This window comes from Enterobacter cloacae complex sp. 302F9 (assembly GCF_050030335.1).
Classification (GTDB): Bacteria; Pseudomonadota; Gammaproteobacteria; order Enterobacterales; family Enterobacteriaceae; genus Enterobacter; species Enterobacter hormaechei_C.
The window spans coordinates 3429778-3486751 of the sequence record NZ_JBLGUC010000001.1; the positions used below are offsets into that span (position 1 = coordinate 3429778).

The 56974-nt window shown below is 56.7% G+C and carries 54 protein-coding genes (1 of these 54 cut by a window edge); 19 read left to right on the forward strand and 35 right to left on the reverse strand.

The features are described 5' to 3' along the window. Window positions 1-50: the 5' end (the start) of a hypothetical protein gene (locus ACQG0T_RS16560; RefSeq protein WP_032634928.1), read on the reverse strand. 181 nt of this gene lie to the left of the window's left edge; only the first 50 of its 231 coding nucleotides appear in the window; its start codon is at window positions 48-50; its stop codon lies off the left edge, out of view. Between the two features lie 154 nt (window positions 51-204). On the opposite strand from ACQG0T_RS16560, the gene ACQG0T_RS16565 reads away from it, so the two are divergent. The 10 genes from ACQG0T_RS16565 (at window position 205) to ACQG0T_RS16610 (ending at window position 6166) form a co-directional block, all read left to right on the forward strand. After that, entirely contained in the window at window positions 205-795 is a 591-nt protein-coding gene (locus ACQG0T_RS16565; RefSeq protein ID WP_426723848.1) for a helix-turn-helix domain-containing protein, read from the forward strand. Window positions 796-946: 151 nt separating this feature from the next. Then, window positions 947-1096: a hypothetical protein gene (locus ACQG0T_RS16570; protein WP_162843058.1), complete on the forward strand. Its 150-nt coding sequence runs from the start codon at window positions 947-949 to the stop codon at window positions 1094-1096. Continuing rightward, window positions 1093-2160, forward strand: coding sequence for a hypothetical protein (locus tag ACQG0T_RS16575; RefSeq protein WP_180244363.1), 1068 nt, complete (start codon window positions 1093-1095; stop codon window positions 2158-2160). Before ACQG0T_RS16570 ends, ACQG0T_RS16575 begins: the two co-directional genes overlap by 4 nt. 7 nt (window positions 2161-2167) lie before the next feature. After that, entirely contained in the window at window positions 2168-2467 is a 300-nt protein-coding gene (locus tag ACQG0T_RS16580; protein ID WP_232933405.1) for a hypothetical protein, read from the forward strand. After that, entirely contained in the window at window positions 2464-3285 is an 822-nt protein-coding gene (locus tag ACQG0T_RS16585; RefSeq protein ID WP_426723849.1) for a PD-(D/E)XK nuclease-like domain-containing protein, read from the forward strand. Before ACQG0T_RS16580 ends, ACQG0T_RS16585 begins: the two co-directional genes overlap by 4 nt. Next, entirely contained in the window at window positions 3282-4169 is an 888-nt protein-coding gene (locus ACQG0T_RS16590; protein ID WP_426723850.1) for a RecT family recombinase, read from the forward strand. The genes ACQG0T_RS16585 and ACQG0T_RS16590 overlap by 4 nt, the downstream gene beginning before the upstream one ends. A 49-nt stretch (window positions 4170-4218) precedes the next feature. Further along, the gene (locus tag ACQG0T_RS16595) at window positions 4219-4482 is read left to right on the forward strand and encodes a helix-turn-helix transcriptional regulator (protein ID WP_128297611.1); all 264 of its coding nucleotides are present in this window, start codon (window positions 4219-4221) and stop codon (window positions 4480-4482) included. A 109-nt stretch (window positions 4483-4591) separates the two neighbouring features. Then, on the forward strand, window positions 4592-4888 hold the full coding sequence (locus tag ACQG0T_RS16600) for a PerC family transcriptional regulator (protein WP_032634921.1): 297 nt from the start codon (window positions 4592-4594) through the stop codon (window positions 4886-4888). Beyond that, on the forward strand, window positions 4881-5039 hold the full coding sequence (locus ACQG0T_RS16605) for a DUF1317 family protein (protein WP_426723851.1): 159 nt from the start codon (window positions 4881-4883) through the stop codon (window positions 5037-5039). The genes ACQG0T_RS16600 and ACQG0T_RS16605 overlap by 8 nt, the downstream gene beginning before the upstream one ends. After that, a complete protein-coding gene (locus ACQG0T_RS16610; RefSeq protein WP_426723852.1) occupies window positions 5036-6166 on the forward strand; it encodes a DNA-methyltransferase in 1131 nt (376 codons plus the stop codon). Before ACQG0T_RS16605 ends, ACQG0T_RS16610 begins: the two co-directional genes overlap by 4 nt. On the opposite strand, the gene ACQG0T_RS16615 is transcribed toward ACQG0T_RS16610, so the two are convergent. The 3 genes from ACQG0T_RS16615 to guaB all read right to left on the reverse strand — a co-directional run bounded on the left by ACQG0T_RS16615 (window position 6163) and on the right by guaB (window position 10720). Further along, window positions 6163-7416: a tyrosine-type recombinase/integrase gene (locus ACQG0T_RS16615; RefSeq protein ID WP_426723853.1), complete on the reverse strand. Its 1254-nt coding sequence runs from the start codon at window positions 7414-7416 to the stop codon at window positions 6163-6165. The two genes, ACQG0T_RS16610 and ACQG0T_RS16615, sit on opposite strands and share 4 nt — an antisense overlap. A gap of 192 nt (window positions 7417-7608) precedes the next feature. Next, window positions 7609-9186: a glutamine-hydrolyzing GMP synthase gene (guaA, locus tag ACQG0T_RS16620; RefSeq protein WP_150318858.1), complete on the reverse strand. Its 1578-nt coding sequence runs from the start codon at window positions 9184-9186 to the stop codon at window positions 7609-7611. Between the two features lie 67 nt (window positions 9187-9253). Continuing rightward, window positions 9254-10720 (reverse strand): IMP dehydrogenase, encoded by a 1467-nt coding sequence (guaB, locus tag ACQG0T_RS16625; protein ID WP_003860601.1) that lies wholly within the window; start codon window positions 10718-10720, stop codon window positions 9254-9256. A 159-nt stretch (window positions 10721-10879) separates the two neighbouring features. On the opposite strand from guaB, the gene xseA reads away from it, so the two are divergent. The 3 genes from xseA to ACQG0T_RS16640 are packed head-to-tail and all read left to right on the forward strand — an operon-like array spanning window position 10880 to window position 13682. Then, window positions 10880-12253 (forward strand): exodeoxyribonuclease VII large subunit, encoded by a 1374-nt coding sequence (gene xseA, locus ACQG0T_RS16630; protein ID WP_032102796.1) that lies wholly within the window; start codon window positions 10880-10882, stop codon window positions 12251-12253. Window positions 12254-12311: 58 nt separating this feature from the next. After that, window positions 12312-13331, forward strand: coding sequence for a M4 family metallopeptidase (locus ACQG0T_RS16635; protein WP_017383522.1), 1020 nt, complete (start codon window positions 12312-12314; stop codon window positions 13329-13331). Continuing rightward, a complete protein-coding gene (locus ACQG0T_RS16640) occupies window positions 13332-13682 on the forward strand; it encodes a protealysin inhibitor emfourin (protein WP_006811517.1) in 351 nt (116 codons plus the stop codon). It begins immediately after the preceding gene. Here ACQG0T_RS16640 and ACQG0T_RS16645 read toward each other — a convergent pair. From ACQG0T_RS16645 to ACQG0T_RS16725, 17 genes are all read right to left on the reverse strand, one after another. Continuing rightward, window positions 13679-13900 (reverse strand): zinc ribbon domain-containing protein, encoded by a 222-nt coding sequence (locus ACQG0T_RS16645; protein WP_015572176.1) that lies wholly within the window; start codon window positions 13898-13900, stop codon window positions 13679-13681. The two genes, ACQG0T_RS16640 and ACQG0T_RS16645, sit on opposite strands and share 4 nt — an antisense overlap. 50 nt (window positions 13901-13950) lie before the next feature. Further along, window positions 13951-14985 (reverse strand): Gfo/Idh/MocA family oxidoreductase, encoded by a 1035-nt coding sequence (locus ACQG0T_RS16650; protein WP_032102799.1) that lies wholly within the window; start codon window positions 14983-14985, stop codon window positions 13951-13953. A gap of 61 nt (window positions 14986-15046) precedes the next feature. After that, a complete protein-coding gene (locus tag ACQG0T_RS16655; RefSeq protein WP_015572174.1) occupies window positions 15047-16588 on the reverse strand; it encodes a peptide MFS transporter in 1542 nt (513 codons plus the stop codon). 299 nt (window positions 16589-16887) lie between these two features. Next, window positions 16888-18360 (reverse strand): ribosome biogenesis GTPase Der, encoded by a 1473-nt coding sequence (der, locus tag ACQG0T_RS16660; RefSeq protein WP_252051244.1) that lies wholly within the window; start codon window positions 18358-18360, stop codon window positions 16888-16890. Window positions 18361-18472: 112 nt separating this feature from the next. Then, window positions 18473-19651: an outer membrane protein assembly factor BamB gene (bamB, locus tag ACQG0T_RS16665; RefSeq protein ID WP_017383525.1), complete on the reverse strand. Its 1179-nt coding sequence runs from the start codon at window positions 19649-19651 to the stop codon at window positions 18473-18475. 10 nt (window positions 19652-19661) lie between these two features. Then, on the reverse strand, window positions 19662-20282 hold the full coding sequence (locus ACQG0T_RS16670; RefSeq protein ID WP_017383526.1) for a YfgM family protein: 621 nt from the start codon (window positions 20280-20282) through the stop codon (window positions 19662-19664). 13 nt (window positions 20283-20295) lie between these two features. Continuing rightward, window positions 20296-21570, reverse strand: coding sequence for a histidine--tRNA ligase (hisS, locus tag ACQG0T_RS16675; RefSeq protein WP_022649001.1), 1275 nt, complete (start codon window positions 21568-21570; stop codon window positions 20296-20298). 81 nt (window positions 21571-21651) lie between these two features. After that, window positions 21652-22770: a flavodoxin-dependent (E)-4-hydroxy-3-methylbut-2-enyl-diphosphate synthase gene (ispG, locus tag ACQG0T_RS16680; RefSeq protein WP_426723854.1), complete on the reverse strand. Its 1119-nt coding sequence runs from the start codon at window positions 22768-22770 to the stop codon at window positions 21652-21654. Window positions 22771-22796: 26 nt separating this feature from the next. Then, complete coding sequence (gene rodZ, locus ACQG0T_RS16685; protein ID WP_032649072.1) at window positions 22797-23807, reverse strand: cytoskeleton protein RodZ; 1011 nt, start codon at window positions 23805-23807, stop codon at window positions 22797-22799. A 291-nt stretch (window positions 23808-24098) separates the two neighbouring features. Beyond that, window positions 24099-25265, reverse strand: a complete 1167-nt coding sequence (locus ACQG0T_RS16690) for a bifunctional tRNA (adenosine(37)-C2)-methyltransferase TrmG/ribosomal RNA large subunit methyltransferase RlmN (protein WP_003860623.1) — start codon at window positions 25263-25265, stop codon at window positions 24099-24101. A 147-nt stretch (window positions 25266-25412) separates the two neighbouring features. Beyond that, entirely contained in the window at window positions 25413-25844 is a 432-nt protein-coding gene (ndk, locus tag ACQG0T_RS16695; protein ID WP_003860625.1) for a nucleoside-diphosphate kinase, read from the reverse strand. Between the two features lie 124 nt (window positions 25845-25968). Next, on the reverse strand, window positions 25969-26844 hold the full coding sequence (locus tag ACQG0T_RS16700) for a 4Fe-4S binding protein (protein WP_252051246.1): 876 nt from the start codon (window positions 26842-26844) through the stop codon (window positions 25969-25971). Then, the gene (locus ACQG0T_RS16705; protein ID WP_017383530.1) at window positions 26844-27623 is read right to left on the reverse strand and encodes a dimethyl sulfoxide reductase anchor subunit family protein; all 780 of its coding nucleotides are present in this window, start codon (window positions 27621-27623) and stop codon (window positions 26844-26846) included. The genes ACQG0T_RS16700 and ACQG0T_RS16705 overlap by 1 nt, the downstream gene beginning before the upstream one ends. Beyond that, the gene (locus ACQG0T_RS16710) at window positions 27616-28245 is read right to left on the reverse strand and encodes a DMSO/selenate family reductase complex B subunit (RefSeq protein WP_015572168.1); all 630 of its coding nucleotides are present in this window, start codon (window positions 28243-28245) and stop codon (window positions 27616-27618) included. The genes ACQG0T_RS16705 and ACQG0T_RS16710 overlap by 8 nt, the downstream gene beginning before the upstream one ends. Next, the gene (locus ACQG0T_RS16715) at window positions 28242-30620 is read right to left on the reverse strand and encodes a DMSO/selenate family reductase complex A subunit (RefSeq protein WP_333780081.1); all 2379 of its coding nucleotides are present in this window, start codon (window positions 30618-30620) and stop codon (window positions 28242-28244) included. The genes ACQG0T_RS16710 and ACQG0T_RS16715 overlap by 4 nt, the downstream gene beginning before the upstream one ends. 88 nt (window positions 30621-30708) lie before the next feature. Then, the gene (gene pbpC / locus ACQG0T_RS16720; protein WP_023295146.1) at window positions 30709-33036 is read right to left on the reverse strand and encodes a peptidoglycan glycosyltransferase PbpC; all 2328 of its coding nucleotides are present in this window, start codon (window positions 33034-33036) and stop codon (window positions 30709-30711) included. A gap of 1 nt (window position 33037) precedes the next feature. Next, window positions 33038-37990 carry an alpha-2-macroglobulin family protein gene (locus ACQG0T_RS16725; RefSeq protein ID WP_271040387.1) on the reverse strand — a complete coding sequence of 1651 codons (4953 nt, stop codon included), beginning with the start codon at window positions 37988-37990 and terminating at the stop codon, window positions 33038-33040. Window positions 37991-38276: 286 nt separating this feature from the next. On the opposite strand from ACQG0T_RS16725, the gene ACQG0T_RS16730 reads away from it, so the two are divergent. The 4 genes from ACQG0T_RS16730 (at window position 38277) to ACQG0T_RS16745 (ending at window position 42906) form a co-directional block, all read left to right on the forward strand. After that, entirely contained in the window at window positions 38277-39821 is a 1545-nt protein-coding gene (locus ACQG0T_RS16730; protein WP_047365245.1) for a PTS transporter subunit EIIC, read from the forward strand. 12 nt (window positions 39822-39833) lie between these two features. Next, the gene (locus ACQG0T_RS16735; RefSeq protein WP_271040388.1) at window positions 39834-41201 is read left to right on the forward strand and encodes a 6-phospho-alpha-glucosidase; all 1368 of its coding nucleotides are present in this window, start codon (window positions 39834-39836) and stop codon (window positions 41199-41201) included. Window positions 41202-41290: 89 nt separating this feature from the next. Continuing rightward, window positions 41291-42136 carry a 3-mercaptopyruvate sulfurtransferase gene (gene sseA, locus ACQG0T_RS16740; protein WP_017383536.1) on the forward strand — a complete coding sequence of 282 codons (846 nt, stop codon included), beginning with the start codon at window positions 41291-41293 and terminating at the stop codon, window positions 42134-42136. Next, window positions 42136-42906 (forward strand): MurR/RpiR family transcriptional regulator, encoded by a 771-nt coding sequence (locus ACQG0T_RS16745; RefSeq protein WP_271040389.1) that lies wholly within the window; start codon window positions 42136-42138, stop codon window positions 42904-42906. Before sseA ends, ACQG0T_RS16745 begins: the two co-directional genes overlap by 1 nt. A 17-nt stretch (window positions 42907-42923) precedes the next feature. On the opposite strand, the gene sseB is transcribed toward ACQG0T_RS16745, so the two are convergent. The 11 genes from sseB to trmJ form a co-directional block, all read right to left on the reverse strand. Next, window positions 42924-43700 carry an enhanced serine sensitivity protein SseB gene (gene sseB / locus ACQG0T_RS16750; RefSeq protein ID WP_023325069.1) on the reverse strand — a complete coding sequence of 259 codons (777 nt, stop codon included), beginning with the start codon at window positions 43698-43700 and terminating at the stop codon, window positions 42924-42926. Window positions 43701-43841: 141 nt separating this feature from the next. Next, window positions 43842-45128, reverse strand: a complete 1287-nt coding sequence (pepB, locus tag ACQG0T_RS16755; RefSeq protein WP_039270192.1) for an aminopeptidase PepB — start codon at window positions 45126-45128, stop codon at window positions 43842-43844. Between the two features lie 61 nt (window positions 45129-45189). Next, a complete protein-coding gene (gene iscX, locus ACQG0T_RS16760; RefSeq protein WP_003860650.1) occupies window positions 45190-45390 on the reverse strand; it encodes a Fe-S cluster assembly protein IscX in 201 nt (66 codons plus the stop codon). A gap of 1 nt (window position 45391) precedes the next feature. Continuing rightward, window positions 45392-45727 (reverse strand): ISC system 2Fe-2S type ferredoxin, encoded by a 336-nt coding sequence (gene fdx / locus ACQG0T_RS16765; protein WP_003860652.1) that lies wholly within the window; start codon window positions 45725-45727, stop codon window positions 45392-45394. Window position 45728: 1 nt separating this feature from the next. Beyond that, window positions 45729-47579 (reverse strand): Fe-S protein assembly chaperone HscA, encoded by a 1851-nt coding sequence (gene hscA / locus ACQG0T_RS16770; protein WP_064489617.1) that lies wholly within the window; start codon window positions 47577-47579, stop codon window positions 45729-45731. Between the two features lie 14 nt (window positions 47580-47593). Then, complete coding sequence (gene hscB, locus ACQG0T_RS16775) at window positions 47594-48109, reverse strand: co-chaperone HscB (RefSeq protein ID WP_003860657.1); 516 nt, start codon at window positions 48107-48109, stop codon at window positions 47594-47596. Window positions 48110-48185: 76 nt separating this feature from the next. Further along, window positions 48186-48509: an iron-sulfur cluster assembly protein IscA gene (gene iscA, locus ACQG0T_RS16780; RefSeq protein ID WP_003860659.1), complete on the reverse strand. Its 324-nt coding sequence runs from the start codon at window positions 48507-48509 to the stop codon at window positions 48186-48188. 13 nt (window positions 48510-48522) lie between these two features. Continuing rightward, on the reverse strand, window positions 48523-48909 hold the full coding sequence (iscU, locus tag ACQG0T_RS16785) for a Fe-S cluster assembly scaffold IscU (RefSeq protein WP_003860661.1): 387 nt from the start codon (window positions 48907-48909) through the stop codon (window positions 48523-48525). Between the two features lie 24 nt (window positions 48910-48933). After that, window positions 48934-50148: a cysteine desulfurase gene (gene iscS / locus ACQG0T_RS16790; protein WP_003860663.1), complete on the reverse strand. Its 1215-nt coding sequence runs from the start codon at window positions 50146-50148 to the stop codon at window positions 48934-48936. Window positions 50149-50267: 119 nt separating this feature from the next. Continuing rightward, window positions 50268-50759 carry a Fe-S cluster assembly transcriptional regulator IscR gene (iscR, locus tag ACQG0T_RS16795; RefSeq protein ID WP_015572158.1) on the reverse strand — a complete coding sequence of 164 codons (492 nt, stop codon included), beginning with the start codon at window positions 50757-50759 and terminating at the stop codon, window positions 50268-50270. A 234-nt stretch (window positions 50760-50993) separates the two neighbouring features. Beyond that, a complete protein-coding gene (gene trmJ / locus ACQG0T_RS16800; RefSeq protein ID WP_015572157.1) occupies window positions 50994-51719 on the reverse strand; it encodes a tRNA (cytosine(32)/uridine(32)-2'-O)-methyltransferase TrmJ in 726 nt (241 codons plus the stop codon). A 132-nt stretch (window positions 51720-51851) separates the two neighbouring features. Here trmJ and suhB point away from each other — a divergent pair, with 132 nt between their 5' ends. Beyond that, window positions 51852-52655: an inositol-1-monophosphatase gene (gene suhB, locus ACQG0T_RS16805; RefSeq protein ID WP_003860668.1), complete on the forward strand. Its 804-nt coding sequence runs from the start codon at window positions 51852-51854 to the stop codon at window positions 52653-52655. Window positions 52656-52716: 61 nt separating this feature from the next. Here suhB and ACQG0T_RS16810 read toward each other — a convergent pair whose 3' ends face one another. Both ACQG0T_RS16810 and ACQG0T_RS16815 read right to left on the reverse strand, forming a co-directional pair. Next, window positions 52717-53697, reverse strand: a complete 981-nt coding sequence (locus ACQG0T_RS16810) for a nickel/cobalt transporter (RefSeq protein WP_252051250.1) — start codon at window positions 53695-53697, stop codon at window positions 52717-52719. After that, entirely contained in the window at window positions 53688-54326 is a 639-nt protein-coding gene (locus tag ACQG0T_RS16815; RefSeq protein ID WP_047732561.1) for a DUF1007 family protein, read from the reverse strand. The genes ACQG0T_RS16810 and ACQG0T_RS16815 overlap by 10 nt, the downstream gene beginning before the upstream one ends. A 125-nt stretch (window positions 54327-54451) precedes the next feature. On the opposite strand from ACQG0T_RS16815, the gene csiE reads away from it, so the two are divergent. Further along, the gene (gene csiE, locus ACQG0T_RS16820) at window positions 54452-55729 is read left to right on the forward strand and encodes a stationary phase inducible protein CsiE (RefSeq protein ID WP_062933308.1); all 1278 of its coding nucleotides are present in this window, start codon (window positions 54452-54454) and stop codon (window positions 55727-55729) included. Here csiE and ACQG0T_RS16825 read toward each other — a convergent pair whose 3' ends face one another. Then, entirely contained in the window at window positions 55730-56869 is a 1140-nt protein-coding gene (locus tag ACQG0T_RS16825; protein WP_017692912.1) for a 3-phenylpropionate MFS transporter, read from the reverse strand. Between the last annotated feature and the right edge of the window lie 105 nt (window positions 56870-56974).

Here is a 56974-nt window from a genome sequence, read left to right on the forward strand (position 1 = left end):
GTGAGTTGCAACCAGTGTTTTTTGAAGTCGAATTTTTCGTTCTCGCTCATAGCTATTGCCTGATATTAATTTCAGATAACAAATATTCACCCAGAAGGTAATAAAAATCAAGGTTTGTTACCTGTGGGGTGCATTTACCTGTGAGGTAAATTCGCTTTTAATTGGCTCACTAACTAATTCATATATGAGGCGATTCACCAGAGCATGAAAAGTATTCAGGATATCCGCAGGCAGAATATTAACGATATCATCGACCGTGACTTCAACGGGGTGCAGACTCGTCTGGCGGAAAAACTGGGAACTCAGGCAAACCTGGTGAACCGCTGGGCCCGCGGGCAGAAGGTTGTCGGCGACACGGTGGCGCGCAAGATTGAGAAGGCAGCAAACAAGCCGTCGAACTGGCTGGACGTCGATCACTCATTATCTGCTGTTGCCATCCCCCAGGAGGAGATCACCCCCTCCGACATCGGCCAGCTGGCGGCGCATAACCTCGAAGTGTGGATGCAGAACAACCGCGACCTGTCATCCCAGGGTAAGTTGTCGAAAGCGTCCGGCGTTGCCCAGGCGACAATCAACCGCATGCTGAACAATGAGGTTAGCGTTTCTATCTCTACCCTGGAGGCGATCGCCAGCGCGTTCGGCCGACGCGGCTATGAGCTGCTCATCCATCCTCGCGACCCGGCGACCATCCATTACGACCGGGCCCGCTACGCATTGTTACCTGAGAGCGAAAAAAGCAAGATTGAGAGCTACGTCGATTTCGTGATTGTTCAGAACGGTAAAACGCAAGAGTAAAGTCATACATTTCAAATACTAAGCCGCCATAGCGCGGCTTTTTTATTGCCCACTCAATTACCCATAAGGTAATTTTTTATAATCATATCTATTGACATCAAACCATATAAGGATAATTATTACCTCAACGGTAACACTGAGGTAACGAATTATGCAGTGGAAAATCATCAACGGTTGGTACTGCGTTACGGCGTGCGGGCTGATGAGCACCAAGTGCCGCACTCTGCATGAGGCCATCAACTGGGCATTTGTCACCAAGATGGCAGTAAAAACTGAAATGGATATGGGGGTGAGCAAGTGAGTGAATTAGCAATCATCGAAATCGCGCCGGACCTGGCGCCAAGCATTTACGTCGAAAACGGTCTGGAAAAGTTTCTCGAGCAGATTCGTGATGGCGTTAAAGAGGTTCCTGACCTGAGCACCGCCAAAGGCCGCGCCCGTATCGCATCACTGGCCGCCCAGGTATCACGCAGCAAAACTGCCGTTGAAAAGCCGGGCCGTGATTACCTGAAACGTCTGAAGGAGCAACCGAAAGTGGTTGAGGCCGAGTTGCGCCGCTTCGTGACTGAATGCGATCAGCTTCGCGATGAAGTACGCCGCCCGCTTACCGAGTGGGAAGACGCGGAAAAGGCACGCACCGAAGCTCTGCAGCAGCGCCTTGTTGAATTGCGCGCATTGGCTGAAGTGATCGACGCCGCCGGTAACTACATGCCATCCGCTGATATTCAGGCCCGCATTCTGGAAGCTAAATCCGTGGTGCTGGATGACAGCTGGCAGGAGCGTGCAGCAGAGGCTGGAGTTGCTAAAGACTCAACCATTCAGCAGCTGGAAGCATCGCTGGCAGTGGCACAAAAGCGCGAGCATGAAGCAGCTGAGCTTGAACGTCTGCGCAAAGAGGCTGAAGAAAAAGCACGCCTCGAACGAGAAGAGGCTATTCGCCGGGAAGCTGCAGAGCAGGCCAAGCGTGATGCAGAAGCAAAAGCACAGGCCGAGATTGATGCTGCTGCACGCCGTGAAGCTGAAGCCCGAGCTGCAACTGAACGAGCAGAGCGCGAAAAAATTGAAGCCCAGCAGAAAGCAGAGCGTGAAGCAAAAGCTGCTGCGGAAAAAGCGGAGCAGGAAAAGAACGACGCTATCGCAGCTGAGCGCCGCCGTCAGGAAGAGGCTGAAACCGCGCGACTGGCAGAACAGAAACGCATCGCCGACGAAGAAGCTCGCCGCGCAGCTGACAAAGAGCACCGCCGCATCATCAACCGTCAGGCTATTGCAGACCTGATCGAAAGCGGTCTTTCGCAGGAAATGGCAGAGAAAGCGCTGATCGCCATAGCCAGCGGGAAGGTATCTGCAGTCTCTATCAAGTACTGAGGTGGGTATGAACATCCAGCAGATTAATAACCTGAAAAAAATTATGACCAGAATCGACAGCGACTACCAGCTGAGCCAGTTGCACTACGAGCGCCAGGTAGAGCTGATCGACGCTATCAAGTACCACCAGCTGCAGAAACCTTTCTACGAGCTGGAGCGCAAAGGCGTGCGTACGGAAATTCTGGAAGAGCTGATGATGAGCCCTGAATTTGAAGAAGCTCTCGCAGCGTACCAGGCCGCGCTGACCAGCATCATCGCGAAGTGGGATCTGGCTGACCAGCTGGACACTGCGAGGAACGCCGCATGAAACCTGGCATCTATTTCGACATCAGCAACGAGGACTACCACGCCGGAGACGGCGTGAGTAAGTCGCAACTGGATATGGTGGCGTTGAGCCCGGCCCTGCTTCAGTGGCAGAAATCAGCACCGGTCGACACCGAAAAGCTTAAAGCGCTGGATATGGGCACCGCACTGCACTGCCTCCTGCTGGAGCCGGAAGAGTTCGATAAACGCTTCATCGTGGCGCCGCAGTTCAACCGCCGCACCACCGCCGGCAAAGAGGATGAAGCAGCGTTCCTGAATGATGTTACGGGAATGGGTATGACGGTTATGGATGCCGAGCAAGGCCGGAAGCTGAAACTGATGCGCGACAGCGCGATGGCTCACCCGGCTGCGCGCTGGCTGCTTGAAGCGGAAGGATTCTGTGAAGCATCGCATTACTGGACGGATCCTGAAACTGGCGAACTGTGCCGCATTCGCCCGGATAAGCGCCTGAAGTATCACCCTGTGTTGCTGGATGTGAAGAAGGTTGCGGACATGGAGCGGTTCGCCCGCCACGTCGAGGAATTTCGGTACCACGTTCAGGACGCCATGTACCGCGAAGGTGCGCAGCAGACCACCGGAGAGCCACACGGTTTCTTCTTCCTGGCAGTAAGCGAAACCATCGACTGCGGGCGCTACCCGGTTCGTGTGTTTGAACTGGATGCGCCGGACGTAGACGCTGGGCATGCACTCTTCCGCAGGGATCTGAATACCTACCACCAGTGCCGCGAAACAGGCGACTGGGGTGGATTTGAAATTATTAAACGCCCTGAATGGGCACGCAAACAGGATATGTACGTATGAGCAACGACATCGCAATCACATCGCAGCCTGGCGCTACCGTCGGTACCGCCGCGGCAATCTTCAGCCCGGAAGGCATGAATCAACTGGTGCGCTTCGCAGAGCTGATGTCACAGAGTAAAGCTACGGTTCCTCAGCACCTGGCAGGAAAGCCTGCTGATTGCCTGGCAGTCACAATGCAGGCGGCGCAGTGGGGGATGAACCCGTTCGCCGTGGCACAGAAAACACATGTAGTTAACGGCACCCTGGGCTACGAAGCGCAACTGGTTAACGCGGTTGTATCTTCCTCCAATCTGCTGGCTACCCGCCTGAATTATCGCTGGGATGGTGACTGGTCGAAAGTTAACGGGAAAACCGACAAATCGCCGAGCCTGACCGTAACCGTGTGGGCGACTCTGAAAGGGGAATCAGCACCGCGCGAACTGACGATTAGCATGGCACAGGCCGGTGTACGTAACTCCCCTCTGTGGGAGCAGGATCCTCGTCAGCAGCTCGCATACCTTTGCGTTAAGCGCTGGGCGCGTCTGCATTCCCCTGACGTCCTGCTTGGCGTGTATACCCCTGACGAATTGCAGGAAACGGCTCCACGCGTTGAACGCGATATCACGCCGACACCTGCCACAGCATCAGGCATGAACAAGCTGATCAATTCAAAGCCTGAGCAAAAGCAGGAAGAGCATGATGCTGGCCGTAAAAAAGACGACCGCAGCCCTGAAAAATTGCTCTCTGATTTTTCTGCTTATGCAGGCGGTGCAGTCACCGTTGAAGAATTGGATTCAGCTTATACAGCCGTAGCAAAGCGTTTATCAGCAAATCAGGATCTGCTGGATAAGGCTACCGATGTATACAGCATCCGCCGCGATGAGCTGAACGAAGTCCCTATGTAATCACCACCGTGGCGCCGTGGCGCCACACCTGCAACCAGGAGAGATAGTTATGAAAGGTGCATTGAGTAAGAAAAAACTCCTTGAGGTGGTGCCACTGTCATGGAGCACGATTGACCGACTGGAGCGTGATGGTGAATTCCCGAAACGCTGGTACATCACCGATGGGAAAGTGGCATGGACCCAGGAAGAAGTGGAGAAGTGGCTTGACGATCGCAGGAAGAACAGCCCGGACGAATTCCAGGGAAAAAAGCCACCGGTTGAGCTGCGGAAGTATCGTCCTGTGAAGGGTTCATCCGTGAGTGCAGCAGCATGACGGCGCTGAAGAAGCATGTCAGCAGATGGTCAGACGTTTACCTGTGTCTGGCCGTGGTCGCCTACCTGATGTGGCTGGCTGCGGTAATCAGTTGAGAGGTCTGGATCAAATGAAAAAGACGAAGCTTGAGCGCTATCACGAAGACTACGTCTCGCAGCGCCGTGTTGAAAGAGTGGTGGCAGTAACGCCGGAAGCAATGGAGATCGAAAGCCGGGCCATCGAGCGAGAGCGCCGCGGTCATTACCGAATTGCGGCCCGCCTTTGGCTTCAGTGTCTGGATGCTGCGGTAGGTGAAGTTGAGCGCGCCCGCATCGCTGTACGCCGCCAGCAATGCATCACCAAAGGTAACCGCACCCCGCACCTGGATTACAGCGGGATCGGATGTCGCGGGGTGGTGTATGACTAACCCGCACGACGGGATCACCGTGGGCAGTGTCACACTGCCCTATTCCATCATCCGCCGTGGATGGGTAGCACCAAGCGGCGACGTTATCAGAAACCCATTGAAGGCTCAGCGCGTGGCTGAGCTGATGAACAGCAAGAAGGTGGCGGTATGACCTATCAACTCCACGTCGGGCGTTGCGAGGATGTCCTGAAAACACTGCCGGATAACTCTGTTGACGCAATCGTTACGGATCCACCGTACGGGCTGAGCTTCATGAACCACAAATGGGATTATGATGTCCCCACCGTAGAGCAGTGGCAGGAATGCCTGCGCGTTCTCAAGCCTGGCGGACACATTCTGGCGTTCGGCGGATCGCGAACCTATCACCGACTTGTGGTTAACGTTGAGGATGCCGGTTTCGAAATCAGGGACCAAATCCTCTGGATTTACGGCAGCGGCTTCCCCAAGTCGCATAACCTTGATGGTGATTTTGATGGCTGGGGAACTGCTCTAAAGCCTGCTCACGAACCTATCGTCATGGCTCGCAAGCCATTCAAAAAAACGGTGTCAGCGAACATGGCCGAGCATGGTACCGGTGCAATCAATATCGATTCCTGTCGCATCCATACTGACGAAGCACTAAATGGAGGTGCTGGCGGTCTTCTTTCGCATCAGCGCGACGGCACAGAACCTGTTGCTGATTACGAGCAGGCACCAGAGGGGCGCTGGCCGGCAAACATCATTCACGACGGAAGTGATGTTGTCGTGTCAGCGTTCCCGGATGCGAAAGGCCAGCAAGGAGCGCTTAACGGCAATGAGCCAAGCTCTAAAATGGGTGCGGCGAATTGCTACGGGCAAATGGACCGGCGGCACGAATCAACTCCACGTATCGATAGCAGCAAGAGCGCCGCCAGGTTCTTCTACTGCGCCAAGGTCAAACCGAAAGAGCGCGATGAAGGCCTCGAGAGGTTCATTGCTACTTCAGCCAGCGACATGACCGGCGGACGTAAAGAAGGAAGCGTCGGCATTAACGATCCGCGCGCCGGTGCCGGGCGTACCAATGGAGCGAAGAACAACCACCCTACCGTTAAGCCAATCGCCCTGATGAGCTATCTCTGCAGGCTGATTACTCCGCCTGGCGGTACCGTGCTTGATCCGTGGATGGGAAGCGGGAGCACAGGCCGGGCAGCTATAGAGGAAGGGTTTAACTTCATCGGCATCGACCTGAACCCGGATTACGTAACCATCGCTTCTGCGCGAATTGCTCACTCATTCAAAAAGACGACGGAGGCTGCTTAATCCTTTCCTTCCATCCACTTCTCAAACTTCGACGGGGAGAACGGCACCAGATCGGTGTGCTCCCCGTTAATCCAGGCATCAACCATATCCGCCCACTGCTGCAACATATAGGCGCGCTGCCGGGCATATTCCGCCTTGTTGTACACCGCGCGTACGCCCTTCTGCTCATGCGCCTGCGCCTTCTCTATCCAGTCTGAAGGATAATCCGCTTCGTGCAGCAGCGTGCTGGCCGTCCGGCGCAGGTCATGCACCGTGAAATCCTGTATCTTCTCGCCGTCTTTGTTTATGGTCGCCACGGTCCGGTCTATCAGCGAGTTCAGCGCGGCATTCGATAATGGCTTGCGGAAGTTGTAGCGCCCGGGCACCAGGTATTCACTGCCACCAGCGCACATTTGCAGGCCGACCAGCAGATCCTGCGCCTGCTTCGGCAGGTAAATCACATGCGCGCGCCTTGCCTTCATTCGGTCGGCGGGGATCGTCCATGTCCAGTTCCTGAAATCGATCTCTGCCCACGTCGCGTATGTAAATTCGCTTTTGCGAACCAGCGTCAGCAGTACCAGCTTCAGCGCCATCTTCATGGTTCCCATCGCACCGACGTCATCCAGCGCACGGAAGAATATGCCAATTTCCTCAGGCGACAGTGTGCGCTCGCGGGGCTTAAACATGGCGATCGATGATGGCTTAATGTCGGCAGCAGGATTGAACAGACCATGCCCGCGGTCGTTGGCGTACCGGTAGACGCTGCTGATTATCTCCCTGACCTGAATCGCCGTTGCCCGGCCGCCACGCTCGACGATACGGTCGCAAAGGTCGCGCACCATCCTGGTGGTTATCTCAGTCATCATTTTGTTGCCGAGGGCGGGAAGAATATCCCTGTCGATCACTGCCTGCTTCATGGCGCGGGTGCTGTCTGCCAGGGTGACGTGTTTCATGTAGGTGTCGGTATATACCGAGAATGTTTCGGCCCCGGCGATTTGCCTGATACCGTCACGTTTCGCCGCAGCAGGCGACTGGCCTGACTTCAGCAGCTTTTTGGCGTCAATGAGTTCCTCGCGCGCTTCCGCCAGGCTGATACCGTCACGACCGTACTGGCCTATCACCAGCGTTTCCCGGCGGCCATTAATGCGGTAGTCGTAGCGGAACGAGACAGAGCCTGACGTGAGCACGGCGACATACAGCCCGTCACGGTCGGAAACCTTATACAGTTTCTCCTGCGGCTTGAGGTTTTTCAGTTTGGTATCGGTAAGCACGATTCACCCGTAATGCATCCATGTTTTTATCGGTATGAGAGTATACCTTTCGGGTAATACCGTCACCTGTACCGTCGAAAAATGTGGTGTAGAGTGAATAGATATGAGTAGTTATAAACAAAAACCCTCTTCGATTACAGAGGGTTAGAGATGAAACTGAATAGATATGATGTGCTATGAACTAGCTATACATCATTCCCACTCGATCGTCGCCGGTGGCTTGCCGCTGATGTCATACACCACGCGGGAAATGCCGTTCACTTCGTTGATGATGCGGTTAGACACGCGGCCTAAGAAGTCATACGGCAGGTGCGCCCAGTGCGCGGTCATGAAGTCGATGGTTTCCACCGCACGCAGGGAAACAACCCAGTCGTACTTACGGCCATCGCCCATCACGCCGACAGAGCGAACCGGCAGGAACACGGTGAACGCCTGGCTCACTTTGTTGTACAGGTCAGCTTTGTGCAGCTCTTCGATGAAGATCGCGTCCGCGCGACGCAGCAGGTCGCAGAACTCTTTCTTCACTTCGCCCAGCACGCGTACGCCGAGACCCGGGCCCGGGAACGGGTGACGGTAGAGCATGTCGTACGGCAGACCCAGTTCCAGGCCAATCTTACGCACTTCGTCTTTGAACAGCTCACGCAGCGGTTCAACCAGGCCCATCTTCATCTCTTTCGGCAGGCCGCCCACGTTGTGGTGAGATTTGATGACGTGCGCTTTACCGGTGGCGGAGGCCGCAGACTCGATCACGTCAGGGTAGATGGTGCCCTGCGCCAGCCATTTCACATCTTCCAGCTTCAGCGCTTCTTCGTCGAACACTTCCACGAACACGCGACCGATGATTTTACGTTTCGCTTCCGGATCGTTCTCGCCTTTCAGCGCGTCCAGGAAGCGCTGCTCGCCTTCCACGTGAACGATGTTCAGACCGAAGTGGTCGCCAAACATGTCCATAACCTGCTGGGCTTCGTTCAGACGCAGCAGACCGTTGTCCACGAAGACGCAGGTCAGGTTTTTACCGATGGCGCGGTGCAGCAGCATCGCGGTTACGGAGGAGTCCACGCCGCCGGAGAGGCCGAGGATCACTTTGTCATCACCAACCTGCTGGCGGATACGCTCCACGGCATCGTCGATGATTTTTGCCGGGGTCCACAGGGCTTCACACTGGCAGATGTCACGCACGAAGCGCTCCAGCATGCGCATACCCTGACGGGTGTGGGTCACTTCCGGGTGGAACTGCACGCCGTAGAAGCGTTTTTCTTCGTTCGCCATGATGGCGAACGGGCAGCTTTCAGTGCTGGCAACGGTCACGAAGTCGGACGGGATAGCGGTGACTTTGTCGCCGTGGCTCATCCACACGTCCAGCAGCGGTTTGCCGTCTGCGGTCAGGGAGTCTTCGATACCGCGCACCAGCGCGCTGTCGGTGACGACTTCAACCTGTGCGTAGCCGAACTCACGCTCGTTAGAGCCTTCTACGTGGCCGCCCAGCTGCATCGCCATGGTCTGCATGCCGTAGCAAACGCCGAACACCGGTACGCCCGCTTCGAACACGTACTGCGGCGCACGCGGGCTGTTCTCTTCGGTAGTGCTTTCCGGGCCGCCGGACAGGATGATGCCGCTTGGATTGAACTCGCGAATCTGTGCTTCCGTGACATCCCACGCCCACAGCTCACAGTAAACGCCCAGTTCACGCACGCGGCGCGCCACCAGCTGAGTGTACTGAGAACCAAAGTCCAGGATGAGAATGCGATGTTTATGAATGTTTTCCGTCATTGACGCTAATTCCGAGGCAAGTGAAACAAAACAAAGCGCCCGGCATTGAGCCGGGCGCGGAAATTTATCAGGAGCCCAGACGGTAGTTCGGGGACTCTTTGGTGATCGTCACGTCGTGAACGTGGCTCTCCTGGATACCCGCACCGCTGATGCGTACGAATTCCGCTTTGGTACGCAGCAGGTCAATGGTACCACAGCCGGTCAGCCCCATACAGGAGCGCAGGCCGCCCATCTGCTGGTGAATGATCTCTTTCAGGCGGCCTTTATACGCCACGCGGCCTTCAATACCTTCCGGCACCAGTTTGTCAGCAGCGTTATCGGTCTGGAAGTAACGGTCAGAGGAACCTTTAGACATCGCGCCCAGGGAGCCCATACCGCGGTAGGATTTATAAGAACGCCCCTGGTAGAGTTCGATTTCACCCGGGGATTCTTCGGTACCGGCCAGCATGGAGCCCACCATCACGGCTGCGGCACCTGCGGCGATCGCTTTGGCGATGTCGCCAGAGAAACGGATACCGCCGTCCGCGATTACCGGAATACCGGTACCTTCCAGCGCTTCAACCGCGTCAGAAACCGCGGTGATCTGCGGCACGCCTACGCCGGTGACGATACGGGTGGTACAGATAGAGCCAGGACCGATACCCACTTTCACCGCGCTGCAACCCGCTTCCGCCAGCGCGCGAGCGCCTGCGCCGGTTGCTACGTTACCGCCGATGATCTGGAGATCCGGGTATTTAGCACGGGTTTCACGAATACGTTGCAGAACGCCTTCGGAGTGGCCGTGGGAGGAGTCAATCAGCAGCACGTCAACGCCCGCAGCAACCAGCGCGTCAACGCGCTCTTCGTTACCCGCACCTGCGCCAACCGCAGCGCCGACGCGCAGACGGCCATGCTCGTCTTTACAGGCGTTCGGTTTACGTTCTGCTTTCTGGAAATCTTTAACGGTGATCATGCCGCGCAGGTGGAAGTTCGCGTCCACAACCAGCGCTTTCTCAACGCGTTTTTCGTGCATTTTCGCCAGCACCACGTCGCGGGTTTCGCCTTCACGCACGGTCACCAGACGCTCTTTTGGCGTCATGTAGACGCTGACAGGCTGGTTCAGGTCAGTCACGAAACGCACGTCACGACCGGTAATGATACCCACCAGTTCGTTGTCTTCAGTGACTACCGGATAGCCTGCAAAGCCGTTACGCTCGGTCAGGGCTTTCACTTCGTGCAGCGTGGTGGTTGGCAGAACGGTCTGAGGATCGGACACGATACCGGATTCATGCTTCTTCACGCGGCGAACTTCTTCCGCCTGACGCTCGATAGACATGTTTTTGTGGATAAAGCCAATGCCGCCTTCCTGTGCCAGGGCGATAGCCAGACGCGCTTCAGTCACGGTGTCCATTGCTGCGGAGAGCATAGGAATGTTCAGACGAATGGTTTTCGTCAACTGCGTGCTGAGGTCGGCAGTATTCGGCAGAACGGTGGAGTGAGCGGGAACGAGGAGGACGTCGTCAAACGTCAGTGCTTCTTTAGCGATACGTAGCATGGGCAATATCTCTGACCTGGGTGGTTAAATATTGCCGTGGCATTATACAGAGCGTAACCGATTGCATCCACACTTTTTTGAAAAAAATGCTTGCGCTCACCTCTCAGCAGGTTACTATCGACTGAATAACTTGCTGATTTAGAATTTGATCCCGCTCACATGTTATCCTCTCAATCCCCCTCAATTTATACTGTCAGCCGCCTTAATCAGACGGTGCGTTTGCTGCTTGAGCAGGAAATGGGACAGGTCTGGATCAGCGGTGAAATCTCTAACTTCACGCAGCCTGCTTCCGGTCACTGGTACTTTACGCTGAAAGACGACACCGCTCAGGTGCGCTGCGCGATGTTCCGCAACAGCAACCGTCGCGTGACGTTCCGTCCTCAGCATGGCCAGCAGGTTCTGGTTCGCGCCAATATTACCCTGTATGAGCCGCGCGGCGATTATCAGATTATCGTCGAGAGCATGCAGCCCGCCGGTGAAGGCTTATTGCAGCAGAAGTACGAGCAGCTAAAAGCCATGCTTTCGGCTGAGGGATTGTTCGACCAGCAGTTTAAAAAGCCCCTGCCCTCACCTGCCCACTGCGTTGGGGTTATCACCTCGAAAACCGGTGCGGCCCTGCACGATATTTTGCACGTCCTGAAGCGCCGTGACCCTTCCCTGCCCGTCATTATTTACCCAACTGCCGTTCAGGGTGACGATGCGCCGGGGCAGATCGTGCGCGCGATTGAACTGGCAAATGCCCGTCAGGAGTGTGATGTATTAATCGTTGGGCGCGGCGGCGGCTCGCTGGAAGACCTTTGGAGCTTTAACGACGAGCGCGTGGCGCGGGCAATCTTTGCCAGCCTTATCCCGGTGGTAAGTGCCGTCGGTCACGAAACGGATGTGACGATTGCCGATTTTGTCGCGGATTTACGCGCGCCCACGCCGTCCGCGGCGGCAGAGGTGGTCAGCCGTAACCAGCTGGAGCTGCTGCGTCAGATCCAGAACGGGCAGCAGCGCCTGGAGATGGCGATGGACTACTTCCTCGCCAACCGTACCCGCCGCTTTACCCAGCTTCACCATCGTCTGCAACAGCAGCATCCGCAATTGCGTCTGGCGCGTCAGCAAACCGTGCTGGAACGTCTGCGTCAGCGGATGAACTTCGCGCTGGATAACCAGCTTAAGCGGGCGGTATCGCGCCAGCAGCGCACGACGCAGCGTCTGAACCAGCAGAATCCGCAGCCGAAGATTTATCGCGCGCAAACGCGGATCCAGCAGCTTGAGTTCCGCCTCGCGGAAAATATCCGCTCACGCCTGAGCGCCACCCGCGAGCGTTTTGGCAATGCGGTCACCCATCTGGAAGCCGTCAGCCCGCTCTCCACGCTGGCTCGCGGCTATAGTGTGACCACCGCGACGGACGGCAAAGTGCTGAAACAAACGAAACAGGTTAAAGCCGGGGATGTGCTCACCACCCGGCTTTCTGACGGCTGGGTCGAGAGTGAGGTGAAAGAGATCAAACCGGTGAAAAAAACGCGCCAGCGTAAAAGCGGATAAATCTTCGCCGGTTACAAACTATACTGCTGCTATTGCCTTTTTTAATAAGGAGAGCAGCATGCCCCATCTTCATAGCGTCATCCCTCCGTATATTCTTCGTCGAATTATCGAAAGCGGTTCTGAGCCGCAGCAGCGCTGCGCCCGTCAGACCTTAACCCACGTCCAGACGCTGATGGCCCATATGCCGGGCAAACCCGCCGCGCCGCATGTGAATAAAGCCGGTCAGCTTGAGCGTGACATCTACGATGCGAAACAGACCCAGGAGCTGCCGGGTAGCCAGGTGCGCTATGAAGGCCAGCCCTCCAACGGCGATGTGGCGGTGGATGAAGCGTACGATTATCTGGGTATCACCCATGATTTCTTCTGGAAAGAATATCAGCGCGATTCGCTCGATAACAAAGGGCTGATCCTCACCGGCACCGTGCACTATGGCCGGGAATATCAGAACGCCTTCTGGAACGGCCAGCAGATGGTCTTTGGCGACGGTGACGGAGAAATCTTCAACCGCTTCACCATTGCCATCGACGTGGTGGCGCATGAGCTGAGCCACGGCGTGACCGAGACCGAAGCCGGACTGATCTATTTTGAGCAGTCGGGCGCGCTGAACGAGTCCTTATCAGACGTGTTCGGCTCGCTGGTGAAGCAATACCATCTTAAGCAAACCGCCGATAAAGCAGACTGGCTCATTGGTGAAGGGCTGCTGGCAGCGGGGATTAACGGCAAAGGGCTACGTTCCATGTCTGAACCCGGTACCGCCTACGACGATCCGCTGCTCGGCAAAGACCCGCAGCCCGCGCACATGAAAGACTTCATCAAGACGCGCGAGGATAACGGTGGCGTGCATCTTAACTCCGGCATCCCCAACCGCGCGTTTTACCTGGCCGCAACGGCGATCGGTGGCTACGCCTGGGAAAAAGCGGGTTATGCCTGGTACGACACGGTTTGCGATCGCAACCTGGCGCAGGATGCGGATTTTGACGCTTTCGCAAAACTGACGATCGCGCACGGCGAGAAACGCTCCGGTAGCGACGTTGGGGCGGCTATAAAACAAGCCTGGGAACAGGTAGGAGTGCTGTAAATGCAGGTTCCGGAACTGACGGATGACGCCGTGGTTGAGCTGGCCCGGGAAGGCGGCGTCGCCTTTATCCCTAAACTGAGCGGCCAGCGCACCATTGCGCTCTCCTCGCTTAATGAGGCCCAGCGCCAGCGCCTGGTGAGCATTCTTGAGCAGGCTTTCCCGCGCGGCCAGCCGCCCGGGCAAGCCTCTTCCCCCGGCAGCGGTGACCAGCGCTATTTCCGCATCCAGATTATCTGGACCGGCCAAAATCAGGCGCACTACGCCGATATCATCGTGCTGGTACCCGAGCAGGAAGCACCCGAGTCGCTGGTGGAACTGTGGCAGAAAGGTGAAGGCTGCGTGTGCGATTAACCTTCGGCCCGAACAAACTCCACGCGTTTTTTAGAGATAAGACCGTGGCCGTTCTGGCAAAAATAGTCCACCGCACCGCAGGCTTTTAGTACCTGGAGTGGCTGATGACACTCCGGGCAGCGGGCTTCGAGCGCGATATCTTTATTACAACTTTCGCAGTGCGCTACCCCGTTCAGGGGCTCCAGCGGTGTCTGGCAATCCGGGCAGGTAATCGTCATGGTGACTCCTTCAAAGCGTTCAGGTCTGCGATAATTTTACCACGTCGCGTTCAGTGCGGGCCACGCAACTGTTGCTGTAAGGTCAGCAGCAGCGTCACCTCCTCGACCCTGCGGCGCGTCGTGCGGCTCACCTGGTGCGGATCCCGTTCAAAGAGACTTTTTGCCCCCAGAATATGCTCCGCAAGGCAATGCTCGTAGATCGTACCGGGAATATGCCAGCGCTGAATTTCTTTACCCTTAATCAGCTCCAGCACATCTTCTGCGCCGCGTCGGTCGTGGCTGACGATACGCCCGTCGCGCAAATGGAAGCGTAATCCCTTTTGCCCGCCCGCAGGTCCCGCGTATTTGTTAAGCCAGATGTCCACCGGCACGCCGCTGATGCTTCCCTGCAAATGCGCCTCGCCTTCCGCCGTGGTCAGATCGCCCGTTGCGATTTCGCGGCCCAGGCGGTCTTTTGCTGTCACCACCTGCAACGTCATATCGTCACTGCCGCCCAGGTAAAGCACCGTTTCACGCAGCATCGCCAGCACGTGCGTACCGATATCCAGAATCACACCATCTGGATGGCGAAGCGTTCGCGCGTCTGGCTCGCCGGTGGCGAAGTTGAGCGCAATGGGCTCTCCTTCGGCGTTATACCCGCTTGGCTCCTGCAAAAAACCTTCGATTTTGACGATGTCAGAAACATGAGCGACCAGTGATTGCTTTACGCTATCGAGACGCGCCATCCAGTGATCGAGCGCCAGCACGCGGTCGGCGGCTCCCGGTTGAGCCAGCAGCGCTTTCAGTTTTTCAATTTGGGGCAGCGTGGCGACAATCGGTTTTTCTACCACAATACGCGACGCGGGTGAGGCCAGCGCCTGCTCAAGTACCTCGAGATGGTACAGGGAGGAAGTGGTGATAAACAGGGTATCCAGCGGGTGGGAAAGAAGTTCACCGAGCGACGCGCAACGTGTGACCCCTTCAGGCTGCTTCTCGGGATGAATATCAAAACCTAAACAGCGCGGAGTATCAGGAAAAAGATTTCGTATTGCCGGTAAGTAAGCCGTTTCAACCACAGCACCAAGCCCAACAAACCCTAACAGCATGTTCTTACCTCGTTAAGTCAATTGCCGGGGCATAACGCCACCCCGGCAAGGTCGAGGTTTATCAGGCGTTAGCGGCCGGTTTAGTCTGCGCATTTTCCAGCATGCGGCGCACCGGAACAATGAGGACGATCAGCACCGCAGCACAAATCAGCAGCGCAATGGAGCAACGGGCAAAGAGGTCTGGCAGCATATCCAGCTGGTCGGCCTTCACGTGACCACCAATCAGCCCCGCAGCCAGGTTACCCAGCGCACTGGCGCAGAACCACAGGCCCATCATCTGGCCGCGCATTCTCTCCGGCGCCAGCAGGGTCATGGTCGCAAGACCAATCGGACTCAGGCACAGTTCCCCGAGCGTCAGCATCAGGATACTGCCCACCAGCCAGAACGGAGAAACCCCTGCCCCACCGTTGCTCAGCACGTTCTGCGCCGCCAGCATCATCAGGCCAAAGCCCGCCGCCGCGCACAGAATGCCGATCACGAACTTGGTGATGCTGCTCGGACGAATGTTTTTGCTCGCCAGCTTCGGCCATGCCCAGCTAAATACCGGGGCCAGCAGAATGATGAACAGGGCATTGATCGACTGGAACCACACCGCCGGGATCTCAAAATCACCGATCATGCGGTTAGTGTAGTCGTTGGCGAACAGGTTGAAGGAGGTTGGCTTCTGCTCGAACGCGGACCAGAAGAACGCGGCGGAGACCAGCAGAATAAAGCACACCAGCAGCCTTGCGCGCTCTTTGCGATTCAGCCCGGCGAAGATGAACAGATAGATGAAGTAGAGCGCGACGGAGGCGGCAATCACATACACCAGCACGCTGGCGACCGCGACCGGATTAATCACAATCACGCCCTGGGCAATCAACGTTACGATGATTGCAACACCCACAGCCAGCGCCAGCAGCCAGGCACCCACGCCGTTACGTTTCACTACCGGACTGTTCCAGGTGGAGTCCAGACCGACTTCACTGTCGTAGCGCTTCATGGCCGGAACGGCAAACACGCGGAAGATAATCAGGGCGACCAGCATCCCGATACCACCGATACCAAAGCCCCAGTGCCAGCCGTGGGTTTTAATCAGCCAGCCGGAAATCAGAGGGGCAATGAACGAGCCCATGTTGATGCCCATATAGAACAGCGAGAAACCGCCGTCACGACGCGCATCGCCTTTTTTATACAGGGTGCCGACCATGACCGAGATACAGGTCTTGAACAGGCCGGAGCCGAGCACGATAAACATCAGGCCGATGAAGAACAGGTTGTCGCCCATGATGGCCGACAGGGCGATCGACAGGTGCCCGAGCGCAATCAAAATCGAACCGTACCAGACGGCCCGCTGCTGGCCGAGCCAGTTATCCGCCAGCCAGCCGCCCGGCAGCGCAGCGAGGTACATGGTGCCGGCAAAGATGCCGACAATCGCCGAGGCGTTTTCACGCGCCAGGCCCATTCCGCCGTCATACACGGTGGCGGCCATAAACAGAATCAGTAGCGGGCGAATACCGTAAAACGAAAAACGCTCCCACATCTCGGTGAAGAACAGCGAACCGAGCGGATAAGGATGGCCGAAGAAGGTTCGGCTCTCTTTTTGATTAACAGAGGATTGCATAATTCTCCCGAAAAGGTATGTGTCGTGCTTGTAAACACCAGCATGTACGCCGAACGGTTACGTATCCGATCGATTTTTTACATGCGGCGAAATGTTGGTTAACCATTTGATAACCAGGCGCTAGTTTTGTCTAGTCCCGAACCCTGGACTTTAAGACGAAAATTCGATGATTGTCTACTTTCTTAGATATAAACATGGTTAAAAGCGAATAGTGATTGACATCACACAGGGAAGGCAGGCCTTTTGAATGGGCGAAAAAAACCCGCGACAGGCGCGGGTTTTAGTGAGTTCGGTAAGAATTATTTGCTTTTCTTAATGTGCTTAATCAAACGCTTACGCTTACGCATCTGGTTCGGCGTCAGGGTGTTGCGTTTATTCGCAAACGGGTTCTCCCCTTCCTTGAACTGAATACGGATAGGCGTACCCATCACGTCCAGCGACTTGCGGAAGTAGTTCATCAGGTAGCGTTTGTAGGAGTCCGGCAGATCCTTCACCTGGTTACCGTGGATCACCACGATAGGCGGGTTATACCCCCCGGCGTGAGCATATTTCAGCTTCACGCGACGACCGCGCACCAGCGGCGGCTGGTGGTCTTCAGCAGCCATGTTCATGATACGGGTCAGCATCGCCGTGCTCTGACGGCGGGTAGAGCTCTCATAGGCTTCACGAACGGATTCGAACAGGTTGCCAACACCACTCCCGTGCAGGGCAGAGATGAAGTGAACGCGGGCAAAGTCGATAAAGCCCAGACGGAAGTCCAGCGTCTCTTTCACCTGCTCGCGCACTTCATTGCTCAAACCGTCCCACTTGTTGACGACGATAACCAGCGAGCGCCCACTATTGAGGATAAAGCCGAGCAGAGAGAGATCCTGATCGGAGATACCTTCACGTGCGTCGATGACCAGCAGCACCACGTTGGCGTCTTCAATCGCCTGAAGGGTTTTGATCACCGAGAATTTTTCCACCACATCGGTGATTTTCCCGCGCTTACGCACCCCTGCGGTGTCGATAAGTACGTACTCACGTTCATCGCGCTGCATTGGAATGTAAATGCTGTCACGCGTTGTGCCTGGCATGTCGTAAACCACCACGCGCTCTTCACCGAGAATACGGTTAGTAAGCGTAGACTTACCTACGTTTGGGCGACCCACGATAGCCAGCTTGATAGGCAGATCCTGCGGGTTGAAGTCGTCTTCCGGCTCTTCCTCGCCTTCCTCTCCGGCTTCAAACTGCGCCCAGTATTCAGCGTCCTCGTCCACCTCTTCCGGCGGGTTCACTTCATCTACCCACGGCAGCAGAACGGTTTCCAGCAGGCTGGTAACGCCACGACCATGCGAGGCCGCGATAGGATAAATATCGCCCAGGCCTAAAGACCAGAAATCCGCAACAGCCTGATCGGCATCGATGCCGTCAGTTTTGTTCGCCACCAGGAAGGTTGGCTTTTCGCGTGAACGCAGATGTTTAGCGATAGCAGAATCCGCGGGCATCAGGCCAGCGCGAGCATCCACCATAAACAGAACCACATCCGCTTCTTCGATAGCCAGCAGAGATTGCTCTGCCATGCGGGTTTCTACGCCGTCTTCCGTACCGTCAATACCCCCGGTATCGATACAGATGAACTCGCGTCCTTCCACCTCTGCACGACCGTACTTACGGTCACGCGTCAGCCCCGGGAAATCCGCAACCAGCGCATCACGGGTGCGTGTTAAACGGTTAAAAAGAGTGGATTTTCCAACGTTAGGGCGCCCGACAAGCGCGACCACAGGTACCATGTTTGAAGCCTCATAAAATTCAAAATAACGTCGCTTTCGCAGCGTTTTTAAAAATGTCAAAACGGCTCCTGAGTGAACAGGAGCCGTTTAGTATACTACAACCGCCGTGTAATTAACGCGTGATCGCGTACAGCGTGCCGTCTTTTGCCTGAATCAGCAGTTTGCCGTCAGCCACAACGGGCTCCGTCAGGAAGCCTGAGCTATCCACTTTCTGCTGTGCCACGAAGCGACCATTCTCTGGATCGATCCAGTGCATATAGCCTTCGCTGTCGCCCACCACCAGGCTGCCGTTATACAGTGCCGGTGCGGTCAGCAGACGGTGCAGCAGATCGCTCTGCGTCCACAGCGTCACGCCACCTTCGGTGCTCAGCGCCAGCAGACGGTCGTTCTGATCCACCATATAAATACGGTTGCCGTCGACGATGAAATCGTTCACGGAACCCAGCTCACGTTTCCACATGATCTGGCCGCTACGCAGGTCCAGCGCCGTCAGGTTGCCGTTGTACGCCAGCGCGTAAACCACACCGTCGACGATAACTGGCGTGGTGTCCACGTCACTCAGACGGTCAATTTCAGTTGAACCGGTCGCCTGGGAAATACGCTGCTGCCAGATCATCTGGCCCTGCTGCATCAGTACCGCGCTGACACGGCCGTTGTCACCGCCCACAATGGCGGCGCCAAAGGCGGTCGCCGGAGCAGATTCGCCACGCAGAGACAGCGCTGGCATATCCAGGTTAACCGTCCATTTTACCAGACCATCGGCTTCGTTCAGCGCCTGCAACTGGCCGTTGCTGGTATGGATCAGCACCAGGCCGTCGCTGACAACCGGACGCGACAAGGATTCACCGGCAACGGTGGTCTGCCATGCAACCGAACCGTCGCTGGCATTCAGCGCGTAAACCTGCGCTTTTTCGCTGCCCACATACACGTGACCGCCAGCAACGGTCAGGCCGCCAGAAAGCAGTGCAGGTTTACGGGAGAACCAGCCGTCTTTTTCCGCCAGGTTAATGGACCACACTTCTTTTCCGTCATCAGCGTTCAGCGCTTTAACGGTGCCTTTGCGATCGGCCGCATAGACAACGCCGTCAGCAAATGCCGGGTGCAGGTTGGAATAAAAATCGCCAATACCATCACCCACGGAGGTGTCCCAGGCGGTGGATGGGGTGAACTGGTTTTCAACCGTCGGCAGCGGGGACATTTTAACAACGTCTTCTTCGCCACTGAACAGTGAACAACCACTCAATAACGTAACAGAAAGCAGTCCTGGCAGAAGTAATTTACGCAATTGCATTGGGTCCCTCTCAGACGGACAAATTATTTATTTTCATCTGCATCATTTCGCTCAGCGCAGGTGAAGCTTTACTATCCACACCAGCTTGCCACGCTTTACGCGCGCCCGCTTTATCACCTTTACTCAGCAGTGCTTCACCGCGAAGATCAGCAACAATAGCGGCAAAGCCTTCGCCTTTGATGGTATCAAGCGTTTTCAGCGCGTCGTCGGCTTTTTTCTGCTGAACCTGGATACGCGCCAGACGCAGATTGATCACCGCTTTCAGATTTTCGTCACTGGCAGCAGCAAGCCCCTGAGACAGTTGCGCAGCGGCTTTGTCCAGTTCGTTTTTATCAACATACTGCTGAGCCACTTCCAGCGCAGCCAGCGCGCCGTAGGTGTTTTTGTTGTCAGCGGCAAATTTCTCCGCAGCCGTCAGCGTTTGCGGCTGATCGGCACGGATTGCGCTAACGGTATTTTCGTAGTTCAGGGACGAACCGCGAGCAGAGTCAGCCTGATGATTGTTCCAGTAACGCCAGCCTACCAGCGCACCAACACCTAAAATAACCCCTACAACCAGTGCCTTGCCGTTTTCAGCAAAGAAGCGCTTAACCGCATCAACCTGGTCGTGTTCGTTCTCGTAAATTTCCACGCAGTCCTTCTCCTTAGCCCAATAGAGTGCGCAAGTGCGCCGCAACGCCATCCTGCGTTACCGTAGTTTGCTCACCAGAGCGCAGGTCTTTGACTACCACTTCGCCGTTGGCCACTTCGGACTCACCCAGCACCAGTGCGATACTTGCGCCCCACTTATCGGCACGAGCAAACTGTTTTTTAAAGTTGCCGCCGCCGTGGTTGGTCATCAGCTTAACGTCCGGCAGCGCATCGCGCACGCGTTCGGCAAGCTGCATCGCCGCAGACTGCGTATCCGCACCTGAGGCCACCAGGTATATATCGACAACAGGATCGGCTTTAAATTCCGGATTAACTGCCTGAACCAGCAAAACAAGTCGCTCAAGGCCCATCGCGAAGCCTACAGCCGGTGCTGCGCGACCACCCAGTTGTTCGACCAGACCGTCATAACGACCGCCGGCACAGACGGTGCCCTGCGAACCGAGGCTGGTGGTGACCCACTCAAATACGGTGCGGTTGTAGTAGTCCAGACCGCGCACCAGACGCTGGTTAACGGTATAAGCAATGCCCGCCGCTTCAAGCAGCTTGCACAGGCCGGCAAAGTGTTCGCGGGAATCCTCATCCAGGTAGTCACCCAGCGCTGGCGCATCGTTCAGCAGCGCCTGTACGTCAGGATTTTTGGAATCGAGTACGCGCAGCGGGTTGCTGTACATACGACGCTTACAGTCTTCGTCGAGCTTCTCTTTGTGCTGTTCCAGGAACGCCACCAGCGCATCGCGATAGTTCGCACGCGCTTCCAGAGAACCGATAGAGTTCAGCTCCAGGGAAACGTGCTCAGAAATACCGAGCGCACGCCACCAGCGGGCAGTAAGCATAATCAGTTCAGCATCGATATCTGGTCCTTGCAGACCAAACACTTCCACGCCAAGCTGGTTGAACTGACGGTAGCGGCCTTTTTGCGGACGTTCGTGGCGGAACATCGGGCCGATATACCACAGGCGCTGCTCCTGATTGTACAGGAGACCATGTTCGATGCCGGCGCGTACGCAACCCGCCGTCCCCTCAGGACGCAGGGTCAGGCTGTCGCCGTTGCGGTCCTCAAAGGTGTACATCTCTTTTTCAACCACGTCGGTTACTTCGCCGATCGCGCGTTTGAATAACGGGGTCTGCTCTACAATCGGCAAACGAATTTCGCTGTAACCGTAGCTGCCGAGCACCTGCTTCAGTGTGCCTTCAATGCGCTGCCAGATGGCGGTTTCGCCAGGCAGATAATCGTTCATGCCGCGGATGGCTTGAATGTTTTTTGCCACGTTTATTCTCTTTCTATATACAAAAAAGAACCCAAAGAATGGGTTCAATCATACATGGGAAGCAGCCTGCTTCCCATCACGTTATTTTTCAACCTGCTGAACGCTGATGCGCTTCGCTTCGTCCATCATCGTCGCTTTCGCGCGAATCCGGGCTTCGAGCTGGTCGATCATATCACTATTATCCAGACGATCTTTACGAACGCCATCTTCATAGAGACCACTTTTCTTGTTACCGCCGGTCACGCCCAGCGTGGACACCAGCGCTTCACCCGGACCGTTCACCACGCAGCCGATGATGGAAACGTCCATCGGGGTAATGATGTCTTCCAGGCGCTGCTCCAGAGCATTCACGGTGCCGATCACGTCAAACTCCTGACGTGAACAGGTTGGGCAGGCAATGAAGTTGATCCCACGCGCGCGGATACGCAGTGATTTCAGGATGTCGAAACCGACTTTGATCTCTTCCACCGGATCGGCGGCCAGGGAGACGCGTAACGTGTCGCCGATGCCTTCAGAGAGCAGCAGGCCGAGACCAATCGCCGATTTTACCGAACCGCTTCGCAGACCGCCCGCCTCGGTGATCCCAAGGTGGAGCGGCTGATCGATCTGTTTTGCCAGCAGACGATACGATTCAACGGCCAGGAAGACGTCAGACGCTTTCACGCTCACTTTAAACTGATCGAAGTTAAGGCGATCCAGATGATCGACGTGACGCATTGCGGATTCGAGCAGCGCCTGCGGCGTCGGCTCACCGTACTTTTCCTGGAGATCTTTTTCCAGAGAGCCAGCGTTCACGCCGATACGGATTGGAATGTTTTTGTCGCGGGCGCAGTCAACCACCATGCGAATGCGCTCTTCGTTGCCGATGTTGCCTGGGTTAAAACGCAGGCAATCGACACCATATTCAGCGACTTTCAGCGCGATACGGTAATCGAAGTGAATATCGGCAACCAGCGGAACGCTCACCTGCTGCTTGATCAGTTTGAACGCCTCGGCGGCATCCATGGTCGGTACAGAGACGCGAACAATGTCCGCGCCTACGCGTTCTAATGCTTTGATTTGATTGACCGTCGCTTCTACATCCGTAGTACGCGTATTGGTCATCGACTGGACGGCGATAGGCGCCCCATCGCCGACTGGCACGTTCCCAACGTAAATCCGTTTCGATTTTCTACGTTGAATAGGAGCCTGGTTATGCATGTAAAATCTCCCGCATTGCCCGTCTGTTACTGTGCTGCTGATTGTTCGGCATTAACGGTAAGACGCGCAACCTGGTTAGTTCTGATAAAGCGGCTCAGATCGACAGGTTTTCCTTGATACTGGATCTGTACCGCTGCCGGTGCGCCGATTTTAAGCTTGTAAGGTGCCTGGCCCGTTAGATTTAACGTGCCATCTTTACGTTGCAGGCCGCTGAACAGCTTTTTACCTGTCGCATCAGTCACTTCCAGCCAGCAATCCGCCGTGAAATTCATCACCAGCGCATTCGGGTCAACGGCAGGTGCCGCCGTACCCGCCGGGTCAGTTGGCAGTGACGCCGCGGTGTTATCTGCCGGTGCCGTTGCCGCAGGGGCGGTATCAACATTGGCCTGTGAAGGTGATACGACCGCGTTTTGATCCTGGGCCTGGGTGGCTGGTGCAGTATTCGCCGTCGCTTCTGGCGTCGTCGCTGGCTCGGTTGCAGGCGTGCTGCTTGCTGCCGCCTGAGGTTCGCTGGAGGTCGCAGCTCCTTCGGTGCTCAGCGGCACGCTTTGCGCGCCGTTATTACCAGACTGATTGAGCTCAGCGGAGGACTGATCGGCCATCGTCGTGATCTCTTCCTGCTGCGCTTTGTGGTTTTGCCACCACCATGCGCCCGTCAGGCCGACAACCACGAACAGGACCAGCCAGGTAAAGCTCATCAGCCAGCCATCGCGTTTTTTACGACGTTTACCCAGAGAGAAGCTCTGCATCGGCGCAACTTTTGCCGCACGCACAGGCGCCTGCTTCTCCATCATCGGCAGTAATTCGTCTTCAGGGATATGAACCAGTTTGGCGTAAGAACGGATATAACCGCGCAGAAACGTTGAAGCCAGATCGGCGGGTGCCTTATCTTCTTCAATATCGCGAACGGTGGAAACCTTCAGGCACAGGCGTTCTGCAACGGCTTGCTGGCTGAGTCCGAGTTGTTCACGGGCGTTGCGAAGACGAACGCCAGTGGAGAGTGCTGCATTTTGATCGTGAGTGGCTTCAGTATTCATTCGCTACAACTACTGGTACGTGAAAATAAGGGTTCAGGTGCCGGTGAGTCACAATGCCACCCGCACCGCGAAACTTTAGGTCAGTTAACCTGGAACAAACAGTATAAGACTGTCGGGCCGCAGATGACAGCGCTGGCAGGCCTTCACGCTAAACTGTTGTTACGTCGTTACATACTGCCCGAAAGTCGTATGAAACGCACCGTAATTATTAATCAGTCATAATGATTGTGACTGAATATTCAGTAAATTAATGCTTCACGGCGCAAAAAACGCGCCGTGTCTGCATAATAATCAAACGGTTTTAACCGCGATTGACTCACCCTGCATACGCTTACGCAGCGTACGTTTGGTACGGTCAATAACGTCACCCGCCAGCTGACCACAGGCTGCGTCGATATCGTCACCACGCGTTTTACGGACGATGGTGGTGAAACCATACTCCATCAGCACTTTTGAGAAGCGATCGATACGGCTGTTCGAGCTACGGCCATACGGCGCGCCCGGGAACGGGTTCCATGGGATCAGGTTGATCTTACATGGCGTATCTTTCAGCAGTTCAGCCAGCTCGTGTGCATGCTCGGTACCGTCGTTAACATGATCCAGCATCACGTATTCAATGGTCACGCGGCCCTGGTTAGCGTTGGATTTCTCCAGGTAACGGCGCACGCCAGCCAGGAAGGTTTCGATATTGTACTTTTTGTTGATCGGCACAATTTCGTCACGGATGGCGTCGTTTGGCGCGTGAAGGGAGATGGCCAGCGCAACGTCAATCATGTCGCCCAGTTTGTCCAGCGCAGGCACAACGCCGGAAGTAGAGAGCGTAACGCGGCGCTTGGACAGACCAAAACCGAAATCGTCGAGCATAATTTCCATCGCCGGAACGACGTTGGTCAGGTTGAGCAGCGGTTCACCCATCCCCATCATCACCACGTTGGTGATTGGACGTGTACCGGTGACTTTCGCCGCGCCCACAATTTTCGCCGCACGCCAGACCTGGCCGATAATTTCCGACACGCGCAGGTTACGGTTAAAGCCCTGCTGCGCCGTAGAGCAGAATTTGCACTCCAGCGCACAGCCCACCTGAGAAGAGACGCACAGCGTGGCGCGATCGTCTTCCGGGATATACACGGTTTCAACGCGCTGATCGCCAACGGCAATGGCCCACTTGATGGTGCCATCTGAAGAGCGCTGCTCTTCCACCACTTCCGGTGCGCGGATTTCCGCCACTTCTTTAAGCTTATTGCGCAGCACTTTGTTGATGTCCGTCATGTCATCAAAGTTGTCGCTGCAATAGTGGTACATCCATTTCATGACCTGATCGGCACGAAATGGCTTCTCGCCCATCTCTTTAAAGAACTCGCGCATCTGCTGACGGTTCAGGTCCAGCAGGTTAATTTTTCCATTTTTATTGGGAACCGCAGGAATGGCGACTTCGGAGGTATTCACTAATTCAGACATAATTTTTTCCGGCCTCGTTGTTACACGTTGTGGCCCTTGGTGGGTTGAAAAGAAACGCCCCGGTAAGCAGTCTGCTCGTCCGGGGCGTTGCATTGTACAAAGTCTGGCGCAGGGATGCCACGTTTGCACGCGGCATTTACGAAATTATTAGCGAGTGCGCGGGCACACTTCGCCTTCAGCGAAGAAGAACGCGATTTCGCGCGCAGCAGATTCAACAGAGTCGGAACCGTGGGTGCCGTTCTCGGTGAAGCTGTCTGCATAGTCGGCGCGCAGAGTACCTGCCAGCGCGTTGTCCGGGTTGGTTGCACCCAGCAGATCGCGGTGACGCTGTACCGCGTTTTCGCCTTCCAGTACGGATACCACGATTGGGCCAGAGGTCATGAACTCGACCAGACCATCAAAGAATGGGCGACCTTCGTGCTCAGCGTAAAAACCGCGAGCCTGCTCAACGGTCAGGTGCAGCATTTTGGTGCCAACGATCTTAAACCCTGCTGATTCAAAGCGAGCGAAGATGCTGCCAATAACGTTTTTTGCCACCGCGTTTGGTTTGATGATGGAAAAAGTACGTTCAATAGCCATTGATAACCTCTGTAAAATGTTCTGTTGTTTTTGCATACCTGAGTATGGTGTGGCGCGGATTATAAAGAGCAATAGCGCCATTGCCTATGGTTATGCATAACATTTTTTTAAAATGAGACGAAGATTAGCAACAGCTCGTATTTCGCATACCGTGTTGATGATGAAAACAGAGCGGACACTGCTTTTCATCAGACGTAAATGACCAGAAATGACGGTGGCACGTCAGGCAAACGGCTTCATATGCCGGTATGGTCACGCTTTTCCCTACCCCGTCTGTTTGCGTCACGTTTATCGCCGCATGCTGGCATACCGCTTCGCAGCCGCCGCACCCCGTACAGCGTCCGGTTTCCACGACCAGTTCAGCGTTCTCAAACCGAATCGCGTTTTCCGTACAACTTCGCCAGCACGCGCCGCACAGTATGCAGGATTTGGCATCGAGAGTTATCTCTGCCTCGCTAAACGCAGAAAACGCCCTGCGCAGTTTACGCTGACCGGGCACGACGCTACAGGCCTGGACATCCTCTCGGGGAACGTGCATCAGCACACGCCGGGCGGTATTAACCTCGTTGACGGGTATATATTTAAACGCCCACGCCGCTTCACCGCGTCGGCGAAGCGCCAGATTCAGCCGGGCAATCGCCAGCAACCAGTCAGGATTCTGCTCCGCGTCGATACTGATAAAACGAACGTGGTACTGCGCGTGCCACAGCAGAAGCTCATTCACCCCTGGCGCACGGTCAGTAAACGGCCCAACAAGCGTATCGCCACACAGAAAGCGTTTTCGCGGCGTGATGCCGGTGATGGCCTCAGCGGGGCAGACGAACAGGCAGTCACCGCATTCAATACAGCGGCTGTCATCAACCGAGACGCTTGAGTCGGTAAAAGAAAAAGCCTGCACAGGACAGACGTCCGCGCAGGCGAGGCAGGAAGCGTGGCGAAAACGGTGACGGACGCACGCATGCGTCACGTCCATCGCCGGGGCAAAGGTCAATCCGCCCATCAGCCAATACTGAAGAAAACGAAGCGCAGCATCAGCTCACCGACAATCAGCAATGCGCTTCCCAGCAGCATGGGAGATCGCGCCGCTTTCAGACCGCCCGCAGCAAAGCACAGCATACCCGCAACGGATACGCACCAGCTCAGCAGATGAACGGTTCGCAGTTGCTCCAGCATCTGTAGCGGTGCGTGAGGGAACGTCACCACGGTGTTGTCCATAGCCGTAATATCTGCCAGCCAGACGGGCTGCATCACCAGACGCACAAGCACCACCAGCGTAATAATGACAACCGCCGCACGCACGGTTGTCTGAGTACGCGTCCCAACGGCCATGCAGGCTGAGCCGATAATCCCCACCGAACCGATAAACAGCACCAGAGTGTTTACGTGCTGCCATGTCACCACGGATGCGTGCATGTAGATCTGCGCCATGCAGAACACGTCGACTAAACCAACCAGACCTGCCACAACCAACAGTGGCTTCCAGCCTGGCTTTTTGACAAACATCAGCAGCGTTGCGAAGCCAAGCGCCGCAAGATAAAGACTGGCAAAGATAATCTCACGACTCAGCCAGGAGCTGGATACGTGGCGCAGCGCGTTAAGAGCATTAAGCGGATAGCCCATGTGCAGCGCGGAGGCGAGCAGCCCCAGACTCGCCAGCACAAACGCTCCGGCTGCCGGCAGCAGCGCGCTGCGTTGCGTGCTTCCGAACGCCAGCCACAGCGTAACGCCCACCGATCCTTGCAGGAACAGCGTAAAAATCAGCAGCGGTAACTCATGCATGACGTTTCCCCTCTTTCTCTGCGCCCTGATGCGCTTTGATCACCAGGTTTGGTTTGGTGATGGAGGAATCAGGCAAGCCTTTCACATCACAGACCGCACCATACTTCGCCCGCAGTTCATCAATCGGCCCGAATTTAATCGCTTCGAGTGGACAGGTTGCCACACAGACGGGCTGCTCTCCCTTCGCCTGGAGATCCACGCAGAAATCACATTTGGACATCTGCCCGGTCTGCTCGTTGAGCTGTGGCGCGCCGTAAGGGCAAGACCATGCGCAGTAGCCGCAGCCGACACACTTATCAGTATCAACGCGCACAATGCCGTCCCCCGGACGCTTATGCATCGCGGTGGTTGGACAGTTTTTGGTGCAGACAGGGTCTGCGCAGTGGTTACAGGAAATAGAGAGCGTGTAGGCAAAAACGTTGTTGCTGACGCCGCCCTGCCCGGTCGGGATAAAACTCCCGCCGTTGACTTCATAAACGCGACGGAAACGACGTCCGACCTCAAGGTTGTTTTTATCTTTGCACGCCACCTGGCATGCCTTGCAGCCCGAGCAGCGAGAAGAGTCGATATAAAAACCCAGCTGTTTGTCGCTCACCGGTGCGTAATGTTTAAACTGACTCATGCTTTAGCTACCTCCACCAGCATGGTTTGATGGGAATTCCCTTTCGCAAGCGCGGTAATACGGGCGGAACTGAGCACGTTTGCGCAGCCGCCTTTATCGATACCCTGCGCGTCCGGCTGCCACCAGGCGCCTGCCTGCATGGCCACCACGCCTGGAATGATGCGCGGCGTGACCTCCGCCGGGATCTCGCAAATGCCGCGCGCGTTATGAATACGCACGGTATCCCCCTGCGCAATGCCGCGCTTTTGCGCATCCTGCGGGTTGATCCACAGCTTTTGCTGCTGCGCCTCAATTAACCACGGGTTGGCGTACTGGGTGGAGTTAGCGCGGTTTTTCCCTTTCCAGGTGATCAGCTGAAGCGGGAAGGTTTTCGCCAGCTCGTCTTCCGGCCCTTCATGGGCTGGCACGTAGTGCGACAGCGCCGGAATTTCCGGGTGATGCATGTCGTACAGACGCTTCGAGAAGATCTCAATTTTTCCGGACGGCGTCGGGAACGGATGATTCTGCGGATCGCGAATGTTGTCTTCAAAGGCAACGTACGGCGCGCTTTTGAAAAGATGCTGACGCGTCTTCTGTAGCGTCGCGAAGTCCGGCAGTTTTTCATCCGGCATGGACAGCCGCGTCTGCTCCCAGATGTGCTCAATCCACGCTTTTTCGTCACGGCCCTCGCTGAACGCTGGCTCGACGCCAAGCTTAGCAGCGACCTCCCGCAGCCAGTCGTAGTCTGAACGGCGTTCAAATTCAGGTTCAATCAGCTTTTCTGACAGGATCAGATAGCTTGCCGTGCCCCAGGTTTCGCCGATATTCCAGCGTTCCATGAAGCTGGTTTCCGGCAAAAGCAGGTCGGCGTATCTGGCGCTCGGCGTCATAAACAGATCGCTTGCGACGATAAACTCGATTTTCGACTCGTCTTCCAGGACACGGGTTGCCTGATGAAGATCCGGGTTCTGGTTAGCCAGATAATTGCCCGCCAGCGAGAACAGGATGCGGATATTGCTGTCCAGCTTCTCAGCATCCTTCAGGCCATCTTCCGCGGTTACCTTAGAAGCATCATCCGCGGCCTGCACCCAGTTCATGACCGAAATTTTGGCGTTGACCGGGTTGTCCGGCATCTCTGACCCGGCCGCAAATTTGCGGTTTGCGCAGCCGCCATAGCCTGCTGCCCAGCCGCCTTTCACCCCGACGTTACCCGTTAGCGTGGCCAGTATCGTCGAGCCGCGCGCGGTGCGCTCGCCGCAGTTGTGACGCTGCGGTCCCCAGCCCTGGATCAGCGCGGCGGGTTTGGTGGTTGCGTAGTCACGCGCCAGCTGACGAATAGTTTGTGCAGGCACGTGGGTGATTTTCTCTGCCCACTCAGGCGTTTTCGCCACGCCATCCTTTGCACCGCTCAGATAAGCCATCAGGGATTCATTGGCCGGAACGCCCTCTGGCATGGCGTCTTCGTCAAAGCCCAGGGTGTAGCGTTGAATAAAGTCGCGATCGTGCAGATTCTCCGTGACGATCACATACATCATCGCGTCCATCAGGGCGTTGTCTGTCGTGGGAAGCAGCGGGATCCACTGATCGGCAAGGGAGGAAACCGTATCGGAATAGCGTGGGTCGACAACAATGAAGCGCGTGCCGTTTTGCTTCATCTTCTGGTAGAAGTGGTTGCTGTGCCCGAAGATGGTTTCCGTCGGGTTATGCCCCCAGAGAATGACCAGTTTGGTATCCAGCAGCGTGTCCAGAGAGCTGCCGCTGGCGGCGGTGCCATAGGTATACGGCGTTGCCGCCGCCGTGTTACCCATACTGACCGAGTGATAGCTTTCGAGATAGCCGCCGGTTAAGTTGAGCAGACGACGAACCATTTTATCGCCGGAAAAGGTCCCGCCGGACACCGCGGTGCCCACATGAACATAGCGTGACGCAGCACCGTATTTTTGCGTAATAGTTTTTAATTGATTCGCAATGAGGGTGGTGGCTTCATCCCAGGTAATACGCTCAAATTTTCCTTCGCCACGTTTACCTACGCGTTTCATTGGATATTTCAGTCGATCGGGGTGATAAACAAATTTCCGATAAGCCCGACCACGAACGCAGGCGCGCATTACTGGCATCTGCGGATCCAGCGCGTTATCCGGACGCGTTGAAATTCGGGTCACAACGCCATCACTGACGTGAGCACGAATATCACATTTGCCGCCGCAGTCAAACGTACTACAGGTTTGCACCACTTTTTCTTCAGGCGTAGCGTCTGAAACCGCCGCGCCCTGTGCCTGTACTTTGCCGGTTTTGACGACAAACGGCAGGGCGGCGAGCGCCGACCCTGCCTGAATAAACTGACGCCGGGATATGGCGGGAATAAGCCCTTCTCCCTGATGTTTATTTTTTTTCATTGCTCGTTCCTTCAAATAAAAACGCATTCTCGTTTTTTTTCAGGAACGAATATTGATAATTATCAAGCTAACTCTTGAGGGGTAATACTTAGCGATCTAATTCAAAATTCACTGTCGCCGTTTGTCCTGTTTCATCTAATACAATTAATTGATATTTACCCGGCAAATATAATTGCAGTGAATAATTCTTCTGATGCCCGTCCAGCGGTTCGCCATTCAAAAACCACCATCGTTGTCCCTCCCCGCCGCTGGTTGAAACGTTAAGGGTCATATTTTTCTCACCCGGAAGACGTTTAATTACCGCCCCTTCTCTGACGCCTGACAACATCATCGGCGCCGCATTATGGTTATCCAGCGGAGGGCAAATAGCTGAACGGGCGGGAAGACGAGCAGCCCGTTTTTCAGCAGCAGGCAGCCAGGGCTCCAGCGGTAGCGGCCAGACATCCAGCACTTTCTCTGTCGCATCAGGACAATCCGCCGCAACGCGTTTGCCTTCTTTATCCAGCCAGACCGGGAAACGGATCCCGCGAATACCTTCCTGTTCCGGCAGCAACAGCGTAGGCGGTTCACTGCCTTCTAGCAGCCAGGTTGACAGCCGACGCCGACAGTTTTCGCTCCCTTCAGGCAGGGACTGGCCCCCCGGCCAGCAAATCACGCCCCGTCCTACGCTTGCAGGACGCGGATCGCGCGGCAGGCGCGCTTCATCCACCATCGAGCGGGACTGAAGCATGTTATTGACCTGATTCAGGAGCGGTACCGCGCTGGCGAAACCAAACTGCCCGGCAACGGGCGTGCCGTCCGGGCGTCCGGTCCAGATTCCAATGACATACCGGGCATTCAGGCCGATGGCCCAGGCATCCCGGTAGCCATAGCTGGTGCCCGTTTTCCACGCCAGCGGCGCAACCTGGGGCAACGCACTGTCCGGCAGGGGCTGTGCTTCATTAGCGAGAATGCGTCGAATGATCCACGCCGCCCCCTGCGACAGCAGCGGACGTTCGATCAGCGGATCGCCCGGCTGTAAACGCAGCCGGCCCGCCTTACCCTGACGCGCAAAGGCGCTATAGGCGGCAGCGATATCAGCCAGGCGTGCGCCTGCGCCCCCCAGGATCAGAGAGAGGTTGGGCTGTGCCCCCGCAGGCAGAATGAGCGGTAATCCCGCGTTGCTCAGCATTCCGGCAAAACGTTTTGGGCCGTACGCTTCCAGAACCTGCACCGCAGGCAGGTTGAGGGAACGCACCAGGGCTTCGCTCATACTGACCGGCCCATGGAAGCCGCTGTCAAAGTTGCCCGGACGATAATCCCCCGTTTTTCTTGGCACATCCTGCAATAACGAAGCGGGATGGATCAGACCATCGTCCAGCGCCATGCCATAGATGAATGGCTTGAGGACCGATCCCGGCGATCGGATCGCATTGACCATATCCACGTGGCTGAAACGGCTGTCATCATTGATATCTACCGAGCCTACCCAGCCACGCACTTTCATGGATGTATGATCCACGACGATCATCGCCAGCGAACTACGGGCGGGCAGGCGTGATTTCCAGTTCATTGCCAGCTCTTCAAGCTGTCGTTGCAAAGCTGCATCCAGCGTGGTGACTATTTTTGTGTCACGACTTTTACTCAGCATCATGCGGGAAAAGAGCGGTGCCAGCTGCGGCATCTGCCGGGGAGCCAGCCAGACCGGCTCTTCACGGGACTCTTTCACCTGCTTCTCAGACCAGACACCCTGAGTCAGCATACGGTCGAGCACTTTGTTCCGCGCCGCTTCGGCACGTTCCGGCCAGCGGTCCGGGCGCAGACGGCTGGGTGCCTGCGGCAGCACTGCCAGCAGCGCCGCGTCGGAATAGCTCAGCTGAGACGGCGGTTTGCCAAGGTAAGTCCAGCTTGCCGCGCCCACGCCCTGCAACGTGCCGCCAAACGGGGCACGGTTAAGATACAGCGTCAGGATTTCACGCTTGGAGAGATGCCACTCCAGCTGCATCGCCCGCCACAGCTGACGAATTTTACCGCCAAAGGTACGCGGATGCGGATCCAGCAGGCGCGCCACCTGCATGGTAAGCGTGCTCCCGCCGGAAACCACTCTCCCGGAGGTGAGATCCTGCCAGGCGGCACGCAGTACAGAAAGCGGATTGACGCCCGGGTGATCCCAGAACCAGCGATCTTCATACTGGATCAGCGCCTCAAGATAGCGTGGGGAAACCTCTTCAATGGTAACCGGATAGCGCCAGATGCCTTCGCTGTCGGCAAAACGCCACAGCGGAACACCCTGCTCATCCACCACCACTCGCGCTGGGTTGACCTCTTTCAGGGGCAACGGCCACACGCGGTCAGCGACGACAATCAGCCCCCCTGAAACGAGAAGCGCTCCCGCCAGCCACAGCCAGCGGGAGCGAATCAGGCGTGCTATCCGCATCTTACGGAACAACGATCAGCGGGCCACTGGCCGCCCCCGTTGCCCGCCACTGCGGAACATACATGGACTCGACCATCGGAACAGGCACCTGGTAGGTTCCCGGCGTAACGGCACGGGCCAGGTAAACCAGCGTGACCGGCTGACCTTCATTGACCGGCACCGCGGCCACAAAGCGATCGTCGCGGAATTCCATGTGCTGAATATCAGACTGTTGCATCTGATTCAGCAGGTTTTGCACTTCACTGCCGCTGTCCTGCAAGCTGGCGCTGCTGCTCGCCAGATTCTGGTTTTCCAGCTCCATACCTGCCGGGAGCAGATCCACCACCAGCGCATCCGGCACGTTCTGGCTGGCCTTCACCTCCAGCCACACCAGAACCAGCTCACCGCTCTTCAGAGAAGAGAGCGACTTGCTGCTGCCGTCTGTCGCCAGGATATGACGTTCAATCTGCAAGACATTAGAGGATGGCTGAGGCGCGTACTCCGGATAGCCAGTCGTGTCCAGTCGTACCCACAGCGGCGTAGTGCCGATATTCGTCACCTGCAAGGCATCAAGCTGGTCGCCGTTCAGGTTTTCTACCTGCGCTTTATCACTGCTCTGGGTCTGTTCAGAGAGGCTGGTCGTTGCCGTCCACGCGCCTGACAAGGTTTGCAGTGAACGTCCGGCCATGAACAGCGCATTGCTCTCCTGGGTAGACAGCCAGCGCTGGCTGAACGCGTCTTCAGATAACGCGTTCAGCAGCCTGTTTTGCGCATCCGGCAGCAGCTTGTACTCTTCCAGCAGGGAGAGCATCAGGGCATTATCACGCAGCTGGCTGCCGTAATCCGCCATCCAGTTTCGGTTGTCGTTACGGGGAGTTTTGAGAGCCAGATCCAGCGCCTGCTGGCTGCGCGGTGCATCCCCCATCAGTTTGAGTGCCATGCCCAGCTGCATCAACGGAAGCCCGGAAGCAGCCTGAGCGTGGCGCTCCCAGATTTCACGCAGCGCACCGAGCGGCGCTTTTTGCTGACGAGCCAGCACCAGCGAAGCGTACGCCTGAACAGCAAATTTGCTGGCCTGGGTGTCGTCGCTGTAGCGGATGGACATCATCCCCGGATCCTGTAAATAGCGCAGCAGTCGGCTGTTGGCGTTATTCACTGCCTCGGCAGGCACGCTGTAACCCTGCTCCCCTGCCCGCACCAGGAAGTCCGTGACATAGGCGGTCAGCCAGTACTCTTCCGGGCCGTTTTTATCCCACAAGGCAAAACCGCCATCGTCACGCTGCATTTGCAGCAGACGGGAGATCCCGATATCAATGGCCGCACGGCGTTTATCGTCGGTATCGCCTTTAATACCCAGTGCCTTAAGTTGTGCCGCGTTGGTGTAAAGCGACGGGAACAGGCCGCTGGTGGTCTGCTCAAGACATCCGTATGGATAGGCCTGAAGTTCACGAATGTAGCGCGCCAGATTTAAAGGTGGTTTACCGCTGAGCAACAGCTGCCCCTGTAGCGTGGCAGGCGAGAAACCGTTGATATGCTGTGCTGGTGCACTCCAGGATTCGCCAGGGTTCAGCATCGTGCCCGTATTCACCGTTTGCGCCGGGAATGCGGGACGCACGCCAATTTTCCAGCTCTTCTGCTGCGGCGCAAACGTCTCACCAGGGAGCTGAAGCCCCGACACCTGAGCAGTCACTTCACCATCACCATAGCCTTCCAGGGCGCGCACCGGAATAAACAGGGTGCTACGTGCGCCAGGCGGCAGCTTAACCGGCTCTGGCTGAGCGCCTTCGAGCGACAACTTACCGGTTGCGGTTAACGCAATGTTCAGCGTTTGCGGCTGGTCCGTCAGGTTAGTCAGGTCCAGCGTCAGGCGGGAGGTATCGCCACTGGCGAGGAATCGCGGCGTGTTAAGCTCGGTGATAATCGGAGCCGCCACAATGATTTTGCTTTCGCTGCTGCCGAAATCGTCTTCCGTCCAGGCCTGCGCCATCAGACGCAGTTCGCCGTTGAAATCGCCAATCGGCAGCGTGATGGTGCCTTCGCCGTTGGCATCAAGCGTAACCGGCTGCGCCTGCTGTGCAATTATGGTGACATGGTTCACCGGTGGCTTACCGCCGCGTTTCAGTTCATCGCCGTCTCCGCCAAAGCGCAGTGCGGCCAGACGTCCCTGACCTTCAATCACCTGGCCGTAAACATCATAGATGTCCGCGCCATAGCGCTTCTGACCGAAGAAAGCTTCCCACGGATCTGGCGTGACGTAGTCGGTAATGTTCAGCACGCCGCTATCGACAGCCGAGACCAGCACGTTCACCTTCTGTGGCACAGCCCCCTCTTTTACGCTGGCTTTCACTTTCACAGAAAGCGTCTGGTTCGGACGCATTTTTTGCGGGTTATCCAGTGCGATGTTCAGGCGACGATTTTCGTCCCCCATTGGCAGATGCAGCAGGCCAACCGCCCGTTTTGGCGTGGCGGATTTGGATTTATCGCCAGGACGAACCACCAGCGTGCTGAGATAGAGATCGTGACGTTTCCAGTCCTTATCCACCGGAATGGCGAGATCCAGACCGTTTGCTGGCACGTCGATCTCTTTCCACCACAGAGGTCCTTCGCTGGATTCGATCATTGCATAGCCCTTGCCTGCGGCCGGCGCTGCAATATGCAGGTTGATGGTATCGCCTGGCTGATAGGATGGCTTGTCCAGTTTCAGCGTCACACGATCCGGGCGAGCAGCGCCCGTGCCATCGCTGTTATCCTGCCAGCTGTACCCCGCCCAGAAGCGCACGCTGCTGACCATGTCATCAGGGGCTTTCACTTCCAGACGGTATGAGCCCCACTCCACCGGGAAGGTGACTTTACCGGTTTCATCGGCCTTGAGGTTTAGCTCCTGCTCGCCCTCAACCAGATCTTTTTGATCAAACTGAGACTGCCAGCCCTCACTCTCGGACCAGTTCCAGAAGTAGTCGCGACGCTCACGGATCAGACGCACCTGCAAACCAGATACCGCTTTTTTCGTCCCGCTGGCATCGGCATAGACGATGTCAAAGCTGGCGTTGCCGTTTTCATCGACAATCGGCTGATTGACGGTGGTATCGGTACGGTAGTCGTAAACGGCCTTGCTGGCGAACTGTGGGCGGATCCCCGGAAGTTCAGCCGCAGGCCAGATAGCCTGCTCGGCGCGTCGCGTTACCGGACGCCCACCTGATTCCAGCAGGCTGGCCTGCAAAATCAGTTGCAGCGGCGAGTGCGCCTCTTTCCACTGGCTTTCGGTGGTAACCTGCCCACGCCCCTGTTCGTCCAGCGTAAGCTGCACTTCATCCAGACTACGGCTCAGGTTCTCCTCGGCAATATCACCGAACTGGAAGCCAGGCAGCGCAGGCACCGCGTCACGTAGCGGACGCAGGAAAAGCTGGCCTTGCAGAGAATTGCCGTTAGCTGGCGCGCCATACAGGTAATAGCCCACAACGTTAAAGTCCACATCCTCCTGCGGAGAAACCGGCGTTTTTTGCCCGGTCAGATTCAGCGCCATACGCTCAGGCATAAAATCTTCGACGTGGAAATCCCACATACGCTGCTGGTTATCGCCCGTATTCGCGCGAATATGCCACATGCCGGTCTGGGCGCCGCTATCAAGCGGATAGTTGAAGCGATAAAGACCGTTCTCAGGTTGCACAACGACCGTACGCGCCACCTGTCCGTCCGGACGCAGCACGTCAAGTTTTACCGGCTGATCGGGAAGCGGTTTGCCATCGCTGTCGCGAAGCAGGCCGTTCAGGATCACCGTTTCACCCGGACGATAGAGATCGCGCGGGCCAAACATAAAGAACTGTTTGCTGTAACCCGGGTTACCGGCGATATCAAACTCCGCCAGATCCAGCGCCGGAAGTTTGAGGTCAAGAAGCGTGGTCTGGCCATCTTTACTGGCCAGGATCAGCGCGGCTTCTTTATCGGTTTCCAGTTTCGCATGACCATCGGCGTCGCTGTTCGCCTCGGCCAGGGTCTGCCCTTTATCGTTCAGAAGGGTAATGGTCACGCCTGACTGCGCCGCACCGTTTTCAAGACTCTGGGTGAAGATGTCCAGGCGGTTATGATAACGGTGAGCGGACAGCCCAATATCACTTAAGGTAAAGAGCGTCGCGGCGTTACTGTAGTTATAGTGACCAGCCTGATTCATCACGGCGATATAGACGCCAGACTGCTGGAGCGGCTTAATATCTTTGAGCGGCAGGAGCAGTTTTTCACGCGTATTGCGCGCCGGGTTGAGGTCGAAACGGCCGGTGTAGACCAGTTCCGCCATCTTCAGCAGGTTGTCAGATTCCCAGTTGGTCAGCGAGTTACGGTACTCCCACTGGCTGACAAACGAGGCCAGCGACTCCGGCTTCACGCGATAGAAGTTCACATCCACATTGTTGACGTTGAGCGCCATCACCGGCAATCCTTCCACCACCTTACCCGGCAGCAGCGATCCGCGGCTGGCGAATCCGACCGTCGGTTCAACATCCCGGGTGGTGATCGCTTTTTCATAGTCGATGCCGAATGTCGCTTTGTTCAGCGCCAGCAAATTACGTTCGACGGTGACGACCAGATTACGATTCGGCTCCAGATGGCGCAGGCGCAGCTCTTTCAGATTGGGGGCCAGTTCCCAGGCGCCGTCCACTTTGCCGCTTTTTTTATCCACCACATGCACCGTTTTCGCAAAATCCTGGCTGGGATCCAGCGGTACAGAGAAGGTCAGAACCAGCGTCGCAGCGCCGTCGAGTTGCACTTCAGAGGCATCCAGCAGCGTCAACGCCTTGCCCTGACTCTGCGCGGCCAGCTTAGCCAGCTTTTCAGGATCCGGTTTTGCCGGGGTTTTCTGTTCTGATGCAGTAGACGCTGCGGGGGCAGCGGCCTGAGGTTTGTCGTCGCTGTTATCACAGCCGACAAGCGTAAAGGTGGTGAGCAGCGCGAGAGAGATCGCAGCTAAGCGAAACGGTTTCATCCTGTGTCCCTGGCCTGAGGGGCCTGTTGGTCATCGTCCGGATAAGTATTATCCGCAAGTTTCGTTAATACAAAAAGTCCAATTTTATAATCTGGAAAGCACCTCGCAGAATGGCATCACGCAGCCACACCGTGATGGAACGTCGATCACAGCGCATAACGTAACATGTTACCTTTCGCGTCATTTGTTTTTAAAACAAGAAGATAGCTGGATAAGCTCGCATCAGGCCTGCTAGTTTTATGACCATGACGCACCCCGAGTGCGCGGTTCAATAAGAGAGAAAGCCATGAAACGAGCCGTGAACGCCCTACAAAATTTCGGAAAATCATTGTACGGACCTGTACTTATCTTACCCATCGTCGGCCTGTTTATCGCCTTCGGGAATGTGCTGGGTAACGGCAATCTGGCCGAGTACCTGCCGTTTCTCGGCCACCCGCTGATCCAGAGTGTCGGCCAGCTGATCGCCAAATCTGCCGTGTCGGTGCTGGTCAACCTGGCGCTGGTGTTTGCCGTCGGGATCCCCATTGGACTGGCAACACGAGACAAAGGCTACGCGGCGTTGATTGGGCTGGTGACCTTTATCGTATTCATTAACGCGATGAACGTGACGTTACAGCTTCAGGGAGAACTGGCCCCTGCGGAACAGATGAAAGCCGCCGGACAAAGCATGGTGCTGGGCGTCCAGGTGCTGGAGATGGGCGTTTTCGCCGGGATCCTGACCGGGGCGCTCTCCGGTTATCTGTACAACAAATATTCCGGTGTCCAGTTTAACGGCGCGATGGCGATTTACTCCGGCCACTGCTTTGTCGCGATTGTGATGCTGCCTGTCTCTATGCTGCTCGGCGTGGTCATGAGCGAACTCTGGCCGTACGCACAGCATGGAATAAGCGCTCTGGCGCTGGCGATCAAAGGGTCCGGTCCGTTTGGCGTGGCGATCTACGGTTTCCTTGAACGCATTCTGGTGCCGACGGGCCTGCATCATCTGGTCTATACGCCGTTCCTGTATACCGAACTGGGCGGTACGCAGGAGGTGTGTGGCGCAACCTATCAGGGCGCGCGCAATATCTACTTCGCCGAGATGGCCTGCCCGGACGTGAAGCAGCTCAGCAGTACCGTGGTGTGGGATGCGCGCGGCATCAGCAAGATGTTCGGCCTTCCTGCCGCCGCGCTGGCGATGTACATGACCGCGAAGCCAGAGCGTAAAGCGATTGCGAAAGCGATTCTGATCCCGGCGGCGCTGACCTCGCTGCTGGTCGGCGTAACCGAGCCGATTGAATTCTCCTTCCTGTTCGTCGCCCCGCTGCTGTTCGTGGTGCATGCGGTGCTGACCGGCATCGGCATGATGCTGTTCTCGCTGTTTGGCGTTCACGCCATCGGCGCCAACGGGATTATCGATTTCATCCTCTACAACCTGCCGCTCGGCACGGAGAAGTCCAACTGGCCCATGTACATCATGGTCGGGCTGATCATGTTCGCCCTTTATTTCGTGGTATTCCGCTTCCTGATCCTGCGCTTCAACATGAAAACGCCGGGGCGTGAAGATGAGGACCAGGAGACACGCCTTTACAGCAAGCAGGAGTACCAGGCGAAGGGCAATAACGACGGGCTGGGCGAATCCATCGTGGTGGGTCTGGGCGGTCGGGAAAACATAGAGGTGGTAGATAACTGCTACACCCGCTTACGCGTCACGGTGAAGGACGTCGCCATCATCGACGAACCGCGCCTGAAAGCGACCGGCGCGAAAGGGATTATCAAACAAGGTAACAACGTTCAGGTGGTCTACGGGCTGCATGTCAAAAAAATGCGAGAAGCCGTTGAGACGTTTCTCTGAAAGGAGCTAAAGATGTTTACACCCCCATTTATTCTGTCGATTGCCGGCGGCGGTAGCACCTACACGCCAGGTATTGTGAAAAGCCTGATGGTACGTCTGCACGATTTCCCTCTGGCAGAGATCCGCCTGTATGACATTGACGAGGCGCGCCAGAACACCATTGCGCCCGTGGTGGAGAAGGTTATTCGCGACCACAGCCAGAGCATCAAATTCACCGTCACCAGCGATCCGGAAGTGGCCTTCAGCGGCGCGCATTTTGTTTTTGCCCAGATGCGCGTCGGACAGTACAAAATGCGCGAGCAGGATGAAAAGATCCCGCTTTGCCACGGGGTGGTCGGCCAGGAAACCTGCGGACCCGGCGGGCTGGCATATGGCCTGCGTACTATCCTGCCGATGGTAGAGCTGATCGATCGGGTGGAACGCTACGCGCACGAAAAGGCGTGGATCGTGAACTACTCCAACCCGGCGGCGATTGTCGCTGAGGGCGTGCGTCGCCTGCGCCCCAACGCACGCGTGCTGAATATCTGCGATATGCCGGTTGCCGCGATGCGCAATATGGGCGCCATTCTGGGCGTGGATCGTCATAAACTGGAGGTGGACTATTTTGGCCTCAACCACTTCGGCTGGTTTACCCGCGTGCGGGTGGACGGCGAGGACAAGCTGCCGGAGCTGCGTAAACATATCGCGAAGTTTGGCCTGCTGACGGAAGATGCCGCGAAAACCGACCCGCAGCACTCGGATCCGTCGTGGGTGAAAACCTGGCGCAACATCAAGCCGATTATGGATAACTTCCCGGAGTACCTGCCGAACCCGTATCTACAGTACTACCTGATGCCAAACCAGATTGTGGAGCATCAGAACCCGGACTATACCCGCGCCAACGAAGTGATGAACGGGCGTGAGAAAAAGCTGTTTGCCGCCGCCGAAGAGTACCAGCGCACCGGAATTTTACCGGACGCCTTCCACGTAGGTGTTCACGGCGAATTTATCGTCGATGTCGCCTGCTCACTGGCGTTCAACCTGCGCCAACGCCATCTGGTGATGGTGGAAAACCGCGGGGCGATTACCAACCTGCCGTACGATGCGGTGGTGGAAGTGCCTGCCTATATCACCTCCGAAGGGCCGGAGCCTGTCCGCGTGGGTCAGGTACCGCTGTTCCACCAGACGCTCCTGCAACAGCAACTGGCCTCTGAACAGCTGCTGGTTGAGGCAACCATCGAAGGCAGCTACGAGAAAGCGTTGCAGGCGTTCACTCTGAACCGCACCGTGCCGACCATGGAGCACGCGAAAGCGATTCTGGATGAGATGATCGAAGCCAACCGCGACTACTGGCCTGCGCTGCAAAAGGCCTGGCTGGACGGTGAAGCGGTGAAAAAATAGGGGATTGCTCGCGAGTTGAACGTGGTTAGCTTGTCGGTGTCAGAAAAAACACCGACAATCCTTTTTTACGGAAAAGAATGGAGGCAACCATGTCCACCTCATATTTTGTCGCTGCCGACTGGCTGATTGAGCACGGCGACGACCCGGAAGTTCAGATTATCGACGCGCGCATGGCCCCTCCGGGCCAGGAGCATCGTGACGTTCCCGCTGAATACCGTGCAGGGCACCTGCCTGGCGCGGTATTTTTTGATATCGAAGCCCTCTCCGATCACACCTCTCCCCTGCCGCACATGCTGCCTCGCCCGGAAGCGTTTTCCGTGGCGATGCGCGAGCTGGGCATCAGCAAAGATAAACATCTTGTTGTTTACGATGAAGGTAATCTGTTTTCCGCGCCGCGAGCGTGGTGGATGCTGAAAAACTTCGGCGTGGAAAAGGTATCGATTCTGGCGGGCGGACTTGCAGGCTGGAAGCGCGACGAACTACCGCTTCAGCAGGGTGACGTCACGCTGCCGGAAGGGGAATTTGATGCCACGTTTGACGCTAACGTGGTCAAGCGCCTGACCGACGTGCTGGTCGTGAGCCACGAAAACACGGCGCAAATCGTCGATGCGCGTCCCGCTCCACGTTTCAACGCAGAAGCGGACGAGCCGCGTCCGGGACTGAAACGCGGACATATCCCGGGGGCGCTGAACGTACCGTGGGGCGATCTGGTGTTTGAAGGCGAGCTGAAAACCACCGATGAATTGCGTGCCATTTTTGAACGTCAGGGCGTGGATTTGCATCGTCCGGTTATTGCCAGCTGCGGCTCCGGCGTGACGGCCTGCGTGGTGATCCTGGCGCTGGCAACCCTTGGCGCGAATGACGTGACTCTGTATGACGGCGCCTGGAGTGAATGGGGTGCACGGGACGATCTGCCGGTTGAACCGGCGAAATAATGGATAACCGCCTGGCAACGCTGTTAACGCGCGGATCGTCGCTGACCCGCGCGGAGTATCGCGTCCTCGCCCACCTCACTGAGCATCCATTGCTGGTGGGCAACATCACGGTGCGCGAGCTGGCGCAGGCGACATTTGTCTCTACCGCGACGATTATGCGGCTGTGTCAGAAGCTGGGGTTTAGCGGCTTTAGCGAGTTTATCTGGCACTGCAAGCAGCTGCTTTCTGACACGCCGCATATCACCGTACAGCCTGAGCAACATGCGGAAATGCCCGCGCTTTTTACCCGGTTCGTTGCCAACTATCAGCAGACCTTCCAGTGGGTCACTCAGGACAAACGCCAGCAGTTTGCCAGCCTGCTGCGCCAGAAAGAGAGCTTCTTTCTCTACGGCGCCGGGTTTTCGTACCTTTTTGCCGAGTACCTGACCAAGAAGTTGCAGGTGCTGGGAAAAACGGCGTTCATCTCCGGGCCGGGAGACAGCCGGAATATTTTTCTCAGCAACACCGCGCGCTATCAGGTGTTTATTGCCGTTTCACGCAGCGGCGAAACGGAGCAGGTACTGGATAAAGCGCGGATCGCCAAAAACGTCGGCATGACGATCGTCGCCTTTACCCGCGCGTCGGCCAATACGCTGGCAGGCATGGCGGACGTGCATTTTGCCCTCTATGACGAAGCGGTACATTTCGCCGCCGAAGCCGCAGGGGTAACGTCGTTTGAGTCGAATCTGGTGCTGCTGATGGATTTACTGCTGCTGGAAGCAACGGGGTGAAGGTCACCCCGCCGTAATCAGATAATGCGGTTGGTCTTGAGATCGCGCAGGAAGCCGCCCCAGCGACGCTCGTAGAACGGGGTGATGTGCTCGGTAATAAAGTGGCTGATCCCCTTCTCACCTTTCTTCACCTGACAGATATCAATCGGCTCATCGCCCGGCAGGGTGTCGGTTGCCACGCTTCCCGCTGCCTGGATGATCTCGTCGATATCGCCGTCGGCCTCAATCCCTATCAGCAGAACAGGCTTTTCGTCAGCGCTCTCTTTGATGGAGCAGAGAAACGCGCGTTTTACCGGCTTGATGGTTTTAAACAGCGTGGTCAGGGAGTCAATCATCTGCGCGGGCGGCTCGGCCACTTCAGACAGCAGCAGCGTTTCGCCCCCTTCCAGCACCTCCTGAGTGCTGAGCGGGTTGCCCTCGTCACCAATCAGGTGGCTGATTTCGCGCGGAGTAAACTCTTTCCCGGTCGGCAGTTTGGCGTTGAGGAACAGCGTCTGCCCCAGGGTCATTTCGAACAACGTGCGCACCGGCATCACCACGAACGCCTGTTCGTCTTCTACCGCTTCCTGCAAGGCCTCGAGCGAAGTAAAGAACGGGATCACCGAGGTGCCGTCGTCTTTCTCCCAGTGCAGCAGATCCAGCGCGCTGTCTTCGACAACCTGCTCCCCTTCCGCCGCGGTGCCCGGCACCCAGACGGTGGATTCCAGCAGCGTGCGGAAAAAGGCCGGACGGTGGGCGGGTTCGGTCGCCGCCTGCTCCAGCAGGGTTTCTAATTCGTTTTTGGTTTCTGACATAGTTTGGCTACTTCAAAAAACGCCGGGTGGCGCTTCGCTTACCCGGCCTACAAAACCGTAGGCCCGTGCAAGCGCAGCGCCGCCGGGCAATATGATGACTCCGAAGGCGCGCGTAAGCGTAGCGCTACCCGGCAAAAAAGATCACTCAGCCGTCAGCAGGTTCGCCACGGTACGCACGCCCAGACCGGTCGCACCCGCAGACCACTGCTCAACCGCCGCTTTACGGTAGGTTGCGGAGCAGTCAATGTGCAGCCAGCCTTCATGGTAGTTCTCAACGAAGTGAGACAGGAAGCCTGCTGCGGTGCTTGCCCCCGCCGGGTACGCTGCGTTCGCGGTGTTGTTCAGCTCGGCGAAGTTGGACGGCAGCTGGCTGCGGTGGAACTCGGCCAGCGGCAGACGCCAGAACGGTTCGTTTTCCGCCGCCGCGCTGGCCAGCAGGCGATCGGCCAGCTTGTCGTCGAAGCTGAACAGGGCGTGATAGTCGTTACCCAGCGCCGTTTTCGCCGCGCCGGTCAGGGTTGCCATGTCGATAATCAGCTCCGGCTTCTGCGCAGAGGCGTCGATCAGGCCATCGGCCAGCACCAGACGGCCTTCGGCGTCGGTGTTCATCACCTCAACGTTTTTACCGTTGCGGTAGCGAATGATGTCGCCCAGCTTGAAGGCGTTGCCGCTCACCATGTTGTCCGCGCAGCACAGGTAGAGCTTCACGCGCTTGTTCAGGCCACGGGTGATGGCGAACGCCAGCGCGCCGGTGATGGTGGCCGCACCGCCCATGTCGGACTTCATGGAGTCCATGAACGCGCTCTGCTTCAGGCTGTAGCCGCCGGTGTCGAAAGTGATGCCTTTTCCGACCAGACAGGCAAAGACCGGCGCTTCTTTATCGCCGGTTGGGTTGTAATCCAGCGCCAGCAGGACCGGAGGACGCTCGGAGCCACGGCCCACGGTGTGGATGCCCATGTAGTTCTGCTCGCGCAGGTCTTCACCTTTGGTGATGCGGTAAGACATCTTGTCGCCCGCCACGCCGCACAGCAGGTCGACGGCGCGCTGCGCCAGCTGCTCAGGGCCTAACTCTTCCGCCGGGGCGTTGATGGTGTCGCGCACCCAGTCGATAATTTGCAGGCGGCTTTCCAGCTCTTTCTGACTGGCTTCGTCGAGGTTCGCCCACTCGATTTTGCGGGTGCCTTTCGGGCCTTTGTAGCCTGCCCAGAACGCCCAGCTGCGGTCGGTGTCCCAGCCTTCGCCTTCCAGCGACACATGCTTAATGCCAAGGCCGTCAATTTTACGCGCGGCGCGCTGGATCAGGCCCAAATCATCATTGCCCGTCAGGTGCAGGGTAATACCGTCGTTGTTGATGCTGTAGGTGGCTTTTTCGCCCCAGCGTGAGTCGGCTGGCTGCGTGGAGAGCGTAATCTTCATCGCTTCGGTCATTTTATTTATCCTTATTAGCAACTAGCAAACGGGCCGCCTGAAGGCAGCCCGTTTATGTTATCTATTCTGCTTCATCTAACCAGACTAACAGAATCGCCTCCAGAATTTTTTCATTGGATGCGTTTGGATCGTCGTCAAAATCTTCCAGATCGCAAATCCACTGATGCATATCGGTGAATCGTACGGTCTTCGGATCGAGATCCGGGTTCGCGTCGTAGAGCGCCTCGCCGATTTCACGGCTGTCTGTCCACTTCAGTCCCATATCAATGCTCGCGTGCGTGGTTGATGGTGTAACGTGGGAACTCTACGACCAGATCTTCATCGGTCACCGCGGCCTGGCAGCTTAAGCGGCTGTCGGGCTCCAGACCCCATGCTTTGTCCAGCATGTCGTCTTCGTCTTCGGTGCTCTCTGCAAGCGAGTCGAAACCTTCACGCACGATGCAGTGGCACGTTGTGCAGGCACAGGATTTTTCACAGGCGTGTTCCACTTCGATACCTGCACGCAGGGCTACATCGAGAATGGTTTCACCGGTCTTCGCTTCCAGAACAGCGCCATCCGGACAGAGGTCCGCATGAGGCAAAATTACAATCTTTGGCATATTAAACCTCGTCCACGGACTGGCCTTTCAGCGCGACGCGGACAGATTTGTCCATGCGGCGAGCAGCGAAGTCCTGGGTTTGTTTATCAACGTTTTTAATGGCTTCTTCTATTGCGTCAGCGTCATTGCCTTCGGCGACTGCGCTTAAGCGCGCGGCAGCGTCGTCAATCATCTGGCGCTCAGCGGCGCTTAACAGCGCGGCATCGGCAGCGAGTGCGCCGTTCAGGCTTTCCAGCACGCGTGCGGCTTCCACTTTTTGTTCGGCCAGCATACGCGCCTTCACATCCTGCTCGGCGTAGCTCATTGAGTCCTGAATCATGGAGGCGATTTCGCCATCGGTCAGGCCGTAGGACGGCTTCACCTGGATGGACGATTCCACGCCGGTGGATTTTTCCATCGCCGTGACGCTCAGCAGGCCGTCCGCATCCACCTGGAAAGTGACGCGAATATGCGCCCCGCCCGCCGGCAGCGCCGGAATGCCGCGCAGCGCAAAGCGCGCCAGAGAGCGGCAGTCCTGCACCAGCTCGCGTTCGCCCTGCATCACGTGAATGGACATCGCGGTCTGGCCGTCTTTGAAGGTGGTGAACTCCTGCGCGCGCGCCACCGGAATGGTGGTGTTACGCGGAATGACTTTCTCCACCAGGCCGCCCATGGTTTCTAACCCCAGCGACAGCGGGATGACGTCCAGCAGCAGCATTTCGCTGTCCGGCTTGTTGCCGACCAGGATATCGGCCTGGATAGCGGCGCCCACGGCAACTACTTTGTCCGGGTCGATAGAGGTCAGCGGCGTGCGGCCAAAGAATTCGCCCACGCGCTCGCGCACCAGCGGCACGCGGGTTGAGCCGCCAACCATGACCACTTCCAGCACCTCGCTGGCCTCCACGCCCGCATCTTTCAATGCGCGACGGCAGGCCAGCAGGGTACGCTTAACCAGAGGCGCAATCAGTTCGCTGAACTGATTGCGGGTGATCTCACCCTGCCAGCCCGCAACGTTAACCGTGACCGACTGCGCGTCGCTCAGGGCGATTTTGGCGTCGATGGCCGCATCCAGCAGTTCACGCTGTACGCGCGCATCGCTGCGATCGCTTATGCCCGCCTGCTCGCGGATGTAGTCTGCCAGCAGATGGTCGAAGTCATCGCCGCCGAGCGCGGAATCCCCGCCGGTCGCCAGCACTTCGAACACGCCGCGGCTCAGGCGCAGGATTGAGATATCAAACGTCCCGCCGCCGAGATCGTAAACCGCAATCACCCCTTCCTGACCGGAATCGAGGCCGTAGGCAATGGCCGCCGCCGTCGGTTCGTTCAGCAGACGCAGCACATGCAGGCCCGCCAGACGCGCGGCGTCTTTGGTGCCCTGACGCTGTGCATCGTCGAAGTAGGCCGGAACGGTGATTACCACGCCGTCCAGATCGCCGCCAAGCGTCGCCGTGGCGCGCGCCGCCAGCGCTTTGAGGATGTCAGCGGAAACGCGAATCGGGTTCAGCAGACCGGCAGACGTCGCGATCATCGGCAGGCCGTTTTCGCTGGCCTGTAGCTGATACGGCAGATGCGGGTAACGGGTCTGGATATCAGCCAGCGAGCGGCCCATCATGCGCTTAACCGAGCTGATGGTGTTGGCCGGATCGCGCGCGGCGTTGGTGCGGGCATCAAACCCGACCGCGTGACCCTGCTGCTGGTAGTGGACCACGGAAGGCAGCAGATGGCGCCCCTGCTCGTCAGCCAGCGTTTCCGCCTGGCCGCTACGCACGGTCGCCACGAGAGAATTGGTGGTGCCCAGATCAATACCGACCGCCAGACGACGCTGGTGCGGTGCGGCGCTTAAGCCAGGCTCACTAATTTGTAATAAGGCCATAATTGCTTCCGAAATTAAAAATCGAGCAGCTTTTCTTCGAGTTGTTCAGCACTGCTTCGCAGTTTATCGAGAAAACGGAGTTTGCGCACAGTGTCTGCCGCCACGTCCCAGGTCTCGTTGTTCAGTTGCTCCACCATCTGCTGATGGCGGGTATCGAACATGCCCTTTACGCGCGTGATAAAGCTTTCCAGGCGCGCTTCGTCTTTAGCCTGTTCAATTTCATCCAGCTCTTCGCGCAGCTCCAGCTGTTCCATCAGAAAGGCGGTGTCGCGCACGGTATGCTGTTCGCTCGCCAGATCGAAACCGTGGAGCGAGAGCAGATATTCTGCACGCGCCAGCGGATGACGCAGCGTTTGCCAGGCCTGGTTGATGGTTGCGGAGTGTGACACCGCAGCCAGCTGCTCTGCCTGCGTCCCGCTGGCGAATTTATCCGGATGGTACTGACGTTGGAGATCCTGAAAACGGACCGTCAGCGCCTGGAGATCGATCGGGTATTGAGCGGGTAGTCCGAAGAGAGTGAAGTAATCCATAACAATCTCAGGGGTAGCCTGTTAGAACAAACCCCACGCGTAGCAAAGCCACGGTGGGGTTTCGGATGACGCGCGGTTAAACGTGGAAGCTTTCGCCGCAACCACACTCGTCTTTGACGTTCGGATTCGTGAATTTGAACCCTTCGTTCAGGCCTTCTTTTACGAAGTCCAGCTGAGTGCCGTTGAGGAATTGCAGGCTTTTGCCATCGACCACCACCTTCACGCCCTTGTCTTCAAACACGGTGTCATCAGACGCCGGTTCGTCAACAAACTCCAGTACGTAAGCCATACCAGAACAGCCGGAGGTACGTACGCCCAGTCGCAGGCCAAAGCCTTTACCACGGTTCGCCAGAAAAGAGCTTACTCGCGCGGCAGCGCTGTCGCTAAGGGTAATCGACATACTCAAACCTCAATTATTTTGCTTCACGTTTGCTTTTGTAATCCGCAATGGCGGCTTTGATCGCGTCTTCTGCCAGAATTGAGCAGTGAATTTTCACCGGCGGCAGTTCGAGTTCTTCAGCAATATCCGTGTTCTTGATTGCCTGTGCTTCGTCCAGAGACTTGCCCTTCACCCATTCGGTGACCAGGGAGCTGGAAGCGATAGCAGAACCGCAGCCGTAGGTCTTGAAGCGCGCGTCTTCAATGATACCTTCATTGTTGACTTTAATCTGCAACTTCATCACGTCGCCACATGCCGGTGCACCGACCATGCCGCTACCGACAGATTCATCGCTGTTGTCAAAAGAGCCAACGTTGCGCGGGTTCTCGTAATGATCGATAACTTTTTCGCTGTATGCCATGATTGAATTCTCCTTATGTACCGATTAGTGATGTGACCATTCAATGCTGTTCAGATCCACGCCCTGCTTGAACATTTCCCACAGTGGAGAAAGGTCGCGCAGACGGCCAATGGAGTTACGAACCAGTTTGATGGTGTAGTCAATCTCTTCTTCGGTAGTAAAACGACCTAAAGAGAAACGGATAGAGCTGTGTGCCAGCTCGTCAGTCATACCCAGCGCGCGCAGCACGTAGGATGGCTCCAGGCTTGCAGACGTACAGGCAGAACCGGAAGAAACCGCCAGGTCTTTCAGGGCCATGATCAGCGATTCACCTTCAACATAGTTGAAGCTGACGTTGAGGATGTTTGGCGCGCCCTGCTCGAGATCGCCGTTCAGATACACTTCTTCCATATCTTTCACGCCGTCCCACAGACGGTTACGCAGCGTACGCAGGCGTGCCATCTCGGTTTCCATCTCTTCTTTCGCGATGCGATACGCTTCGCCCATGCCCACGATCTGGTGAACAGGCAGCGTACCGGAACGCATGCCGCGCTCGTGACCACCGCCGTGCATCTGTGCTTCGATGCGGATACGTGGCTTACGACGAACGTACAGCGCGCCGATACCTTTCGGACCATAGATTTTGTGACCGGAGAAGGACATCAGGTCCACTTTCAGCTGGCTCAGGTCGATAGGCAGTTTGCCCACGCTCTGGGTCGCATCCACGTGGTAGATGATGCCGCGCGCACGGCACATTTCGCCGATGGTTGCGATGTCCTGCACAACGCCGATTTCGTTGTTAACGTGCATGATGGAAACCAGAATGGTGTCATCACGCATGGCCGCTTCGAGCTCTTTCAGGTCGATGATCCCGTTGCTCTGCGGCGCCAGGTAAGTCACTTCGAACCCTTCACGCTCCAGCTGACGGCAGGTGTCCAGCACGGCTTTGTGTTCGGTTTTGCTGGTGATGATGTGCTTGCCTTTTTTCTGATAAAAGTTGGCAGCACCTTTGATCGCCAGGTTGTCGGATTCGGTCGCGCCGGAGGTGAAAACAATTTCACGCGGGTCGGCACCGACCAGGTCAGCAATCTGATTACGGGCGATATCAACCGCCTCTTCAGCATGCCAGCCAAAACGGTGAGAACGGGAAGCTGGGTTACCAAAGTTTCCGTCCAGGGTCAGACACTGCATCATTTTCTCGGCAACACGCGGGTCCACCGGCGTGGTTGCGGAGTAATCGAGATAAATCGGTAATTTCATTGCTCTATAAACTCCGTACATCGCTTCAATGCAAGGAATCAGGCAACCGGCTGGATGTACGACCGAGTACACGGGGCGAGCTAACGCCCCGGCCTGATTCTGAAATACTTATCTTTTTATTACGCGCGCAGTTTAACGTCGATAGCGTCCTGCGAACGGGTGCTGCGCTGTGATTCATGGCTTTGCTGACGACCCGACACGTCCAGAACTTCCTGGTTATTCACCAGTTCACCCAGGGTGATGTTGTTCAGGAAGCCGGTCAGACGGTCGCTCAGATCGCGCCACAGCGCGTGGGTCAGGCACTTATCGCCGCCCTGGCAGCCGCCTTTACCCTGGCAACGGGTCGCGTCGACGGATTCGTCAACGGCGCTAATCACTTCGCCAACCGCAATACTGCCTGCGTCTTTACCCAGCAGATAACCGCCGCCCGGGCCACGAACGCTGGACACCAGTCCATTTTTACGCAGTCTGGAGAACAGCTGTTCCAGGTAAGAGAGGGAGATCCCTTGTCGTTCAGAAATATCAGCCAACGGAACCGGGCCCGCTTCGGAGTTGAGCGCAACGTCCAGCATCGCGGTCACGGCATAACGCCCTTTAGATGTCAGTCTCATGTCTTACTTAACCTCAAACTCGCCCCTGCCCGGGGTTTTTTATTGTAAAATGGGGGTATTGCATAGCAGGGCCAAGTCTGACATTCCTGACTAAATTGGTCAACTATTTACTTGACTGTTTTAGTCAGGTATTTAACCTTCTGTGCCGTATTTTGCCCGGCGGCGCTGCGCTTGCACGGGCCTACGGGCTTTGTAGGCCGGGTAAGCGAAGCGCCACCCGGCGAACAGACGACACTATTCCTTATTCTTCTGCTCAATCGACGCCAGAATCCCGCGCAGGATGTTCAGCTCCTGGCTTTCCGGACGCGCGCGGGTGAACATACGGCGCAGCTTGTTCATCACCTGGCCCGGGTGGCCTTCACGGATAAAGCCGGTTGAGAGCAGCGTCTGCTCCAGATGACCGTAGAAGCGCTCGAGGTCGTCCACCAGCGGGTAGGCCGTCTCTTCTTTAGGTTCGACCGGTTTCTCCTGCGTCGCCAGCCATGCCATGCGCACTTCGTAGGCAATAACCTGCACCGCCATCGCCAGATTCAGCGAGCTGTATTCCGGGTTGGCGGCAATCGCCACGTGATAGTGGCACTTCTGTAATTCCTCGTTGGTCAGGCCAACACGTTCACGGCCAAACACCAGCGCAACCGGCGCCTGTTCCGCTTCTGAGATGCTTTTCAGGCCGCATTCGCGCGGGTCCAGCATCGGCCAGGGCAGCGTACGGGAGCGCGCGCTTGTCCCCACCACCAGGCTGCAACCGGCCAGGGCTTCATCCAGGGTGTCCACGATCTGCGCATTCCCGATCACGTCGCTGGCGCCGGCCGCCAGAGCAATAGCCTGAGAGTCTGGTTTCACCAGCGGATTCACCAGCCACAGGTTCGTTAAGCCCATGGTTTTCATAGCGCGGGCCACAGAGCCCATGTTGCCGGTGTGCGATGTTTCGACCAGCACGATTCGAATGTTTTGCAGCATAATTTTTAAATGTCTGGATTCAGTGTCTGAAGAATATTCGGGCATATTATCATAAACGAGAGACATAATCCGATCCCGCTGCTATACTCTGCGCCGATTTTCCTGTTCTTTAACATCCAGTGAGAGAGACCGATGCATCCGATGCTGACCATCGCCGTGCGCGCAGCGCGCAAGGCGGGTAATGTAATTGCCAAACACTACGAAACCCCAGACTCCGTAGAAACCAGCCAGAAAGGCAGCAATGATTTCGTGACGAACGTCGATAAAGCCGCAGAAGCGATTATTATCGAAACGATTCGCAAATCTTACCCGCAGCACACCATCATCACCGAAGAAAGCGGTGAACATGAAGGTACCGATCAGGATGTTCAATGGGTTATCGATCCACTGGATGGCACCACCAACTTCGTCAAACGCCTGCCACACTTCTCTGTGTCTATCGCAGTACGCATCAAAGGCCGTACTGAAGTCGCCGTTGTTTACGATCCAATGCGTAACGAACTGTTCACCGCAACCCGCGGTCAGGGCGCGCAGCTGAACGGCTACCGTCTGCGTTGCAGCAATGCACGCGATCTGGACGGCACGATTCTGGCGACCGGCTTCCCGTTCAAGGCGAAGCAGCACGCAACCACTTATATGAATATCCTGGGCAAGCTGTTCACCGAATGCGCGGACTTCCGTCGCACCGGCTCTGCTGCACTGGATCTGGCCTACGTGGCGACCGGCCGCGTTGACGGTTACTTTGAGCTGTCACTGAAGCCGTGGGACTTTGCGGCGGGCGAGCTGATCGCTCGTGAAGCTGGCGCGATTGTTTGCGACTTCACCGGCGGCCATAACTATATGTCTACCGGCAACATCGTTGCAGGTAACCCGCGCGTTGTTAAAGCCATGCTGGCAAACATGCGTGATGAACTGAGCGATGCGCTGAAGCGTTAATTCAGTCTGTTAAGCCCGGTGGCGCTACGTTTACCGGGCTTACAACACGCCTCAGATACGGCTAGAAAGGCCGCAACCCCCTTCCCACCGGCACCGCGCTCATCCACATCGTAACCGCAGCCACCAGCAGAATCACCCCGCCCGCCAGCGCAAGCGTTGTCCAGCCAACCTGTCGCCACAATACCGGCGTTTTATTGCCGCTGAGTTTGACCGCCAGCTGACGGAAGCTGTGTACCAGCAACGCTAAAGACGAAATGGTGAGAGACGTTCCTGCCGCCATCGCCAGCGCGGACAGCATGCCCCAGCCAAACACGCCAATAACCTTACTGAACAGCAGAACCATGATCGCACCCGAGCACGGACGCATCCCCATTGAGAGAACAATCATCAGGCGCGCACGCCAGTCCTCACCGTTCTGTAATTGTTCCTGCGTCGGCAGATGCTGATGCCCGCACCCGCAGTTTTCATGGTGAACGTGATGTGGCGTAAAGGCTTTGAATTTTGGTTTTTGCAGTAACGCGCGCAATTTTTTCAGCGCCCGCCAGCAGAGGATCAGCCCCAGCACGCCTACCAGCGCGTAACTCCCCTTCTCCAGCCAGAAGCTGCTCATATGCAGCTGGCGGGCCGGCAGCTGTAGCAGCGAAAGGACGACCACGACCAGCGCAATCGCCACACCGCCCTGAAGTAAAGAGGACGCCAGCGTCAGGCCGATACTCGATTTCAGCTTCGACGGATGCGTGGCAAGCCAGGTCGTGATAACGATTTTGCCGTGTCCCGGTCCCAGGGCATGCAGCACGCCATAGATGAAGCTGAACGCCAGAAGAGCGCCGCCCGCTTTGGTCGGATTTTCCGCCACGGCTTTCAGCAGACCGCTCATCTGCTGATTAACTTCCCGCTGCCAGAGGATGCTTTTCACCATCACCTGCGGCCATGCCTGCCACAGCCAGAGCGCGCCGCCAACCGCAAACAACAAAAAGAGCGCCAGAGGCCAGAGGTGCAGCCAGCGACGCGGCTTACTGACGAGAGAGGAGATCACTGACATTGTAACGTCACCTCCTGCGCAAACTGTTTACCTAACTCCATGTCTTCGGGGGGCGCATCCTCTTTATCAAGAGAAACGGCAAAGTTCAGCATCTCTTCGCTGGGTTTCGGGGTGTGCACGGCAATTTTGCAGATTTTTTGCAAATTTTCCGGCAGCTGCACGTCGCTGTCCTGGGCGTAATGCATATCGACATAGTAGGTTGGGTCAAACGTGGAAAACCTGTACTTCTGCCCGGCCAGCGGCTGAGGGTGCGCCAGCGGAAGGATAAAGGTCAGCACCGCCTGATGACCGTCGCGGGTCATGCCGTACTCCGTGGGACGGTTGAGAAATTTCACCTTTTGTCCGTTGTGCCAGAACTCGGTGAAGTAGTGCTGACCCAGCACGTTGGCCATCACTTCCGCCGCCAGCTTTTTCCAGATCTCATCGCCGGGCTTTGCGTTTCCGGCATCGTACAGCAGGTCGGCGGAGGTGATTTCATCCATCGTCCAGCGCATCTTCAGGCCACTGAGCTGCGTGCCGTCCGTCACCAGTTCGGTTTTCAGGCTGATAAAACTGTGAGGATGTGCGCCGGCGGCGAAAGTGAAAACCGCCAAAAATAACGCTACCGCGCTTTGTTTAACTATTTGCATCTGTTCCTCACGTCAAAAATTCTGTGATGTTCGCCAGCAATCCTGAGTGAAAGGCCTGCCGGTGCGCTTTTCAGCGCCCATCCTTTAGCTATTCTTATCAAACATTCACACTGGATACCCGACAGATGATGACTACGCTTGAAATTCCATCTGTGCTTTCCAGTTCGCAGCGCCGCTGCCAGGTGCTTTTGATGCTTTACCTGCCCGATGCTGCCGTCACCGCACAGAGCATAATCGCTGCCAACGGCGTGGACGACGTCATGGCACGGCAAGATATAGCCGAGACGCGCGATGAAATCCAGCGCTATCATCGGCTTGATATCGTCACGCACCATGATGGCTGCTACCGAATTGAGGGGTCCGCCCTGAATCAACGTTTGTGCCTGCTGCACTGGCTGCGCAGGGCGCTTCGGCTGTGTCCACACTTTGTCGCCCAACAGTTTACCCCTGCCTTAAAAACCGCGCTTAAACAGCACGGCATTGCCCGTCCGCTTTACGACGATGCGAACCTTCGGGCACTTATCAACTTTTGTGCGCGCAAGCTTCAGCGCCAGTTTGAGTCCCGCGACGTACAGTTTTTACAGCTTTATCTGCAATATTGTCTGATTCAGCATCATCTGGGCAATACGCCGGAGTTTTCGCCCGTTCAGCGCAGCTGGACGCAGTCCCGAGGGGAATACTTTACGGCGCAGGAAATTGTCCGCCACTGGAAACGGCGCGTCCCGCAGGGAACGCACAGCGATGAACAGCTGTTCCTGGCGCTGCTGTTTATGATGCTTCGCACACCCGACCCGGTGATGGATAAACACCAGCAGGATCAGCGCCTGCGTCGCGCCATCGTGCGTATGATTGCCCGCTTCCGGGCGCAAACCGGGATGAACTTCAGCGATGAGCAAGGGCTGACCGATCAGCTTTATATCCATCTGGCTCAGGCGCTGGACCGCTCCTTATTTGACATCGGCATCGACAACAGTCTGCCGGAAGAGATCCACCGTTTATATCCCCGGCTGCTGCGCACCACTAAAGAGGCGCTGTTTGAGCTGGAAGCCGAATTTGGTCTGCGATTCTCCGGTGAAGAGATGGCGCTGGTGGCGGTGATTTTTGGTGCCTGGCTGATGCAGGAGACCGACCTGCATGAAAAACAGGTGGTCCTGTTAACGGGGGAAGATAAAGCCTGTGAAGCGTTAATTGAGCAGCAGCTTCGCGAGCTGACGCTGCTGCCGCTCAATATTCGTTATCTTAGCCTGGAGGCGTTTAAGAAGGAGGGCGCCCCCCGCGAGGCGGCGCTGGTCATTACGCCTTATCCAACCGCCCTGCCGCTGTTCTCGCCGCCGCTCATTCATGCCGTTGAGACCCTGAACACGCAGCAGCAGGAACATATTCGCGTTATGCTCGAATCATAGTTACGAGCGAGCAGCCACCTTTGGGCGGATGACGATGGCCGGTAAAGCGACCAGCGCCATCACCCAGAACACACCGTGCCCCAGGTGCTGATAGAGGAAACCGGCAAATACGGTCATCACCGCAATACTGCCGCCCATCGCCACCGCTGAATAGACCGCCTGAAGACGAATAACGTCCCCACCTTCTCGCGCCGCGATGTAGCGCATCGCCGCCAGATGGCACACGGTGAAGGTTCCGCAGTGCAGAATTTGCGCCACAATCAGCCACGGCAGCTCCGTCGTCCACCCCATGATGCCCCAGCGCACCACGCCGCACACGGCGGAAAGCAGCAGCAGGTCACGCGCCCCGAAACGACGGAAAAGTTTTTGGCTCAGCGCGAAGATAATGACCTCCGCCACCACGCCGAGCGACCACAGGTAGCCTACCGCAGAAGCCGAGTAGCCCGCCCCCTGCCAGTAGATGGCGCTGAAGCCGTAATAGGCCGCATGTGCCCCCTGGAGCAGACAGACGCAGGCCAGGAAACGCCAGCTTTGCGCCACCAGCGAGCGCCAGGCGGGCCAGCCGGCGCTCTCCTGATGGCGGCTTTCGCCCTGCGGCATTACCGACGGACGCAGCAACATACCGAGCAGCATCGAGGCGATGCCGAGCGTTAACAGCGCCAGAATGGCACGATAGTCATAGAGGCTGACCAGTTTCCCGACCAGCGCAGAGCCGATCACGAAGGCAATCGATCCCCACAGGCGCACCCGGCCATAGTCCATGATGATCTGCTTTTGCCAGGTGTTCGCCAGGGCATCCGTCAGCGGCACCAGCGGGGAGAAGAACAGATTAAAGCCAACCATTACCACCATCAGCCAGGCAAACTGATGGCTGACCCAGAAGCAGGCCGCAAAGACCAGCGTCAGCAGGGCCAGAATTCGCACCGCTTTAATCAGTAAGGAGGGATCGCTGACGCGGGGCGCAATCAGCAGGCTACCCAGGAAACGTGCCACCAGCCCCGCGCCCAGCAGGATGCCAATGGTCTCAGGCGTCAGACCAATTCCCTTGAGCCAGACGCTCCAGAAAGGCAAAAAAATACCGTAACTAAAGAAATAGGTGAAATAGCTGAGCGCCAGCCAGCGCGTGGAATGCAAGACCATGAATCCCTCCCGAAATGGAGGCGATAGTCTGGCGTTAATCCCTGACTTTAGCAAGTCGTTAGCGCACTATAAATTAACGATAAATTAACATCATGGACAGCCGGT

Excerpts from the sequence above, each read along its gene's own strand:
- iscU (WP_003860661.1), bottom strand. The coding sequence starts at position 48,909 with ATGGCATACAGCGAAAAAGTTATCGATCATTACGAGAACCCGCGCAAC.
- ACQG0T_RS16815 (WP_047732561.1), bottom strand. The coding sequence starts at position 54,326 with ATGCAAATAGTTAAACAAAGCGCGGTAGCGTTATTTTTGGCGGTTTTC.
- trmJ (WP_015572157.1), bottom strand. The coding sequence starts at position 51,719 with ATGCTGCAAAACATTCGAATCGTGCTGGTCGAAACATCGCACACCGGC.
- fdx (WP_003860652.1), bottom strand. The coding sequence starts at position 45,727 with ATGCCAAAGATTGTAATTTTGCCTCATGCGGACCTCTGTCCGGATGGC.
- ACQG0T_RS16640 (WP_006811517.1), top strand. The coding sequence starts at position 13,332 with ATGCAGGTTCCGGAACTGACGGATGACGCCGTGGTTGAGCTGGCCCGG.
- ACQG0T_RS16570 (WP_162843058.1), top strand. The coding sequence starts at position 947 with ATGCAGTGGAAAATCATCAACGGTTGGTACTGCGTTACGGCGTGCGGG.
- bamB (WP_017383525.1), bottom strand. The coding sequence starts at position 19,651 with ATGCAATTGCGTAAATTACTTCTGCCAGGACTGCTTTCTGTTACGTTA.
- ACQG0T_RS16600 (WP_032634921.1), top strand. The coding sequence starts at position 4,592 with ATGAAAAAGACGAAGCTTGAGCGCTATCACGAAGACTACGTCTCGCAG.
- ACQG0T_RS16825 (WP_017692912.1), bottom strand. The coding sequence starts at position 56,869 with ATGGTCTTGCATTCCACGCGCTGGCTGGCGCTCAGCTATTTCACCTAT.
- ACQG0T_RS16725 (WP_271040387.1), bottom strand. The coding sequence starts at position 37,990 with ATGAAACCGTTTCGCTTAGCTGCGATCTCTCTCGCGCTGCTCACCACC.
- ACQG0T_RS16655 (WP_015572174.1), bottom strand. The coding sequence starts at position 16,588 with ATGCAATCCTCTGTTAATCAAAAAGAGAGCCGAACCTTCTTCGGCCAT.
- ACQG0T_RS16700 (WP_252051246.1), bottom strand. The coding sequence starts at position 26,844 with ATGGGCGGATTGACCTTTGCCCCGGCGATGGACGTGACGCATGCGTGC.
- ACQG0T_RS16585 (WP_426723849.1), top strand. The coding sequence starts at position 2,464 with ATGAAACCTGGCATCTATTTCGACATCAGCAACGAGGACTACCACGCC.
- ndk (WP_003860625.1), bottom strand. The coding sequence starts at position 25,844 with ATGGCTATTGAACGTACTTTTTCCATCATCAAACCAAACGCGGTGGCA.
- ispG (WP_426723854.1), bottom strand. The coding sequence starts at position 22,770 with ATGCATAACCAGGCTCCTATTCAACGTAGAAAATCGAAACGGATTTAC.
- ACQG0T_RS16715 (WP_333780081.1), bottom strand. The coding sequence starts at position 30,620 with ATGAAAAAAAATAAACATCAGGGAGAAGGGCTTATTCCCGCCATATCC.
- ACQG0T_RS16645 (WP_015572176.1), bottom strand. The coding sequence starts at position 13,900 with ATGACGATTACCTGCCCGGATTGCCAGACACCGCTGGAGCCCCTGAAC.
- ACQG0T_RS16745 (WP_271040389.1), top strand. The coding sequence starts at position 42,136 with ATGGATAACCGCCTGGCAACGCTGTTAACGCGCGGATCGTCGCTGACC.
- guaA (WP_150318858.1), bottom strand. The coding sequence starts at position 9,186 with ATGACGGAAAACATTCATAAACATCGCATTCTCATCCTGGACTTTGGT.
- ACQG0T_RS16605 (WP_426723851.1), top strand. The coding sequence starts at position 4,881 with ATGACTAACCCGCACGACGGGATCACCGTGGGCAGTGTCACACTGCCC.
- pbpC (WP_023295146.1), bottom strand. The coding sequence starts at position 33,036 with ATGCGGATAGCACGCCTGATTCGCTCCCGCTGGCTGTGGCTGGCGGGA.
- ACQG0T_RS16810 (WP_252051250.1), bottom strand. The coding sequence starts at position 53,697 with ATGTCAGTGATCTCCTCTCTCGTCAGTAAGCCGCGTCGCTGGCTGCAC.
- der (WP_252051244.1), bottom strand. The coding sequence starts at position 18,360 with ATGGTACCTGTGGTCGCGCTTGTCGGGCGCCCTAACGTTGGAAAATCC.
- rodZ (WP_032649072.1), bottom strand. The coding sequence starts at position 23,807 with ATGAATACTGAAGCCACTCACGATCAAAATGCAGCACTCTCCACTGGC.
- hscA (WP_064489617.1), bottom strand. The coding sequence starts at position 47,579 with ATGGCCTTATTACAAATTAGTGAGCCTGGCTTAAGCGCCGCACCGCAC.
- iscS (WP_003860663.1), bottom strand. The coding sequence starts at position 50,148 with ATGAAATTACCGATTTATCTCGATTACTCCGCAACCACGCCGGTGGAC.
- pepB (WP_039270192.1), bottom strand. The coding sequence starts at position 45,128 with ATGACCGAAGCGATGAAGATTACGCTCTCCACGCAGCCAGCCGACTCA.
- iscA (WP_003860659.1), bottom strand. The coding sequence starts at position 48,509 with ATGTCGATTACCCTTAGCGACAGCGCTGCCGCGCGAGTAAGCTCTTTT.
- ACQG0T_RS16595 (WP_128297611.1), top strand. The coding sequence starts at position 4,219 with ATGAAAGGTGCATTGAGTAAGAAAAAACTCCTTGAGGTGGTGCCACTG.
- ACQG0T_RS16710 (WP_015572168.1), bottom strand. The coding sequence starts at position 28,245 with ATGAGTCAGTTTAAACATTACGCACCGGTGAGCGACAAACAGCTGGGT.
- xseA (WP_032102796.1), top strand. The coding sequence starts at position 10,880 with ATGTTATCCTCTCAATCCCCCTCAATTTATACTGTCAGCCGCCTTAAT.
- csiE (WP_062933308.1), top strand. The coding sequence starts at position 54,452 with ATGATGACTACGCTTGAAATTCCATCTGTGCTTTCCAGTTCGCAGCGC.
- iscX (WP_003860650.1), bottom strand. The coding sequence starts at position 45,390 with ATGGGACTGAAGTGGACAGACAGCCGTGAAATCGGCGAGGCGCTCTAC.
- sseA (WP_017383536.1), top strand. The coding sequence starts at position 41,291 with ATGTCCACCTCATATTTTGTCGCTGCCGACTGGCTGATTGAGCACGGC.
- ACQG0T_RS16730 (WP_047365245.1), top strand. The coding sequence starts at position 38,277 with ATGAAACGAGCCGTGAACGCCCTACAAAATTTCGGAAAATCATTGTAC.
- sseB (WP_023325069.1), bottom strand. The coding sequence starts at position 43,700 with ATGTCAGAAACCAAAAACGAATTAGAAACCCTGCTGGAGCAGGCGGCG.
- ACQG0T_RS16705 (WP_017383530.1), bottom strand. The coding sequence starts at position 27,623 with ATGCATGAGTTACCGCTGCTGATTTTTACGCTGTTCCTGCAAGGATCG.
- ACQG0T_RS16735 (WP_271040388.1), top strand. The coding sequence starts at position 39,834 with ATGTTTACACCCCCATTTATTCTGTCGATTGCCGGCGGCGGTAGCACC.
- suhB (WP_003860668.1), top strand. The coding sequence starts at position 51,852 with ATGCATCCGATGCTGACCATCGCCGTGCGCGCAGCGCGCAAGGCGGGT.
- ACQG0T_RS16590 (WP_426723850.1), top strand. The coding sequence starts at position 3,282 with ATGAGCAACGACATCGCAATCACATCGCAGCCTGGCGCTACCGTCGGT.
- ACQG0T_RS16650 (WP_032102799.1), bottom strand. The coding sequence starts at position 14,985 with ATGCTGTTAGGGTTTGTTGGGCTTGGTGCTGTGGTTGAAACGGCTTAC.
- ACQG0T_RS16565 (WP_426723848.1), top strand. The coding sequence starts at position 205 with ATGAAAAGTATTCAGGATATCCGCAGGCAGAATATTAACGATATCATC.
- ACQG0T_RS16610 (WP_426723852.1), top strand. The coding sequence starts at position 5,036 with ATGACCTATCAACTCCACGTCGGGCGTTGCGAGGATGTCCTGAAAACA.
- ACQG0T_RS16690 (WP_003860623.1), bottom strand. The coding sequence starts at position 25,265 with ATGTCTGAATTAGTGAATACCTCCGAAGTCGCCATTCCTGCGGTTCCC.
- hscB (WP_003860657.1), bottom strand. The coding sequence starts at position 48,109 with ATGGATTACTTCACTCTCTTCGGACTACCCGCTCAATACCCGATCGAT.
- ACQG0T_RS16635 (WP_017383522.1), top strand. The coding sequence starts at position 12,312 with ATGCCCCATCTTCATAGCGTCATCCCTCCGTATATTCTTCGTCGAATT.
- guaB (WP_003860601.1), bottom strand. The coding sequence starts at position 10,720 with ATGCTACGTATCGCTAAAGAAGCACTGACGTTTGACGACGTCCTCCTC.
- ACQG0T_RS16580 (WP_232933405.1), top strand. The coding sequence starts at position 2,168 with ATGAACATCCAGCAGATTAATAACCTGAAAAAAATTATGACCAGAATC.
- iscR (WP_015572158.1), bottom strand. The coding sequence starts at position 50,759 with ATGAGACTGACATCTAAAGGGCGTTATGCCGTGACCGCGATGCTGGAC.